This is a genomic window from Winogradskyella alexanderae (assembly GCF_020166335.1).
Lineage (GTDB): Bacteria > Bacteroidota > Bacteroidia > Flavobacteriales > Flavobacteriaceae > Winogradskyella > Winogradskyella alexanderae.
The window spans coordinates 230,686-288,356 of record NZ_JAIUJR010000001.1; the positions used below are offsets into that span (position 1 = coordinate 230,686).

52 protein-coding genes (2 of these 52 only partly in view) are annotated in these 57,671 nt (G+C 35.4%); 36 read left to right on the forward strand and 16 right to left on the reverse strand.

Annotation, left to right across the window (positions count from 1 at the left end):
• The 3 genes from LBU54_RS00985 to LBU54_RS00995 form a co-directional block, all read right to left on the reverse strand.
• On the reverse strand, positions 1-645 hold the 5' portion of the coding sequence (locus tag LBU54_RS00985) for a hypothetical protein (RefSeq protein WP_224524242.1). It extends 591 nt beyond the left edge of the window; only the first 645 of its 1,236 coding nucleotides appear in the window; its start codon is at positions 643-645; its stop codon lies off the left edge, out of view.
• A gap of 122 nt (positions 646-767) precedes the next feature.
• Positions 768-1,637: a hypothetical protein gene (locus LBU54_RS00990; RefSeq protein ID WP_224524245.1), complete on the reverse strand. Its 870-nt coding sequence runs from the start codon at positions 1,635-1,637 to the stop codon at positions 768-770.
• Between the two features lie 18 nt (positions 1,638-1,655).
• Positions 1,656-4,499, reverse strand: coding sequence for a WD40/YVTN/BNR-like repeat-containing protein (locus tag LBU54_RS00995; RefSeq protein WP_224524250.1), 2,844 nt, complete (start codon positions 4,497-4,499; stop codon positions 1,656-1,658).
• A 110-nt stretch (positions 4,500-4,609) separates the two neighbouring features.
• Between LBU54_RS00995 and LBU54_RS01000 the strand changes: the two genes are divergently transcribed.
• From LBU54_RS01000 to dcm, 3 genes are read left to right on the forward strand one after another with little or no spacing between them, the layout of a single operon-like run.
• Positions 4,610-5,902 (forward strand): aminopeptidase P family protein, encoded by a 1,293-nt coding sequence (locus tag LBU54_RS01000; protein ID WP_224524252.1) that lies wholly within the window; start codon positions 4,610-4,612, stop codon positions 5,900-5,902.
• A gap of 43 nt (positions 5,903-5,945) precedes the next feature.
• Positions 5,946-6,476, forward strand: coding sequence for a hypothetical protein (locus LBU54_RS01005; RefSeq protein WP_224524254.1), 531 nt, complete (start codon positions 5,946-5,948; stop codon positions 6,474-6,476).
• Complete coding sequence (dcm, locus tag LBU54_RS01010; protein WP_224524257.1) at positions 6,477-7,475, forward strand: DNA (cytosine-5-)-methyltransferase; 999 nt, start codon at positions 6,477-6,479, stop codon at positions 7,473-7,475. It abuts the gene before it with no gap.
• On the opposite strand, the gene LBU54_RS01015 is transcribed toward dcm, so the two are convergent.
• Positions 7,472-8,206, reverse strand: a complete 735-nt coding sequence (locus LBU54_RS01015) for a hypothetical protein (RefSeq protein WP_224524260.1) — start codon at positions 8,204-8,206, stop codon at positions 7,472-7,474. The genes dcm and LBU54_RS01015 overlap by 4 nt on opposite strands.
• Positions 8,207-8,339: 133 nt before the next feature.
• On the opposite strand from LBU54_RS01015, the gene LBU54_RS01020 reads away from it, so the two are divergent.
• Entirely contained in the window at positions 8,340-9,638 is a 1,299-nt protein-coding gene (locus tag LBU54_RS01020) for a leucine-rich repeat domain-containing protein (RefSeq protein ID WP_224524263.1), read from the forward strand.
• Here LBU54_RS01020 and LBU54_RS01025 read toward each other — a convergent pair.
• Positions 9,635-10,972, reverse strand: coding sequence for an aspartate kinase (locus tag LBU54_RS01025; protein ID WP_224524266.1), 1,338 nt, complete (start codon positions 10,970-10,972; stop codon positions 9,635-9,637). The two genes, LBU54_RS01020 and LBU54_RS01025, sit on opposite strands and share 4 nt — an antisense overlap.
• A gap of 102 nt (positions 10,973-11,074) precedes the next feature.
• On the opposite strand from LBU54_RS01025, the gene LBU54_RS01030 reads away from it, so the two are divergent.
• Entirely contained in the window at positions 11,075-11,728 is a 654-nt protein-coding gene (locus tag LBU54_RS01030; RefSeq protein WP_224524269.1) for a hypothetical protein, read from the forward strand.
• On the opposite strand, the gene brnQ is transcribed toward LBU54_RS01030, so the two are convergent.
• Together brnQ and LBU54_RS01040 are read right to left on the reverse strand one after the other, a co-directional pair.
• Positions 11,706-12,989 (reverse strand): branched-chain amino acid transport system II carrier protein, encoded by a 1,284-nt coding sequence (brnQ, locus tag LBU54_RS01035; protein WP_224524271.1) that lies wholly within the window; start codon positions 12,987-12,989, stop codon positions 11,706-11,708. The two genes, LBU54_RS01030 and brnQ, sit on opposite strands and share 23 nt — an antisense overlap.
• Positions 12,989-14,539 carry a serine hydrolase gene (locus LBU54_RS01040; protein WP_224524272.1) on the reverse strand — a complete coding sequence of 517 codons (1,551 nt, stop codon included), beginning with the start codon at positions 14,537-14,539 and terminating at the stop codon, positions 12,989-12,991. The genes brnQ and LBU54_RS01040 overlap by 1 nt, the downstream gene beginning before the upstream one ends.
• 92 nt (positions 14,540-14,631) lie before the next feature.
• On the opposite strand from LBU54_RS01040, the gene LBU54_RS01045 reads away from it, so the two are divergent.
• The gene (locus tag LBU54_RS01045) at positions 14,632-15,408 is read left to right on the forward strand and encodes an alpha/beta fold hydrolase (RefSeq protein WP_224524273.1); all 777 of its coding nucleotides are present in this window, start codon (positions 14,632-14,634) and stop codon (positions 15,406-15,408) included.
• 408 nt (positions 15,409-15,816) lie between these two features.
• Complete coding sequence (locus tag LBU54_RS01055; RefSeq protein WP_224524275.1) at positions 15,817-16,047, forward strand: DUF1660 family phage protein; 231 nt, start codon at positions 15,817-15,819, stop codon at positions 16,045-16,047.
• Here the strand turns inward: LBU54_RS01055 and thiL are convergent.
• Positions 16,037-17,083 (reverse strand): thiamine-phosphate kinase, encoded by a 1,047-nt coding sequence (thiL, locus tag LBU54_RS01060; protein ID WP_224524276.1) that lies wholly within the window; start codon positions 17,081-17,083, stop codon positions 16,037-16,039. The two genes, LBU54_RS01055 and thiL, sit on opposite strands and share 11 nt — an antisense overlap.
• A 105-nt stretch (positions 17,084-17,188) precedes the next feature.
• Between thiL and LBU54_RS01065 the strand changes: the two genes are divergently transcribed.
• From LBU54_RS01065 to LBU54_RS01150, 18 genes are all read left to right on the forward strand, one after another.
• Positions 17,189-18,634 carry a choice-of-anchor B family protein gene (locus tag LBU54_RS01065; protein WP_224524277.1) on the forward strand — a complete coding sequence of 482 codons (1,446 nt, stop codon included), beginning with the start codon at positions 17,189-17,191 and terminating at the stop codon, positions 18,632-18,634.
• 2 nt (positions 18,635-18,636) lie between these two features.
• Positions 18,637-19,965, forward strand: coding sequence for a hypothetical protein (locus LBU54_RS01070; protein WP_224524280.1), 1,329 nt, complete (start codon positions 18,637-18,639; stop codon positions 19,963-19,965).
• The gene (locus LBU54_RS01075; protein ID WP_224524283.1) at positions 19,965-20,726 is read left to right on the forward strand and encodes an MbnP family protein; all 762 of its coding nucleotides are present in this window, start codon (positions 19,965-19,967) and stop codon (positions 20,724-20,726) included. Before LBU54_RS01070 ends, LBU54_RS01075 begins: the two co-directional genes overlap by 1 nt.
• Positions 20,727-20,751: 25 nt before the next feature.
• Positions 20,752-21,795: a cytochrome-c peroxidase gene (locus LBU54_RS01080; RefSeq protein WP_224524285.1), complete on the forward strand. Its 1,044-nt coding sequence runs from the start codon at positions 20,752-20,754 to the stop codon at positions 21,793-21,795.
• A 106-nt stretch (positions 21,796-21,901) separates the two neighbouring features.
• Positions 21,902-22,147: a hypothetical protein gene (locus LBU54_RS01085; RefSeq protein ID WP_224524287.1), complete on the forward strand. Its 246-nt coding sequence runs from the start codon at positions 21,902-21,904 to the stop codon at positions 22,145-22,147.
• 109 nt (positions 22,148-22,256) lie between these two features.
• Entirely contained in the window at positions 22,257-22,586 is a 330-nt protein-coding gene (locus LBU54_RS01090) for a HesB/IscA family protein (protein ID WP_224524288.1), read from the forward strand.
• Between the two features lie 9 nt (positions 22,587-22,595).
• The gene (gene sufB / locus LBU54_RS01095; protein WP_224524290.1) at positions 22,596-24,044 is read left to right on the forward strand and encodes a Fe-S cluster assembly protein SufB; all 1,449 of its coding nucleotides are present in this window, start codon (positions 22,596-22,598) and stop codon (positions 24,042-24,044) included.
• A gap of 9 nt (positions 24,045-24,053) precedes the next feature.
• Positions 24,054-24,467 carry a hypothetical protein gene (locus tag LBU54_RS01100; RefSeq protein WP_224524292.1) on the forward strand — a complete coding sequence of 138 codons (414 nt, stop codon included), beginning with the start codon at positions 24,054-24,056 and terminating at the stop codon, positions 24,465-24,467.
• A gap of 5 nt (positions 24,468-24,472) precedes the next feature.
• Positions 24,473-25,225: a Fe-S cluster assembly ATPase SufC gene (gene sufC, locus LBU54_RS01105; protein ID WP_224524294.1), complete on the forward strand. Its 753-nt coding sequence runs from the start codon at positions 24,473-24,475 to the stop codon at positions 25,223-25,225.
• Between the two features lie 10 nt (positions 25,226-25,235).
• Entirely contained in the window at positions 25,236-26,549 is a 1,314-nt protein-coding gene (gene sufD, locus LBU54_RS01110; RefSeq protein WP_224524299.1) for a Fe-S cluster assembly protein SufD, read from the forward strand.
• Positions 26,550-26,570: 21 nt separating this feature from the next.
• Positions 26,571-27,788 carry an aminotransferase class V-fold PLP-dependent enzyme gene (locus LBU54_RS01115; RefSeq protein WP_224524301.1) on the forward strand — a complete coding sequence of 406 codons (1,218 nt, stop codon included), beginning with the start codon at positions 26,571-26,573 and terminating at the stop codon, positions 27,786-27,788.
• A 160-nt stretch (positions 27,789-27,948) separates the two neighbouring features.
• Positions 27,949-29,004: a zinc metalloprotease gene (locus LBU54_RS01120; RefSeq protein ID WP_224524303.1), complete on the forward strand. Its 1,056-nt coding sequence runs from the start codon at positions 27,949-27,951 to the stop codon at positions 29,002-29,004.
• A gap of 105 nt (positions 29,005-29,109) precedes the next feature.
• Positions 29,110-29,925: an META domain-containing protein gene (locus LBU54_RS01125; RefSeq protein ID WP_224524305.1), complete on the forward strand. Its 816-nt coding sequence runs from the start codon at positions 29,110-29,112 to the stop codon at positions 29,923-29,925.
• Between the two features lie 33 nt (positions 29,926-29,958).
• Positions 29,959-30,381: a SufE family protein gene (locus LBU54_RS01130; protein WP_224524308.1), complete on the forward strand. Its 423-nt coding sequence runs from the start codon at positions 29,959-29,961 to the stop codon at positions 30,379-30,381.
• A 1-nt stretch (position 30,382) separates the two neighbouring features.
• Positions 30,383-30,709 carry a DUF59 domain-containing protein gene (locus LBU54_RS01135; RefSeq protein ID WP_224524310.1) on the forward strand — a complete coding sequence of 109 codons (327 nt, stop codon included), beginning with the start codon at positions 30,383-30,385 and terminating at the stop codon, positions 30,707-30,709.
• A gap of 7 nt (positions 30,710-30,716) precedes the next feature.
• Positions 30,717-32,150 (forward strand): hydroxymethylglutaryl-CoA synthase family protein, encoded by a 1,434-nt coding sequence (locus LBU54_RS01140; RefSeq protein WP_224524312.1) that lies wholly within the window; start codon positions 30,717-30,719, stop codon positions 32,148-32,150.
• Between the two features lie 4 nt (positions 32,151-32,154).
• A complete protein-coding gene (locus LBU54_RS01145; RefSeq protein ID WP_224524314.1) occupies positions 32,155-32,661 on the forward strand; it encodes a DUF2480 family protein in 507 nt (168 codons plus the stop codon).
• A 128-nt stretch (positions 32,662-32,789) separates the two neighbouring features.
• On the forward strand, positions 32,790-33,719 hold the full coding sequence (locus tag LBU54_RS01150; RefSeq protein WP_224524315.1) for a DUF3078 domain-containing protein: 930 nt from the start codon (positions 32,790-32,792) through the stop codon (positions 33,717-33,719).
• A gap of 45 nt (positions 33,720-33,764) precedes the next feature.
• Here LBU54_RS01150 and hflX read toward each other — a convergent pair whose 3' ends face one another.
• Positions 33,765-34,970: a GTPase HflX gene (gene hflX / locus LBU54_RS01155; RefSeq protein WP_224524317.1), complete on the reverse strand. Its 1,206-nt coding sequence runs from the start codon at positions 34,968-34,970 to the stop codon at positions 33,765-33,767.
• A gap of 71 nt (positions 34,971-35,041) precedes the next feature.
• Here hflX and LBU54_RS01160 point away from each other — a divergent pair, with 71 nt between their 5' ends.
• From LBU54_RS01160 to LBU54_RS01175, 4 genes are all read left to right on the forward strand, one after another.
• Positions 35,042-35,992: an endonuclease/exonuclease/phosphatase family protein gene (locus LBU54_RS01160; protein WP_224524319.1), complete on the forward strand. Its 951-nt coding sequence runs from the start codon at positions 35,042-35,044 to the stop codon at positions 35,990-35,992.
• A gap of 222 nt (positions 35,993-36,214) precedes the next feature.
• On the forward strand, positions 36,215-41,755 hold the full coding sequence (locus LBU54_RS01165) for a T9SS type B sorting domain-containing protein (protein WP_224524321.1): 5,541 nt from the start codon (positions 36,215-36,217) through the stop codon (positions 41,753-41,755).
• Between the two features lie 26 nt (positions 41,756-41,781).
• Positions 41,782-42,693, forward strand: a complete 912-nt coding sequence (locus LBU54_RS01170) for a PorP/SprF family type IX secretion system membrane protein (RefSeq protein WP_224524323.1) — start codon at positions 41,782-41,784, stop codon at positions 42,691-42,693.
• Between the two features lie 19 nt (positions 42,694-42,712).
• Positions 42,713-44,626 carry an OmpA family protein gene (locus LBU54_RS01175; protein WP_224524324.1) on the forward strand — a complete coding sequence of 638 codons (1,914 nt, stop codon included), beginning with the start codon at positions 42,713-42,715 and terminating at the stop codon, positions 44,624-44,626.
• A 100-nt stretch (positions 44,627-44,726) separates the two neighbouring features.
• Here the strand turns inward: LBU54_RS01175 and LBU54_RS01180 are convergent, their stop codons facing one another.
• Positions 44,727-45,200, reverse strand: coding sequence for a CYTH domain-containing protein (locus LBU54_RS01180; RefSeq protein ID WP_224524326.1), 474 nt, complete (start codon positions 45,198-45,200; stop codon positions 44,727-44,729).
• Positions 45,201-45,221: 21 nt separating this feature from the next.
• Here LBU54_RS01180 and dinB point away from each other — a divergent pair, with 21 nt between their 5' ends.
• Entirely contained in the window at positions 45,222-46,334 is a 1,113-nt protein-coding gene (gene dinB / locus LBU54_RS01185; protein WP_224524337.1) for a DNA polymerase IV, read from the forward strand.
• Position 46,335: 1 nt separating this feature from the next.
• On the opposite strand, the gene pyk is transcribed toward dinB, so the two are convergent.
• From pyk to LBU54_RS01210, 5 genes are all read right to left on the reverse strand, one after another.
• Positions 46,336-47,775: a pyruvate kinase gene (gene pyk, locus LBU54_RS01190; RefSeq protein WP_224524340.1), complete on the reverse strand. Its 1,440-nt coding sequence runs from the start codon at positions 47,773-47,775 to the stop codon at positions 46,336-46,338.
• A gap of 4 nt (positions 47,776-47,779) precedes the next feature.
• Entirely contained in the window at positions 47,780-48,259 is a 480-nt protein-coding gene (locus LBU54_RS01195; protein ID WP_224524344.1) for an IPExxxVDY family protein, read from the reverse strand.
• Positions 48,260-48,382: 123 nt separating this feature from the next.
• Entirely contained in the window at positions 48,383-49,123 is a 741-nt protein-coding gene (gene rnc / locus LBU54_RS01200) for a ribonuclease III (RefSeq protein ID WP_224524350.1), read from the reverse strand.
• Positions 49,124-49,130: 7 nt separating this feature from the next.
• A complete protein-coding gene (fabF, locus tag LBU54_RS01205; protein ID WP_224524354.1) occupies positions 49,131-50,381 on the reverse strand; it encodes a beta-ketoacyl-ACP synthase II in 1,251 nt (416 codons plus the stop codon).
• Positions 50,382-50,389: 8 nt separating this feature from the next.
• Positions 50,390-50,623 (reverse strand): acyl carrier protein, encoded by a 234-nt coding sequence (locus tag LBU54_RS01210; RefSeq protein ID WP_008269813.1) that lies wholly within the window; start codon positions 50,621-50,623, stop codon positions 50,390-50,392.
• A 182-nt stretch (positions 50,624-50,805) separates the two neighbouring features.
• On the opposite strand from LBU54_RS01210, the gene purN reads away from it, so the two are divergent.
• From purN to LBU54_RS01235, 5 genes are all read left to right on the forward strand, one after another.
• The gene (gene purN, locus LBU54_RS01215; protein WP_224524355.1) at positions 50,806-51,372 is read left to right on the forward strand and encodes a phosphoribosylglycinamide formyltransferase; all 567 of its coding nucleotides are present in this window, start codon (positions 50,806-50,808) and stop codon (positions 51,370-51,372) included.
• Positions 51,365-52,006, forward strand: a complete 642-nt coding sequence (locus tag LBU54_RS01220; RefSeq protein WP_224524358.1) for a ribonuclease H1 domain-containing protein — start codon at positions 51,365-51,367, stop codon at positions 52,004-52,006. The genes purN and LBU54_RS01220 overlap by 8 nt, the downstream gene beginning before the upstream one ends.
• Positions 51,993-53,462 (forward strand): flavin-containing monooxygenase, encoded by a 1,470-nt coding sequence (locus LBU54_RS01225; RefSeq protein ID WP_224524361.1) that lies wholly within the window; start codon positions 51,993-51,995, stop codon positions 53,460-53,462. The genes LBU54_RS01220 and LBU54_RS01225 overlap by 14 nt, the downstream gene beginning before the upstream one ends.
• A gap of 78 nt (positions 53,463-53,540) precedes the next feature.
• The gene (locus LBU54_RS01230; protein WP_224524364.1) at positions 53,541-54,467 is read left to right on the forward strand and encodes a PfkB family carbohydrate kinase; all 927 of its coding nucleotides are present in this window, start codon (positions 53,541-53,543) and stop codon (positions 54,465-54,467) included.
• A 42-nt stretch (positions 54,468-54,509) separates the two neighbouring features.
• Positions 54,510-56,408, forward strand: coding sequence for an amidophosphoribosyltransferase (locus LBU54_RS01235; RefSeq protein WP_224524367.1), 1,899 nt, complete (start codon positions 54,510-54,512; stop codon positions 56,406-56,408).
• Between the two features lie 515 nt (positions 56,409-56,923).
• Here the strand turns inward: LBU54_RS01235 and LBU54_RS01240 are convergent.
• Positions 56,924-57,532 carry a superoxide dismutase gene (locus LBU54_RS01240; RefSeq protein WP_224524383.1) on the reverse strand — a complete coding sequence of 203 codons (609 nt, stop codon included), beginning with the start codon at positions 57,530-57,532 and terminating at the stop codon, positions 56,924-56,926.
• Between the two features lie 110 nt (positions 57,533-57,642).
• Here LBU54_RS01240 and LBU54_RS01245 point away from each other — a divergent pair, with 110 nt between their 5' ends.
• Positions 57,643-57,671, forward strand: the beginning of a protein-coding gene (locus tag LBU54_RS01245) for a UvrD-helicase domain-containing protein (RefSeq protein WP_224524397.1). It continues 3,106 nt past the right edge of the window; only the first 29 of its 3,135 coding nucleotides appear in the window; its start codon is at positions 57,643-57,645; its stop codon lies beyond the right edge, outside the window.

A 57,671-nucleotide genomic window follows, 5' to 3' on the forward strand; every position in this document is an offset into this window, starting at 1 on the left:
TCTATCATTAATCCCTACTATTTCGTCTCCTTCAAACTCAAAAATATTTCGACTTTCACTAAACCGAACCCTAAATGAAAAATTATTTCTTTCAGTTACTCTTCTTGCAGAGGCATTAATATTAATATTACTAAAACGACTTTGTTCCTGACCATCAAAAAATCCTCCAGCACCAATCTGAAAAAGCCAATAGTTCCATGGATCGTCCTCTTCTACATCCTCTTCCTCTTCAGGAGCTGGCACGTTCACAGTCACAACTTCTGTTGTCCCCTTGGCAATCCAAAATCTAACCAATCCCAATTTGAGATTCTTCATAACGCGTTGCCTTACCTCATCATTGGTCATATTTGCGTCTGTAGAAAATGTGAGTTTATAATTTATAGCTTCAAATTCTTTCTTACCAATAAACTCCACTTCATAACTTCTGCCACCACTTCCGTTTCTTTGAGTGACAATAAATACGTGAACATCACCCAAAAATTGATCTCGAACAAATTGAACGTTGCCAAGATTTTGGCGTAGATATTCATTATCGCAAACTCTGCAATCTAAAAAAATACTAAGCTGTTCAGTAATATTTGATTGCGCAATAATCTTCTGGAAAGATAAACAAACAGAGATTACAACTAAAAAACGTTGAAGCATTTACTGATTGATGAATTAATTAGTTATCGCACTTAATATCATTAAAATAGTGCAGGCGCAAAAAGTATTATGCTAAGTTTAACACCTTATTTTCTATAAGTTTTAAATTCAAGAAGCATTTTCTAATTGCCTACTATTGGGATTAAACCACGTAATCCCATATCCACAACTTGTTCACCCGCAGAAGGCTCATACTTGCCATCCATATTTATTTCCGTCCATTCAAAACTATTATTAATGGAAAAAGAAAGTGTAACGATAACATCATCTGTTTCATTTCCTGATATTGTAAAGCCATTTTCAAACTGCCCCGTGACAACACAAGAGCCCTGAGGTACAGGTGACGTACTAAACAATGGATTGGGCACTGTAGTAGCTCCTTCAGGAGCCTGACCTTGACTTGTAAAGCCTAATGCTTCAAAAGCCCAAAACCCTTGAAGGACATCATCATTAACCGTTATGGTGCTACTATTTAAATCGAAAGACGTTATGTAATTATTATAGCCTACGAAACTTGCTAGCCTGCCAGTAACTTCACCCAAAGTCTCGGTTAAAACCTGAATATCCCCTTCTTGATACGCCAATGAAACTCTAACCCATTCATAACTTCCAACTTCTAATTCATCAAGTGGTATGGTTAAGAATGTGTCGTTATCACCAGCAAAAATAGATTGTTGAAAATCAATAGCCATATCTCCTCCGGCATTTGTTTCGGGACCATTATAAATTATTTCTCCTTGACCTAACAACGTATTTGCCGAAGGTGCAAACTCTATGTAATTAGCACTCATTCTTTGGATAGTAGGTGATTGCGCCGCATTACCAATTGGCACGGTTGCTGGCTGTCCGAGATTATCCAAGCGTTGTTGATTTGGATCAAATTTAAGTTTAATAATTAGATTTGGTCTCGCATTATCTGTGGTAGAGTCATCGCTAGTACATGAAAAAATCAAAACTAATACTAGGGCAAAAAGTAGGTTATTTCTTTTCAATTGGATTGATTTAATTCATTATTTAATCTCTAATTTGGTAGAGGTTTTATCTATTTGTATAACATAAACGCCCTTTGGTAAATAATATTTTCCGTTACTAGCTTTGTTTACATCAATACTTGTATTTTCTTTCATTAATGCCTTTCTGCCCTTTTCGCTTATCTCAAGATTATAATCTAGATAGTTGAATCCCTTATCAACATCTATTGACATGCGGTTCAGTTCAGCGCCATTCTCTGAAAGTATTTTTAAAGTTTGCTGTCCGGCTGTATTACTATAAAACTGAATTGTTTTTGAAGGCTCGTAAGCATCTAACCATTTACTCCAAGAGCTTCCCCATCTATTTGAATGTCTTACTGGACTTAACTCAAAAATTGTTATACCTTTAGATTTAATTGCTCCACTCATTTTCTGGAGTGGCTCAATATTAGCCTTATAAATACTTCTACCATGAGTTCCTAATAATAAATCCTTTGCCTCAGGTTGAACTACGATATCATGAAAGGCAACATTAGGCAATCCTTCTGAAAAGATTTCCCAAGATTCACCCATATTAAAAGAAACATAAGCACCATTATCTGTTCCAACATAAAGTAAATTTTCGTTCTCTGGGTCTTCTGTTATCACATTTACAGGAGATAGAGGAATATCACCACCTATTTCTTTCCATGTCTGGCCATAGTCATCACTCATATAAACGTAAACACCAAAGTTGTCCCAGCGATAACCATTTAGTGTGACATAAACGCGCTCCTTTTTATGCTTCGATGCAACCACACGACTAACCCATAAATCTTTTGGAAATATATTGGAGATATTCGTCCAGCTTCCTCCAGCATTTTTAGTAATATGGACATATCCATCATCGCTCCCTGCATAGATTAAACCAAATTGAAATGGGCTTTCACTAATTGAGGTTATTGTGCCATAAGCAACATTACCTTTTTTTCCGCCTTTGGTTAAATCATCGCTAATAGCTTCCCAATCAGTCCCTTGATTCATTGAACGCATTAATTTATTGCCTCCTAAATACAAGATATCTTGGTTGTGGGACGATAATAGAATTGGTGTTTGCCAATTAAATCGATATGGGTTTTCCCCGAGCGTGTGTTTTGGCTGAATGTATGTGCGATCACCCGTTTCTAAATTCAATCTGTAATAGTTTCCAAATTGAAAACCTGTATATACAATATTAGAATTTCTGTTATCTATCTGGATTTGCATACCATCTCCACCCATTATGGATTCCCAAGGATACTGCCCTTGTTGGTACCAACTTTTATCCTCTCGTGCATTGTTTGCTCCTTTCCAAACACCATTGTCTTGCAAACCACCATAAACATTATATGGTTGTTCGTTATCTACATTTATGGCATAGAACTGACCCACCGAAGGTGAATTGTTCTTTATCCAATTTTCACCATCATCATATGTAATATTAACTCCACCGTCATTCCCGTCAATTAAATGATTGGGGTTTTTAGGATTAATCCAAAGTGCATGATGATCTGCATGCACATTCTCTGCACTTATGGAAGTCCAGTTTTTACCTCCATCCTTAGACTTAACAATTGGAACACCATAAATATAGATATGATCTTGATTGGCAGGAGACACGTGGATATGCCCAAAATAATAACCATAGCTAAAGTAAATACCGTCTAAGAAATCCTCATGGGTTTTAGACCAAGACTTCCCGCCATCAACACTTTTGTAAACTTCAGCACCAATCACTGGAGTATCAAAAAGTAAAGAATTAGCATCCTCCAAATATTTTGCTAAATCAATTGGTTTAACATTACCTGAACGCACCATTTGTTTTACGTTCTCTGCGCGATATTTTTCTTGAAAGCCGTTCGTTTTCAAAAACATATTCAATTTCTTATCATCAAGCGCTAAAAAATCGTCATTGCCCATGGTTTTAAAATCTTCCTTAGTCAAACCTCGTTTACCAGTTTCCTTTTTATCGCTCGGTCTTCTAAATTGACTATCGTGAACTGCATAGACAATATTGTCATCGAATACTGCAATTCCAATTCTTCCTACACCTTCACCTGTTGGGAATCCACTGCCGTCAATAGACACCTTTTGCCACGTCTCACCAGCATCAGTACTTTTATAAATACCAGAATTACTTCCATTTCCAGAAAAATTCCATGCTTTTCTGTCCTTTGTCCATGAGGTTGCAAACATGATATTATAGTTATATGGACTATGTTGTAGATCAATAATTCCAGACATCTCATCGACAAACAGCTTTTGTTCCCATGTTTTACCGCCATCATTTGTCTTAAATATCCCTCTTTCATTATTTGGTGAATATAAATGTCCTGTTACACCAACTGTAATAACATCAGGATTATCAGGATGAACTAAAATAGGGGCAAAATGATGCGCATCCATTAAACCAATGTTTTCCCATGTCTCACCATTATCAGTGGACTTTAAAAGCCCAATACCAGCATAAGACGATCGCGAAGCATTATTCTCACCAGTACCGACATAAATAGTTCGTGTTGGCCAATGCACTGCAATATCTCCCACGTTTTGTGTATCTGCATTGTCTAGAATAGGTATGAAGGTAGTACCGTTATTTGTAGTATGCCAAACACCTCCTGAGGCATATCCCACATAAAATTCGGATGGCATATCTGGATTGACTGCCAAGTCTACAACACGGCCACTCATTATCGTCGGTCCAATATTTTTAAATGGTACGTTTTTTACCAATGACTGGTCTGTCATTACTCTTTTTTGTTCTAATGCTTTTTCTACCTCATTAGCACTGGTTGAGGGCTGTTGTGCGAATAGGAATAATGAATTAATAAAAAGGAAAATGGAAAATAAATTGAAAAATCTCATGTTGGTTGGGTTTTTATAAAATGAAAAATAATTAAACTCCATACTCGAACAAAATTTGCTAACAAAGTTTAACAGATTCTTGTACCTTTAAACTTCTAAAAATTTTTAGTATGAAATACGATTTAATTGACCGCAAACTTTTTATAAAAAATCGAAAAAACTTCATGGGCCAAATGAAACCAAATAGTTTGGCAGTATTCAATTCTAACGATATTTATCCTGTGAGTGCAGACAGTACTTTACCTTTTGCACAGCACAGGGATATTTTTTACCTAAGTGGTGTTGACCAAGAAGAGAGTATTTTAGTTTTATTTCCGGATTGTACAAAAGAAAAGCATCGCGAAATTTTATTTTTAAAAGAAACAAATGAGCATATTGCTGTATGGGAAGGCGAAAAGCTAACTAAAGAAAAGGCATTTGAAACTTCTGGAATTAAAACAGTGTATTGGTTACAAGACATGGAAAAAATTATGTTTGAACTAATGACACAATGCGAAACGGTTTACATAAACACCAATGAACATTACAGAGCAAGTGTTGAAACTGAGACGAGAGAAGACCGTTTCACTAAATGGCTAAAAGGTAAGTATCCTGCTCACTCGGTGGCCAAGAGCAACCCAATATTACAACGGCTTAGGTCAGTAAAAGATCAGATTGAATTAGATATTTTACAAAACGCCTGTAACATCACTGAAAAGGGGTTCAAGCGTGTCCTTAACTTTGTGAAGCCAGGAATATGGGAATATAATATTGAAGCGGAATTTATGCACGAGTTCTTAAATAACCGTTCAAAAGGATTTGCCTACACGCCTATTATAGCTTCAGGAAATAATGCTAACGTATTGCACTACATAGAGAACAATCAACAATGCAAGGCTGGTGATTTAATATTAATGGATGTGGGTGCAGAATATGCAAACTATTCTAGTGATATGACACGTACCATTCCTGTTTCGGGTAAATTTACCGAGCGTCAAAAAGCTGTCTATAACGCAGTTAATAGAGTAAAGAAAGAAGCAACAAAATTGTTAGTGCCTGGCGCTTTTTGGGAAGAGTATCATGTTGAAGTAGGCAAATTAATGACATCAGAATTATTGGGTCTTGGCCTTATTGATAAGGCAGATGTACAAAATGAGAATCCAGATTGGCCTGCCTATAAAAAGTATTTTATGCACGGTACCTCACACCACATTGGTTTGGACACCCATGATTACGGACTGCTCCACGAACCGATCAAAGCAAACATGGTATTTACCGTTGAGCCAGGTATCTATATTCCCGATGAAGGATTTGGAATTAGACTTGAGGATGATGTGGTTGTACAGGATTCGGGTGAGCCCTTTAATCTTATGCGAAATATTCCTATTGAAGCAGAGGAAATTGAAGATTTAATGAATAGCTAATCTATTTACAAAATTATCTTAACATTTAATTTTAAAATTTAGTTTGATTACAGAATTCTTAAAACATACAGGCGAATTTCTCCGACAATATCCTCAAGTACGATTGTCCATGAAGGAAGAATTTGCCGTTAGGGATTCTGTATTGAATTCACTTGGCTTAAATAATTTAAATCAGCTAAGAGACCGTTATGAAGGACAAACTTTTTTGGATAAAACCCTAAAAAAATATGGTGGTTTAGTAGCCTGCCAAAAGCACCTAAATATTAAGGTTACCTCAATAGATGAGTTAAATATTAAAGACTTTAAGCCTCAAATTGAAGGGAAAAAAGATATTTACGATATTAAGGTTTTTGATTTTGGTGCTCTTCCTGCCTTAGAATTAAGTACTATAAAAAATCCTTTGATTTTCGTAATTCAAAAAGACAAGTCTACCTTTAGTATTTGTGGTTATGGCAATCGGGATTTGGTACTTGATAATTTGGTAGACTCAAATAACGAAACTGTAAATTCCGTAAGTCTAAAAAATTTTATTGGTTTTAGTGATTTAAAACCCATTGAAGAAATTCTAAAGTAAATGAATAACATATTTAGTGTAGGAAGTTTGTATGCTGGTGTTGGTGGTATCTGCATGGGTTTTAAAAACAACGGGTTTAGTCTATCCTGGGCCAATGAGTACGACAAAAATGCTTGCAAAACCTATAGATCAAATTTTAATCATCGGCTCATAGAAGGTGATGTAATGCAATTGGATATTTCCTCGTTAGATAAGGTTGATGTTTTGACAGCAGGTTTTCCATGTCAGCCATTTTCTGTCGCTGGTTACAGACAGGGATTTGATGATAAACGTGGTAATCATTTCTTTAAAATTTTGGATTTCGCTGATGCTATGCGACCAAAAGTGTTATTTCTGGAAAATGTGAAAAACCTTGTTGGGCATGACAAGGGCCGTACTTTTAAAATTATCAAAGAACTCATTGAAAAACGCAATTATACTTTTGACGCTAAAGTTTTAAATACCAAGGATTATGGTAATGTGCCCCACAATAGAGAGCGTATATTTATCATAGCTTTTGATAAGGATTTGGATCCTAGATTTTTTGAGGAATTTAAATTCAAGTTTCCTGAAAAGGAAGATCTGACTAAGACTATTCAAGATGTGGTCACAAACGAAAAAGTTGATGATCGCTACTACTATGGTGAGGATAAATACATGTATCCTATGCTAAAAGAAGCGATGCGACGTGATGATACTGTTTATCAATTTAGACGCCAATATGTTCGTGAAAATAAATCAAACGTATGCCCAACTTTAACAGCTAATATGGGTACTGGTGGCCATAATGTCCCTCTTGTTAAAACACCATATGGTTTTAGGAAATTAACACCTCGTGAGTGTTTTAGATTTCAAGGATTTGATAATAGCTATATCTTGCCAGAGATTGCCATTTCACATCTTTATAAGCAAGCGGGTAATTCAGTTAGTGTCCCGGTAATAAGCCGACTTGCAAGCGCAATAATGAAAGTATTGAATTCAGTTAATGTATCAGAAAATCATTTAGTTGAGACTGCTTAATCTAATAATTTAAGATTATCTATTAATAGATCGACACCCTTTAAATTTCCTGTTTGAATATAATAATTTTCAGCATCCATTTTGGTTTTTCCGTTCAGCAAAGCACCTTTAGGTAAAACATAATCGTTGGCAATGATGTGCCTGAGTGTTTTAAGGCTACAACATCCTGGGATATCGTATGTCCATTTATGATCCAAAATCTTAGCTCTTAATAGTTCTTTATCCGCTTCTGAATCGAATAATGAATTCGTATTAGGTTTTAGTCGCACCAATATGAAATAATCGTAATACGATTTAGATTGTGATTTATTTGAATTTGGTTTGTAACTACCATCTTTATCCCAGTCATCAGTTTCAAGTAATAACAAATTTGAAAAATAGGCACTTGACTTAACGCTAATCCTTTTGCCTTTATATTCTAAATCAGAGTCATCCCAAATACCTTCTCCATGAATGCCATAATCTATTGGTTGGCATTTTATGCCATGCTTAGCTAAAACCTCATAGGCTATTCCTTCAGCTATTTTCCCTTGCAAAGTATTTTTAAAAATATCTAGTGTCGAACGCTGTTCTGTTCCTCCCGTTCGATGCTTTCTATGATGGCCATCACCAAATGCCATGTTGTATGCAAATTTAAATGAGGCGTTTAAAATTGAAGAGCCAATTGTTTGAGGATTGAATAAAACTTTTGAGTTGATAAAATAAATAGTGTCGTACTGCGTAAGTTTCATTGAATAGGATTAGAATCCGGCATTAGTCAAGTCTAAAACTAATTATATTTTTGAAATAGAGATTCTTATTTCATATACAATTGTATTTCAGATTAATTTAATTTAGATTAGTAATTGTTCAAAATACTTTGCCATGAAGAGTAATCTGCAAATTATTTTTTTACTTATAGTTTCTTGCATTGTTCAACTTTCTTGCAGTAATGACGATGACAGTTCCTCTTCGAATGAAGGGAATATACCAGATCCTGTTTTTGAACAAGCTTTAATAGACTTAGGATATGACGATGTATTAGATGGTAGTATTTTAATTTCTAATGTTTCTAATGTAACCGTTTTAGAAATTCCTGACTATGACTTTGATGATACAAGTAATGATATCACAGACTTAACAGGGATTGAATATTTTACAAGCTTAAAGAAACTTAATTGTGAAGGGCAAAGTTTAACCAATTTGGATCTTAGCAATAATTTAGACTTAATGGATCTTAACTGTAGTTACAGTAGATTTAATAGTCTTGAGAGTTTAGATGTGAGCCAGAATACTAGATTGGAGATTTTACGATGTCATGCCAATAACCTTACTTCTTTAGACGTAAGTAATAATTCTGACCTTTTAGAATTATTTACATACGACAACCCACAACTCATAACTTTAGACGTAAGCAACAATCAGCAATTAAAAACACTATGGTGTTACAACAATAGTCTAACGAGTATTGATTTGTCTAATAATCTCGAACTAGAGGCTCTCGATTGTAGATTTGTTAATCTAAACAGTATAGATATTAGTAATAATTCTAAACTTAAAGAACTATTATTATGGGGCACACAAATTGATTTTTTAGATGTAAACAATAATCCTGAATTAAAAACACTTTCTTGTTTAGATTGCCAGTTGTCAGATATTGATGTAAGTCAAAATTTGAATTTAAAGAATTTAGGACTGGGAGGTAACCAACTAACCACTTTAGATGTGAGCAATAATACGGTACTTGAAGGATTAGCTATTGATAGTAATCAAATTAGCAATATTGATGTAAGTAACAACCCAAATTTAAACCTATTATCATTTTCATTTAATCCAATAACAAACATTGACTTAAGCAACAATTCCTTACTATACTATATTGCTTGCAACAGTGTATCTCTGGTAGCGTTAGATGTTAGTAATTGCAATTCGTTAAATTGGTTAGAATGTAATAACAACAGCCTATCAAATCTAGAGCTTGGTAATATCAATTCACTTGTTTTCTTAGAGGTTGCAAATAATCAGCTAACTAGTCTTGATTTGAGTAATCAGACCAATTTAAATACAATGGACTGCACTTCTAATAACTTAACCTGTATTCAAGTTAATACTACTCAGCTCAATGATATTCCAGATAGCTGGAATAAAGACATCTCTGCAAGTTACGCTTTAGATTGTAATTAAGCGTTAAGTGCCAATTGAGGCTCATTCTCAAAAATGTAGCGTTGTAGCTTTTGTAATGTTTCTAACTTATCACTCGTATTTACTAACAGTGAAATATTATTGTTACTACCTCCGTAAGCAATCATTCTAACATTGACATCTTGAAGAACCTGAAACAATTGTGGAGTATCTCGATGATAAATAATTTGGTTACCCACTAGGCAAATAATACTCATGTAGTCATCCACCTCAACCATAGCAAACTTTTGTAATTCGTCAACAATAGACTCTAAACGGGTTGTATGATCGATGGTTAATGACACCGCAATTTCTGAAGTGGTTACCATATCAATTGCCGTTTCATATTTCTCAAAAACTTCAAACACACGTTTTAGAAATCCATGCGCTAGAAGCATCCTAACAGACTTTATTCTGATAGCTGTAATATTGTCTTTCGCCGCAATTGCTTTAATGCCCTCACCATGGAATTCATTTGTGATCAGCGTTCCATGTGCTTCTGGATCCATTGTATTTTTTAGTCGTAAGGGAATATCCAGATTTCTAACAGGCATTACCGTTAATGGATGTAAAATTTTTGCACCGAAATAGGCCAATTCTGCAGCTTCATCATAAGACAAATTTGAGAGTGCAGAGGTATCGTTTACATATCTCGGATCATTGTTATGGAATCCATCAATATCTGTCCATATCTGTACCTCTTCAGCTTCAATGGACGCAGCAATTATAGTTGCGGTGTAATCACTTCCACCACGTTGTAAATTTGTGATGTTTCCAGCTGCATCTAAGCAAATAAAGCCTTGTGTTATATAAATATCAACGTCTTCAGAGGAATCTAACAATCGATTTAAATTTTGCTTTATGTAAAAAAAATCTGGTTCATTGTTTCTATCAACCCTCATGAATTCTAAAGCAGGTAATAACTTTGCATTTATCCCTTCCTGTTGTAAAAAGTGATTAAACATATATGCAGAAAGTAACTCTCCTTTTGCAACAATCGTATTCTGTAAGTCAATAGAAAATTCGCGATTAACCAGCGCTCTTAGTGACTTAAATACCGTATTAACATAAGTAGCTACTTTTGTTCTTAAGATTGTATCAGATATTAAATCATAGACTGTTGCATTATACTTTTCATTTAATACATCAACCTTTAAAATTGCATCTTCTTCCCTTTCTTGAGCTATCAATTCTGTAATTTCAACCAAAGCATTTGTTGTCCCTGACATTGCGGACAGAACCACAATTTTTCTGCCTTCCGTGTCTATGATTTCCTTGACATGATTCATATTAACTACAGAACCAACTGATGTACCTCCAAACTTATAAACTAGCATAATTCTAAATTTTGTTTGGCAAAAGTAAAATGCTGTAAAGTGATTGATAAAAATTTAAAAGAAATAGTTTACTTTTACACATATTGTTAATTATATAACAAAATGAAGACGATTGCTTCCTGTGTAGAAGAATTATTAATTACACAACCCTTTTTAGAAGAGGCCTTGTTCAGAGAGATTATCAACTTTTCTGCTTTGTCTGAAGAACTTCAGGAACCTATAAGTAAAATGTTAAGAAAACCTGTAAAGACAGGTGCTATTATGATGGCTTTGCGACGCTACAATCCTCCAAACCATCTACGTAAATCCCAGCAACTAAAGTTCGTATTGAAAGAACTTGGTGATATTACAGTGCGCTCCAACTTATTAGATTTTACATTTCAAAACTCAAGTACCCTAATTGAAAGCCATGCTAGAGTTTTGGAAAACCTCAATCCAAAAGCGTTTTACGGATTTTCGCGTGGTATCTACGAAAGCAACATTGTAGTTTCAGAATCTGAAAAACAGAATGTGCTTCAAAGTTTCAAGCAAGAAAAAATGATTGGCTCCCAAGATAATTTGTCTGCGATAAGTATTCGATTGCCCGAAAACAATTCCAAAATTTCTGGTTTATACTATCAAATATTTAAGCGTTTTGCTTGGGAAAACATATCACTCTATGAGGTCATATCTACCACAAATGAATTTACTGTATTAGTAGAAAATCATCTAGTAGATAAAGCTTTTTCGGCTATCAAGAATCTAAGCTCTTCTTAGAACTTGTTAATACATTTGAAATAATTAAAGCAACTATTGCTGGTAGTACCCATCCTAAATTTTTGTCGGCCAAAGGAATGAAGTTAGTAATTGGTTTTAAAGTCTCCTCAGGTAAAAAGTATTGAAGAAAATCCGGTATGCTGAAAATAAATGTCACAACTACAACAACTCTGTAAATTGAGATGCCGACAAAATGCTCTGGTAAAACATTCAGTAGTATTAAAACAATTGAGATTGGATAAATAAACATTAAAGCAGGTAGAGCGATATCAATAATAAAACCAACCTCAAAGCTACCAACAACTACACCTACTACACAACAAATTATTGCTGTTAATACATAGACCTTGTGACTATTCTTGAAAAGCGCCTTAAAAAAATCTGCTATGGATACCGTTATAGCAACAGCTGTAGTGAAACAGGCAAGTGCCACTAACACACTCACAAATGTTGCACCCATGTTACCAAGTGTCTTTACGGCAAGACCTAGTAATAAATCCGTACGCGTTATGTCATTAGGAAATTCACTATTGTAAAATGCACCTAAAGCTATTAACCCTGCATATATAATGAAAAGTCCAAGCATCGCAATAAAACCAGACTTTGCAATGATTTTTTTCTTTTCAGTATACGATAAGTTTTCATTCTTATTCAGTGAAATTATTATTACGCCACCCATTACCATTCCAGCCAGAGCATCATAGGTCTGATAGCCTTCAAGCAAACCATCAACAAAAGGTGTGTCAAAAATGGGAGCATTCATTTGACCTATTGGAGAAACTAAACCAATTACAATAATCAGTAAGACCATACACACAATAACTGGTGTCAGGAATTTTCCCAAAATATTCAAAGCTTGTGAGCGATTGATAACAAAAATGAACACCAATGCAAAATAGACTAAGCTAGTCCAAATTGGCTCTGACCCCAATAAAGGTGCTATAGCAATTTCATGTGTGACTGCTGCAGTCCGAGGTGCTGGAAGTGCAACAATTATTAGATACATGGTTATACAATAAATAAGACTGAATAGTGGTGAAACCTTATTACCAAACTCCAGCATTGTGCCTTGCAATTTGGCGTGACCAAATAAAGAAATAAATGGAATTACAGTTGCGGTAATAATAAATCCTATTGCCACCAGCCACCAATCCGGACCAGAATTGTAACCTAATAATGGCGGGAGAATTAAATTCCCTGCACCAAAAAAGCCAGCAAAAAGTGCAAAACCAAAAATGAAAATTCGTTTGGTACTATTCATTAGTTGGTTTTGACAAGTTCTAAGTCGTGAAAATCGAAGCTAAAGTCTGTAATTGGCGCTATGTATTTCATTGTGGCAGCTACTGCATAGCCTTTTTCATCAAATGTGAATTGAACAAACACATCAGCATCATAGCTTCTATCATTCCATTTCGCCACAAAGGTGGTTGCATTATATGGTAATAATTCACCAAAAAGGCGAGGTGATCTTTTACATCTAATAGTATAACCTTTGCCATCATTACTAATTACAATATCCCCAAACCAATCATCAGTGTAAGTTCCAACAATTTGTTCTGGTTTCGGCAATAGAGGGCTTTCTTTAATCTTATCAACCATAGAGTAAACTTCTGCCTTAATGCTATCATTATATTTAATAAAGTCAGCATTACGGCCACCATAGTATTTTAACCAATTTCTGTCCTCGTAGCCTAGATAAGTATCTTTAATGGTATTGGTAATTGTGTTGAACGCAGATCCATTCATCTGATTTGTTAATACAACTATTGCTAAATCTAGATCCGGAATTATTGTGAATTGGGTTACTGTCCCTATGAGACCACCTGTATGATAGACCTGCTTATAACCCCCTTTTACATCAGTAACAAACCAACCCAATCCGTAGCCTCTAAAATTAGAATTATACCAATCTCCTGGTCGTACTTTTAATGGTGTTTGTAATTGCCATAATTCATGAAATTGTTCTTTACTTAAAAGGCGTTCACCACTCTCGGTAACAGCATCATTCATTAAAAATTTTGCCCAAATGAGCATATCTGGCACATTACTTACAATACCTCCTGCAGCATTAGCCGTTTCACTCCAATCGTGTGGAATTTGAATGACTTTGCCATCTGCTCTAGTGTGCGCATCAATAATATTGCTTTTATCAGTAACACGGTTATATGAAGCCTTACTTTTATGCATCCCAACAGGTTTCATAATTTTCTGTTCAATAAATTCTTCCCAACTCAAACCGCTTACACGTTTCAATACTTCACCTGCAATTATGAACATATTATTATTGTAAGCGAGCCTACTTCTGAATGAACTTTCTGGTTCTAAATATTTAACATTATTGATGATATCATTCACTGTAAAATCGTTACCCTCCGGGAAAAACATCAAATCACCAGCACCAAGTCCCATACCACTTCTATGAGTCACCAAATCTCTAACTGTAAAGTGTTCGGTTACCCACGGATCATGTAATTGAAATTCTGGAATAATTTTTCTAACAGGATCCTCCCAATTTAATTTCCCTTCATCTATCATCATCGCTAATGCAAAACAAGTAAATCCTTTGCTGTTTGAAGCGACACCAACTAAAGTGTTTTCGTTCATGATTTTTTCATTAGACAATGATCGGACACCATGTCCCTTTGCATAAATAACATTGCCGTCCTTTAATACACCAACTGAAATTCCAGGAACTTCAAAAGTCTGTAAGGTCTCATTAATAAGATTGTCTAATTCAGCTTCATTGATTTGTGCATTCAGAAAAATACTTGACAGAAACAGAGAAAGTATAAGAATTCGGAAAATTTTCATGGATTAGAAGTTTTATTTGAAATCTCCCAAATATAATAATTTAGAGAGGATGAATACGGTCTACCTCGTTATCATGATTTATCTTTGTTTTAATGGTTTTTAAATTTAAAAACAGGAATCTAAGTTATGAGGTCTACGGATCTGGAGATGTCATTTTATTGCTTCACGGTTTTCTTGAAAATAAGTCAATGTGGGATGACTTTATTCCTTTACTCTCTAAATCAAATAAGGTAATAACAACAGACCTATTGGGTCATGGTAAATCAGAATCCTTGGGTTATATCCACACTATGGAAGATATGGCCGAAGCTGTTTATGCCATACTATCTAATTTGAATATTTTAAAAGTAAAAGTTGTTGGTCACTCCATGGGTGGTTACGTGGCTCTTGCATTATCAGATTTGTATCCAAACTTTGTCACTGATGTTTGTTTAATGAATTCTACATTTCAAAAGGACAATGAAGACCGTATTGAATTAAGAAATCGCGCTGTTGAAATGGCCAAAAAGAATTATAAAGGTCTTGTAACTGCATCTTTTGCTAATCTTTTTGCACCTGAAAGTAGGATAAGATTTAAATCTCAGTATGATGATGCTTTAAAAGTTGCTTTGCAAACTACTGTGCAAGGTTATATTGCAGCTCAAAAAGGTATGGTGGAAAGGCCAGACCGATTCGACGTTTTCAATGCAATTCCCGGACAAAAGCATATCATAATTGGTAAAAAAGACGGATTAGTCAGTGCAGATGCAATCAAACATATTATTACCCATACAAAAATTGTTTTACACGAGTTTTCAGAGGGGCACATGAGTCACATTGAAAATAAATCAGAATTATCTTACTTTTTAAATCTATTTATCGAAAAATAAAACATTTTAGCGTTTATTTGTTGTTTTTTTAGCTAAGTTTATAAACCCAAATCTAAATAGACAATTATAAATCAAATCTACCATGACGCCTGCTAAAATTTACTGTGACTTTTTTGGACATAACTATGAAATGACGAAAAAAGTGACTAACCATGTTAAGGAATACACTTGTAAATGTTGTAAAAAGCAATTGACTACCGACAGCAATGGAAAACTCATCGAACTTACTCCAAAGTATCAAGAAATTAATTCCACTCTAGAACGTATCTATTCCAGTAAACTCATGCGTTCAAAGCAAAAATCACTCAGTTCGTCGATTTATTAATTGTTAATAACCTGTGAATAAGTAGTTTTTATATATTAGGAGTCCCTTTAGATCCTTAATCTATAATAAACACTACAAGTTCAATGAAAAATGTATTATGTTCCCTCTTTGGCCACGAGTATGAAGTGTCAAAAAACGTGACCTATCACGTCAAGGAATACAGGTGCAAACGTTGTAATTCTGAGATGACAATTGATGGAAATGGAAAATTCATTCCATTAACTCCAAAATTTAAGGAAATAAATTCAGTATTAAATCGTATTCACAATAAACGTTTAGAGCGTGGCCGTAAAATTCTTATGGTTAATCACTAAGTGAATTCCACCCTTTAGCTATAATCGGAATGCGTTGCTCAGCTCGGGTTATTAAATGCATTCCTGTTTCTTTTTCGGTCATATACCCAATAACGGTTAGGTTGGGATTTCCCTTTATTTTAGGATAGTCTTTTTGCGAAATTGTCATCAATAATTCATAATCTTCCCCTCCATTAAGTGCAACCGTTGTGCTATCTATATCAAATTCTTCACAGGTGGAAATAACTTGAGGATCTAACGGAATTTTATTTTCGTACAAATCCACACCAACCTTGCTCTGTTTACAAATATGTATGATTTCAGAAGAAAGACCATCACTAATGTCAATCATACTAGTTGGTATCACTTCTAACTTTTCTAACAACTCTACAATATCTTTACGCGCCTCTGGTTTTAATTGACGTTCAATTATATAACTATACATTGATAAGTCCGGTTGACTATTTGGATTCACCTTAAATACTTCCTTTTCCCGCTCCAATACCTGAAGACCCATATACGCGCCACCAATATCTCCAGAAACAACCAATAAATCATTTGGGTTTGCTCCAGACCTAAACACTTCATTTCCTTCCTTTACTTCTCCAATTGCTGTAACCGAAATTATTAATCCAGAGGTAGATGATGTTGTATCACCTCCAACCAAATCAATATTATAAAGTTTACACGCCGTATTGATCCCTCCATATAATTCTTCTAATGCCTCTACCGGAAATCTATTAGAAACTGCAATGGACACCGTAATTTGAGTAGCCATTGCATTCATAGCATAACAATCTGAAAGATTAACCATTACGGCCTTATAGCCTAAATGTTTTAGTGGCATATAGCTTAAATCAAAATGAATGCCTTCTACTAATAAATCTGTTGTAACAACAATTCTAGAACTCTTAAAATTTAGTACCGCAGCATCATCTCCAACACCCTTAATAGTTGACTTATGAGAGAGCGTAATTTGTTCAGTTAAGTGCTCTATTAATCTAAACTCGCCTAATTCACTCAACGGAGTACGTTGTGGGTTTTTATCTTCTAACATGTTGCAAAAATATTATGTTTTTTATTTACGTTATCTATAAATTACATTATTTAATTTCGGATACAACGAAAATTAAAATTTACAGTAACTTGCTAAAAAAAGTATATGAAACGCTCCTTTCAATTTTTACCCGTATCTCTTGTAATATGTTTACTACTCTCATTTTGTTTTAATTGTAGTGATAGGGATTATAGCTCAGGAATTGCTGATGCCGATAATGACACCATCAACAACGCAATTGACAACTGCGTGGGTACTCCAAATACGGATCAATTAGATACAGATAATGACGGCTTTGGTGATGCTTGTGACGAGGATGATGATGGTGACGGTATTCTTGATGATGACGATAACTGCCCTACTATACCCAATCCTACCCAAGAAGACTCAGATAATGACGGAATTGGTGATGCCTGCGACGACAATTCTTTTGCGCCACAATTTCCTTGTGTTGATGGTCTTGCAAATGGACATCCTTGTAACGGAATAGATCTAATGAGCCAGATATCAATTGAGCAATTGGGAGGAACTGGTGCTGAAGGCAATGATTCTTGGGGCTGGACAGATCCAGATACAGGTAAAGAATATGCCCTCGTAGGCACAACAACCAGTACTGCTTTTGTAGATATTACATCTCCATCGCAACCTATTTATCTAGGTAGATTACCAACCGAAACCGTAAATAGTTTGTGGCGCGATGTTAAAACATACGCTAACCATGCTTTTATTGTTAGCGAAGCTCCTGGCCATGGTATGCAGGTTTTTGATCTTACAAGATTAAGAAACGTTACAAACCCTCCAGTAATATTTAATGCTGATGCTGTTTATAATGGCTTTGGTAACGCACACAATATTGTAATAAATGAAGATAGTGGATTTGCTTATGCTGTCGGGTCCGATACCTTTTCTGGTGGTCCTCATTTTGTTAACATTCAAAATCCATCAAATCCAGTGGCAGCTGGAGGATATGCTAATGATGCCTATTCTCATGATGCTCAAGTCATAACTTATAATGGTCCAGACCCTGATTACAATGGAAAAGAAATTCTTATTGGTAGTAATATTAATGAAGTAGTTCTTGTAGACGTTACGGACAAGAGCAATCCAACTCAAATTTCAACTATCAATTACAGTAATATAGGATACACACATCAAGGTTGGTTTACTGAAGACATGACCTACTTTTTACTTGGCGACGAGGTAGATGAAATTGATTTTGGAATTAACTCAAGAACCATTGTTTTTGATTTTACGGATTTAGATAATCCGCAATTTCAAATGGAGTATTTTGGTCCTACAGGTGCAATTGACCACAACGGATATGTGAAAGGAAACGATTTTTATGTTGCTAATTACTCGGCTGGTTTGAGAATTGTTGATATTTCTGGAATTGATACTGGTATGATGTCAGAAATTGCCTTTTTTGACACTTACATTCCTCACGACAATACAGCTTTTAATGGTGCTTGGAATGTCTATCCCTATTTTGACAGCGGTACTATAATTATTAGCGATATAGAAGGAGGCCTATTCATTGTACAGCGCAATTGATTATGAAATTAGGTTTTCTGAAATATTTGTTTATTGTTCTTATTGTCATTAGTTGCTCCAACGATGACCCTGCAACAACTAGTAATACACCAGAAATAATTTCAGTTGAATCCTTTGGAGGTTCAAACAATGACAGTGCACAATCTGTAATTGCAACAATAGATGGTGGGTACGCAGTAATGGGTTATACACAAAGTAACGATGGCGATATTACTGATAAGCAAGACACTAGTTTTGACTTTTGGGTCATAAAATTTAACGCTCAAAACATTATCGAATGGCAGAAAACTTATGGTGGTAGCGCAGATGATAGAGGTAACTGTATTATCCAAACTTCTGATGGAGGTTTTGCTCTTTTAGGATTTAGTTTCAGTGACGATATTGATGTAACAAATAATGAAGGGCTTCAAGATTTTTGGTTAGTCCGTTTAGATGCCTTTGGTAACTTACTCTGGCAAAAATCCTATGGATTTGAAGGTGCTGATTCTGGGATTTCAATAATAGAAACCAACGATCAAGGATTTCTTCTATCTGGAATAATCGATGTAACTGCATCTGGAGGGCAAGGCGCAACTAATAAAGCTCTGCAAAAACATGCTGGTGGTGACTATTGGCTTCTAAAAGTGGATGAAGTCGGAAGCTTGGAATGGAGCAATTACTTTGGTGGTAACTTTACCGATACGCCTTATGGAATTATTCAAAAAGAGAATAATGGATATTTAATTCTTGGAAGCTCAGATAGCAGTGATACAGATATTTCTAATAATTTAGGTTCTTACGACTTTTGGTTAATAGATGTTGCCCCCGATGGTACGCTTATATCCGAAAAATCATTTGGCGGTACTCAAATAGACGAAGGGAGAGCCATTATAGCCACTCCAGACGGAAACTATCTATTAGCTGGAGACACGCGAAGTAATGACGTAAACATTTCATCAAATAACGGTGGTGCCGATTTGTGGCTTGCTAAAGTTTCACCCTCAGGTAATCTCATATGGGAGAGAAACATTGGAGGTTCTAATTTTGATGTTGCAAGGGCAATCAAATCTTCCAAAAACGGCAATTTTATTCTGGCAGGTAGTTCTAGAAGTAGTGATGTTGATGTTGCTAGCAATAAAGGCCAGAACGATGCTTGGGTGCTTAAGATAGATGGCAATGGTGAAGTTATTTGGGAACGTACAATTGGTGGCTCAAACATAGACTTTGCCTATGATGTTGCACAACTAAATGATGGATCAATAATTGCTGTGGGTGATACTACCAGTGATGATGGAGATATAATTGTAAATAAAGGATTTACTGATCTTTTGGTAATAAAAATCGAAAACTAATGAAAAAATCATTCGTGTTTCTGACCTTATCTATGCTGTTTTTGTTTTGTTGCAGCGATGACGATGGCAACCAACCATTGGAAATAATGACTACTTTTAAATTTTCCCATAATTGGGATGGTGCATTGGTAACCAACATCAATTTTAATGCAATTCAATATACAAATGCCAATGGCGACCTTCTGAGTATTGAACGATTGAGATATGTAGTGTCAGATATTGTTTTTTCCAATAATGAAAGAACAATTGAATTAGATATGCACCATCTCATTGATGTTACAAATAATGACATGGTTTTTACACCACAAGAGTCAATTCCATCGGGAACTTACAATGTCTCTTTTACCTTCGGTTTAGATAATGAAGATAATTCTCAAAATCTGCCGGATTTAAATACCGCCAACTTTAATGTGCCTCAAAACTTAGGTGGTGGTTATCATTATATGCAATTAGACGGGAAATTTGTTAATGCTAATATGGAGGAGCAAGGTTATAATTATCATGCCATTAGAGCTGCAGATAATCCAGGGCCTAATCCTACGTTTCCTCAAGATACGTTTTTTGAGGTTGATTTAGGAAGTATTGATATAACCACAAACGTTGAAATTGAAGTAGAAATGAACATTGCACAATGGTTTAAAGAACCTAACTTATGGGATCTAAATATACTAAACCAAATGCTCATGCCTAATTCTCAGGCTCAAATTTTAATGTTTCAAAATGGCCAAAACGTTTTTAGCTTAGGAGATGTTTCGCAGTAGAAGAATACGTTTAATCTGGCGCCTTATGACCATTGTTTCTGCATTGGTAAGCATGAGTTGTTCTAATGATGAATCAAATTTTTCACCAACGGAACAACCTTTGGAAATACCTGAAATTTTTGCAGATAATATTCTATCACCAATTATTCCTACAGATAATCCACAGACAATTGAGGGTGTTGCACTAGGCAAGAAACTATTTTTTGACAAGATTCTTTCTGCCAATGGTACAAAATCTTGCGCTTCGTGTCATTCACAGCAAAACGCGTTTACGGATAACACACCAACTAGCACAGGTATCGATGGCATTGCCGGTAATAGAAACTCTATGCCTTTGTTCAATCTTGCTTGGAACTACAGTGACAGATTTAACTGGGACGGTAAAGCGCTAAGTTTAGAAAGGCAAGCCGAAGAACCCGTTGAAAATCCAATTGAACTTCATAGCGATTGGGACAACGTTGTATCCCGATTGCAAGCACATCCAGAGTATCCTAGTCTTTTTGAAAAGGCATTCAATACATCCATAATTTCTAAAGAATTAACCACCAAAGCAATTGCTCAATTTGAAAGAACCTTAATCTCTGCGAATTCAAAGTTTGATAATTATTTTTTGGGTACAGCAACACTTACCGATCAAGAATTAAATGGGCTAGATATATTTCTTCGTGAAGATAAAGGAGACTGCTTTCATTGCCATGGGAGTCCAAATAATCCGCTTTGGACAGATAATGAGTTCCATAACAATGGACTGGACAGCATTTTTACGGACTTGGGCCTTGGTGCAGTGACAGGAGACCCTAACGATAATGCTAAATTCCGTACGCCATCATTAAGAAATCTAGCGTTTACCGCACCTTATATGCACGATGGTAGATTTGCAACTCTAGAAGAAGTCATAGACTTTTATAGTGAGGGTTTACAGGATTCTCCTACGATAGATCCCTTGATGAAAAAAGTCGATGAAGGTGGTGTTCAATTAACGGAAGAAGAAAAAACAGATTTAAAGGCTTTTCTACTTACGTTATCTGATTCTTCATTTCTTACAAATCCAGTATTTCAAGAACAATAAAATTGGAACTCTTAAAATAATTAGTGTATTTCATCGAAAAATACCGTTGTTAATCTGTGATTTTAAAAGATTTTATCTAAATTCATTTTGCCCTTAAAATGAACTAATGATGAGAACCTACACTGATATTGCATTGCCCTGCGCAGTCCTTGGACACAATTACCATAAACTAAAAGACAACTCTGACCAAACCTCTCAAATAATCTGCAAAAACTGTGGAATCGTTGTAAATACAGATCTTGAAGGAAATTTTGATCATGTTCACAATCCCAAAACGCACATTCAAGGTACACTCAGAAAACTATACCATTTAAAACTTCAATTTCTAAAGAGAAGTTCACATGCCTCATAGATAGTTAAATCCTATGAAATCATATGCTAATATAATGTTAGCATATATGGTTTAAGGCTGGTTATCTCGTATATTTGCATTCAATTTAGAACGAATCTAGTTAGACGATATGATTAAAGTATCTGAACAAGCTAAGAAAAAAGTCATAGAGCTTATGACTGATGATGGTTACAATCCAAACACGGATTACATTAGAGTTGGTGTAAAAAGTGGTGGATGCTCCGGGCTTTCTTATGATTTAAAGTTTGACAAAGAACAAGCTGAAGGTGATAAGGTTTTTGAAGACAATGGCATTAAAATCATTGTAGACAAAAAAAGCTTTCTGTATTTAATTGGTACAACATTAGAATATTCCGGCGGTCTTAATGGAACGGGTTTTGTTTTTAACAATCCCAATGCCAACCGAACCTGCGGTTGCGGAGAATCATTTTCACTTTAAAAATAACTCATGAGTAAATATACAGAAGACGATTTAAGAGAAGAGTTAAAAACCAAAGAGTACGAATATGGTTTTTATACGGATATAGAATCAGATACCTTCCCTAACGGGTTAAACGAAGACGTTGTTAGGGCAATATCCAGAAAGAAGGAAGAGCCTGAGTGGATGACAGAGTGGCGATTAGAAGCTTTTAAAGCTTGGAAGGAAATGGTTGAGCCAGAATGGGCGAATGTAAACTATGAAAAACCAAATTTCCAAGCAATTTCCTATTATTCTGCACCAAATAGTAAACCTAAATATAATAGTTTAGATGAAGTAGATCCTGAGCTGTTAGCTACGTTTGATAAACTAGGAATCTCTTTAGATGAACAGAAAAAGCTCGCCGGAGTGGCTATGGATGTTGTAGTAGACTCTGTTTCTGTTGCAACAACTTTTAAAGAAACATTGGCTGAAAAGGGAATTATTTTTATGAGTATTTCGGAAGCAATACACAAACATCCGGAATTAGTAAAAAAATACATTGGTACAGTGGTACCCCAAAAAGATAACTTTTATGCTGCGCTTAACAGCGCTGTATTTAGTGACGGATCATTTTGTTATATCCCAAAAGGTGTAAAATGTCCAATGGAACTATCAACATATTTTAGAATAAATCAAGCTGGTACCGGTCAATTTGAAAGGACACTTGTTATTGCAGACGAGGGCAGTTATGTTAGTTACTTAGAAGGTTGTACCGCCCCAAGTAGAGATGAAAATCAATTACATGCTGCGGTAGTAGAACTTATAGCTCTTGATAATGCGGAAATAAAATACTCTACAGTTCAGAATTGGTATCCTGGAAATTCTGAAGGTAAAGGTGGTGTGTACAATTTTGTAACGAAGCGTGGACTTTGCGAAACAAATGCAAAAATTTCATGGACACAGGTTGAAACCGGAAGTGCTGTAACTTGGAAATACCCTTCTTGTGTGCTAAAAGGCGATAATTCGGTTGGTGAATTCTATTCTATTGCTGTTACTAACAACTTTCAGCAGGCAGATACAGGGACTAAAATGGTTCATTTAGGCAACAATACTAAATCCACGATTATATCAAAAGGGATTTCTGCTGGTAAATCCCAGAATTCTTATCGCGGTTTAGTTCAAATAAGTCCAAGAGCAAAAAATGCTCGTAATTTTTCACAATGCGATAGTTTGTTGATGGGTAACGAGTGTGGTGCACACACGTTCCCATACATTGAGGCAAAAAATAAAACGGCTCAAATTGAGCACGAAGCAACAACAAGTAAAATCGGTGAGGATCAAATATTTTATTGTAACCAGCGTGGTATTGATACGGAAAAAGCTATTGCGCTTATTGTAAACGGCTTTAGCAAAGAAGTATTAAATAAGCTTCCTATGGAATTTGCTGTTGAAGCTCAAAAATTACTTGAAATAAGTTTAGAAGGTTCTGTGGGATAGTTGATTTACATGAAAAAACTAATTTTCATATTCATCTTGGCGGTTTGTTTTTCAAATTGTAAAAACGAGCCAAAAGTAAACGCTAGCTTAGAAGAAAACAGGGCAAAATCTTACGACGCTAACGACGGTTATATTACTATAAAAGGCGACTTTGTTTATGATGCCAATAAAAACGCTGCGGTATTACAAACACCAACTGATATTTACGGTGTAATCATTGACGAAAATACTAAAGCACTTGATGAAAAAGTAAAGCCTTTCAAGGAAGATTTGTATACCTCGGTCCCGGTTACAATTAGAGTTAAGAAGGTTGTAAATACCAATGAGGGAAGCCTTTGGAAATACAATCTTGAAATTAAAGAAATATTGAAGGTGGAAGCACCTGATCTAAATAAAGACGACGTTATTAAACTAGGAAATTAAAAACTATGTTAAAAATAAAGAATTTACATGCTAGTGTAGAAGACAAGGCCATTTTAAGAGGTATAGATCTTCATGTTAAACCAGGTGAGGTTCATGCAATTATGGGCCCAAATGGTTCTGGAAAAAGTACCTTAGCTTCAGTTGTGGCAGGTAAAGAAGAATATGAGGTTGACAGTGGTGAAATCATATTAGATGGTGAGAATATTAACGAGCTAGGGCCGGAAGAACGTGCCCACAAAGGCATATTCCTTTCATTTCAATATCCTGTTGAAATCCCTGGCGTAAGTGTAACAAACTTTGTTAAAACAGCAATTAATGAAACGCGCAAAGCAAAAGGGCTAGAGGACATGCCAGCTAATGAAATGCTTAAGCTAATCCGAGAAAAGTCAGAGTTATTAGAGATAGACCGCAAGTTTTTATCGCGCTCTTTGAACGAAGGGTTCTCTGGAGGAGAGAAAAAACGTAATGAGATATTTCAAATGGCAATGCTAGAACCAAAACTAGCTATACTAGATGAAACAGACTCTGGTTTAGATATAGATGCACTTCGTATTGTTGCTAATGGCGTTAATAAATTAAAATCTAAAGACAATGCGGTAATTGTTATAACACATTACCAAAGGCTTTTGGATTATATAATACCTGACTACGTACATGTGTTACACAATGGACGTATCGTTAAAACAGGCAATAAAGAACTAGCACACGAGTTGGAGGCTAAAGGTTACGACTGGGTAAAAGAAGAAGTAAACGCTTAATATTGAGCAAATGGAATTAAAAGAAAAGCTAGTATCCTCGTTTATGGCGTTTGAGAATATGGTAGACGTAGACTCTCCCGTACATGACATAAGGACTGAAGCCATTAAAACTTTTGAAACTGAAGGGTTTCCTACTAAACGCCAAGAGGCTTGGAAATACACCTCACTAAATTCAATTTTAAAATATGATTATAGTGTGTTTCCTAAACACGAAAATGCGCTAGAATTTAAGGATATTAAAAAATACTTTGTACATAATATAGATGCTTACAAAATCATTTTCATAGATGGGAAATACGCATCGCATTTATCACAAACAACCCATGACGGTATAGACGTGTGCTTAATGTCTTCAGCATTGGCAAAACCAAAATATAGATTAGTAATAGAAAACTATTTCAATAAAATTGCCTCTAAAGATGGGTTGTCATCATTAAACACTGCATTTTCTGCTGAAGGTGCTTACATTCATATTCCAAAAAATAAATTAGTAGAAAAACCTATTCAGATTATTCATTTTTCTACAGGAAATGAATCTGCCCTCATGTTGCAACCACGAAATCTCATCGTAGTAGATGAAAATTCGCATGTTCAAATTATAGAGCGTCATCAAAGCCTAACTGATAATCCTGTTCTCACAAATAGTGTGACTGAAATATTTACCAATAAAAGAGCTATCGTAGATTACTACAAAATTCAAAATGATAGACAATCTGCTTCATTAATTGACAATACCTTCATTAATCAAAAACAAGAAAGTATTGCTAAAGTGCATACCTTTTCTTTTGGTGGCAAGCTTACACGCAATAACCTTAATTTCTATCAAAATGGCGAGCGGATAGATTCAACAATGAAGGGTATAACAATTATTGGTGCCAAACAGCATGTAGATCACAACACTTTGGTGCACCATATAGAACCTAATTGTGAGAGCCACCAAGACTACAAAGGAATTTTTGATGATCGTTCAACAGGTGTTTTTAATGGTAAGGTTATTGTTGAAAAGGAAGCACAAAAAACAAATGCCTACCAAGCTAATAATAACATTCTTATGAGTGATAAGGCAAGCATAAACACAAAACCACAACTTGAGATTTTTGCAGATGACGTAAAATGTTCTCATGGTTGTACTATAGGCCAACTAGATGAAAATGCCCTTTTTTATCTGAGATCCAGAGGCATCCCAGAAAAGGAAGCTAGAGCTTTACTAATGTTTGCTTTTAGCAATAATGTGTTAGACTCCGTTAAAATTCCAGAAATAAAAAATAGTATAACCAAAATTATTGCAAATAAGCTAGGTGTAAACATAGGATTTGACCTTTAAATGAGAGTTAAAACGAGAGAAATGGACTTTAATGTAGAGGCAATAAGAAAAGACTTTCCAATTCTTAAAAGAGAGGTTAATGGCAAACCCCTTATTTACTTGGATAACGCTGCAACATCACAAACACCACAACAGGTTATCGATGTCATTGTAGATTATTATTCCAATTACAATGCTAATATTCATCGTGGTGTCCATGCGTTAAGCCAAGAAGCCACAGATGCTTATGAGAATGCACGCAGAAAAATCCAAAAGCATTTTAATGCACAACATCCCTATGAAATCATTTTTACTTCCGGTACAACGCATAGCATTAATGTAGTGGCAAATGGTTTTGCTTCACTTTTGAAGGAAGGTGATGAAGTCATTGTATCTGCATTAGAACATCACAGTAATATAGTACCTTGGCAGATGTTGTGTGAAAAAACAGGTGCTTCGCTCAAAGTTATTCCGATGAGTTTAGAAGGAGAGCTGGTACTTTCAGAATACGATGCACTTTTAAATGAAACCACAAAATTAGTCTTTGTCAATCATATTTCTAATGCACTCGGTACTATAAATCCGATTAAAACTATTATTGAAAAGGCGCATTCAGTTGGAGCTGCTGTATTAGTTGATGGCGCACAGGCTTGTCCTCATTTAAAACCAAATGTTCAGGAACTAGATGTTGACTTTTACGTATGTTCGGCTCATAAAATCTGTGGCCCAACAGGAATAGGTATGCTATATGGCAAACAAGAATGGCTTAAAAAATTACCACCTTATCAAGGTGGTGGTGAGATGATTTCTGAAGTGACCTTTGAAAAAACAACCTACGCAGATCTACCTCACAAGTTTGAAGCTGGAACGCCTAATGTGTGTGGCGGTATTGCCTTCGGTGCTGCCATAGATTACATGAATACTATTGGCTTTGATGCAATCGCTAATTATGAAAATGAATTGTTAGAATATGCTACATCCGAGCTTCTTAAAATTGAAGGCATTAAAATCTATGGTACCTCTAAAAACAAGACATCGGTAATCTCATTCAATATTGGCAATATTCACCCTTACGACCTAGGTACATTATTAGACAAAATGGGAGTTGCCGTGCGCACTGGTCAACATTGTGCACAACCTATTATGGATTTTTATCAAATACCTGGCACAGTCAGAGCATCATTTATGTTTTACAACACCAAAGAAGAAATTGATCTTTTTATTGTTGCGCTCAAAAAGTCAATAATGATGTTATCATAAGTATTTGGTTTTTAATCCTTTGATTGAGATAGGTATCTTCTGCACATTTATTTAATTTATTTCTTTATATCGATTTTCCTGATTGTTTTCTTAAATATTTGTTAATAGTTTAAACATTTATTATATATTCGGCCTTATTAATTAAAACTCATTAATACTTATGAAAAAATCTTTATTAGGCCTCGTTCTATTTAGTGCTTTATTTATTGCTTGTTCTGAGGATTCAAATCAACTTCAGGAACAGCAAACTACTGTAGATATGTCAGACTTCTATCTGTATACTGATGCTATTGAAGCAGGTACTTTAGATCGTGTCGCAAATGGCAAAAATTGTACTACCATGGAAGTACTAAACCGACAATTAAATGAAAATCCAGGGCTATACCAAGCCATGTATAATATTGAAGAAAGATCAAGGCGATTCACTAACAATTTAAGACCAGGTAATGGAAATGGAAATGGCGGTGGAAACAATGGCGGTGGAGGCGATGGTGGCGGTGAGCCGCCAGTTGACGATGGCTTAGGTTCTATTAATATTCCTGTTTATGTTTATGTAATTTATGCTAATAGTGTACAAAACATTAGTGATTCTCAAGTGAATTCACAAATAGCTGTTTTGAATGCTGACTTCAATGACACAAACTTTAGTGATGTTAATACCTATCCTGAAAGAGGTGCAGATGTTGACATAACATTTACACTTGCAACTATTGACAGAAGAGCTAATTCTACATCACAATGGGGAACTAATGATGCTGTTAAATCCATCTACCCAGCTCAACCGGGTCACTTAACAATTTGGGTAGCTAATATTGGTGGTGGAATATTGGGTTATGCTCAATTTCCTGGTGGAAATGCTTCTACTGACGGTGTTGTTGTTTCTCCACAGTATTTTGGCACAAATGGCACTGCTACTGCTCCTTTTGATGAAGGCAGAACAACCACTCATGAAGTTGGGCACTGGTTAAATTTAAGACATATTTGGGGAGATGGAAGATGTAACCGAGATGATTTTGTTGATGATACACCAAAATCAGATCGCCCTAATTACGGTTGTCCTGGTCAGGTTAGTCACTGTAGATCTATTGATATGACCGAAAATTATATGGATTACACAGACGACGGTTGTATGGGCTTATTTACACAAGGGCAAAAAGAGAGAATGCGTTCTGTTCTTGCGCCAGGTGGTCCAAGAGATGAATATACAACTCTCTAATTAAATTATAATCATTAGGACAAAAAAGGCATCTAAAAGGTGCCTTTTTTTTGGCACAGATTTAGCATAAAAAAAAGCAATATATTTAACTTAAAATATTAACACATGAAATTTTTGCTTTCGCTTTTTAGTGTCGTCCTATTGGCTGATTCGTGCAACTCAGAAAAAAACCCAATGGAATCAAAACGCACAGACCAAAATTCTCTTTATGGCAATTATATAGTAACGTATTTGGGAACTAAGGTAATAGAATCAAAAACCTTAAAGATTTCATTCTCTAAAACCAATGAAGTTAAGGGATTTGGGGGCTGTAACAGTTTTTTTGGTTCCTTTGCTTTAGATGAAAGTAAAATTACTTTTGGCAATATTGCATCTTCCAAAAAGTTTTGTGGTAAAGAAATAAGCACAACAGAACGTCACTTTCTAACGGCATTAAATCAAACAAAAGAATTGGCTTTGACTGATAATGCACTCTCCTTATCTGCAGACAACAATGTCCTGCTTAAGGCAGTGAAAATTGATGAGGAAAAGGATACTATGGAGAAAATGACAGTTTTAAAACCTATTGTTATCTACAAAACAATTTCTAGAGGGTCTTTTGAATACATCAAGATTTCGGGTACAAAAGTTAGTTTGTCAACTGACAAAGACTTGAAATCGTTTAGTGATTATAACTGTGCGGAAAAAGCGCAAAACGAGCTGCATGAATTACTCAATCAAATTGACCTGAACTCTTTGAATAAATTAAAAGCACCAACAGATAAACGCTTATTTGACGGTGCGCCTATTGCCACATTGACAATTCTAAAGAATAAAGCAGAATTTACAACCCCTGGTTTTGATCATGGTTACCCACCCGATGAAATTAAAGCATTAGTTAATAAAGTGTTATCGATAAAAGAAAATGCAACCAAAAAGTAGGGTTTTTGTAATTTTGCGACAAAGAAAAATAGGATGACTATCGCAGAAGTACAAAATGAAATTATTGACGAATTCTCTATGTTTGACGATTGGGAAGAGCGTTACCAATATATGATTGACCTTGGTAAAACACTGCCTTTAATTGACGAACAATACAAAACGGACGACCATATCATTAAAGGGTGCCAAAGTAAAGTATGGGTACATGCCGATATGAAAGACGATAAGGTAAATTTCACGGCCGATAGTGATGCCATTATCACCAAGGGTATTATTGCTATATTGATACGTGCGTTTTCTGGGCAACACCCAAATGACATCATAAAGGCAGATACTGATTTTATTGATAAAATTGGCTTAAAAGAACACTTGTCTCCAACACGAGCTAATGGTCTTGTTAGTATGATTAAACAACTAAAAATGTATGCGATTGCATACCAAACACAATTGAAATAATATGGGCGAATCAACAATAGATACAAATGTATTAGGCGAAAAAATTGTAAGAGTTCTTAAAACAATTTACGATCCCGAAATTCCTGTAGACATTTACGAATTAGGTCTTATTTACGATGTGTTTGTAAACGAAGACTATGACGTTAAAATACTCATGACATTAACAACCCCTAATTGTCCTGTAGCCGAAACACTTCCATTAGAGGTAGAAGAAAAGATTAAGTCAATTAATGAGGTTAAAGATGCTGAAGTTGAAATTACTTTTGATCCGCCTTGGTCTCAAGATTTAATGAGTGAAGAAGCAAAGTTAGAATTGGGAATGTTATAAATAATAGATGGTTAAAACAGGAATAGAAGCAATAGCATTTTACGTTCCAAAGCTCTATGTCTCTATGGACAATTTGGCTAATGCAAGAGGAATTGAAGCTGAAAAATTAAAACGCGGTTTAGGACTTAATAAAATGGCAATTCCCGATTTTGGTGAGGATGCAGCTACTTTCGCGGCCAATGCACTTTTAGATTTAATTAACCAAAATAATATTGATCCTAGTACTATTGGACGCGTATACCTTGGAACAGAAAGTGCTGTTGATGGTTCAAAACCAACAGCCACTTATGCTGTAGAGGTTGTAGAAAAAGAACTTTCATCTATTTATGGAGCCAGAAGTTTTAAGCACTGTGATATTTTAGATATGACATTTGCTTGTGTTGGCGCTGTAGATGCGATGCACAATTGTTTGGACTGGGTGAAGCAAAATCCCAGTAGAAAGGCAGTGGTAATTGCTTCTGATCTCTCTAAATATAGCATCAATTCTACTGGAGAATACACTCAAGGTGCTGGAGCAGTTGCAATTTTAATTACAAGTAATCCATCATTATTAGAAATAAAAGATGTTTGGGGTGTTGCATCAAAAAGCGAAGGCGATTTTTTTAAACCAAGACGTGTCCATAAAAAAGCCGATTTACTCAAATCGATAATAACGCATTTAAATCTCAAGCTATCTGAAGAGCAAATCAACTCGTTTTTAACATCTACGACATCTGAATTTTGGAGTGATACTAACGAAATTGTTGAAGTCTTTAAGGAGGAACCTGTTTTTGATGGACAATTTTCAAATGCGTGCTACAAAGACCGTATTGCTGAAGCTTTAAACAATTTCAATACCCAGAAAGAAACTGACTTTACTACTTGGAATCAAATTATATTCCATTTGCCCTATGCGTATCACGGTAGACGTATCATTTTTGATAATTGGCTTGAGTGGATTAAAAAATCTGGAACGTTTACGCTTTTAGAAGATGAGATTGGCAAACAAAGCCTTGCGAACGAAAAGGAATGGCTGAAAAAAGCATATAAGTCTTCGCTCTACAAAGAATATATACAAAACACTATTCAAGCTGGAGAGCTAGCATCTTCTGAAATTGGTAATATGTATACAGCCTCAATTTTCATGGCATTATTAAGTTTTTTGTCCTACAGTTATAAAAATTCGAAGGAAATTTCAGGTCAAACCATTGGCTTCATTAGCTATGGAAGTGGTTCCAAATCTAAAGTTTTTGAGGGCGTATTACAGCCAAACTGGTCAGATAAGATAAAACACCTAAACCTGTTCGAATATTTGGATCAAAGAACGTCCATTGATGTTGACATTTATGAAAAGCTGCATAATTCAAGTCTGAGTAAGCCAGTTCTTGGCAATACAATTAGATTATCCCATATGGAGACTGAAGCAACAGATTACGGTTTACGTCGCTATAAGAAAGATTAATATTATGTCTGAAGAAATCACTAATAGAGTTGCCAACAGCAAACTTAAAGTCATTGACCTTGAGGATTATTACCCTGAAGGTAAGCGCGTATTATTCGATGTTAAAGACTGGTTATTCGAAGAATTAGTATTACGGGAAAAAGAGTTTCGGTCCTATGTAGAGGCACATGACTGGTCCCAATATAAAGACTGTTACGTTGCACTATATTGCTCTACAGACGCCATAATACCAGATTGGGCTTATATGCTCATTACCATTAAATTAATAGATCACGCAAAAAGAGTTGTGATTGGTTCTTTAGAACAGCTTGAATCTATATTGTATGCTTCAATAATTTCGGATATTGATCTTAAGACTTTCAGGGATATGCCAGTAATCATAAAGGGATGTTCAAATAAGCCCGTTCCATCAAACGCCCTGGTAATGCTTACCGAAAAACTTCAACCAGTAGCAAAATCTATAATGTTTGGTGAGGCATGTTCTTCTGTTCCTCTCTATAAAAAAAAGTAATTCAAAAAAAGTTGTGACCTTTTAATAAATTATTGGTCTAACACTCATAAAGAGTGCTTTTTATTGAGGAATTCTATTTTCTCTTATATTTGCGCGAGTTACTGTAACTTTCTTAACATTTATTAATTATGAACAAAAAATTAATCTTATCAGCCATATTTTTAATGGTTATTTCTTTTGGTTTCTCTCAGACCAAAGAAGAATTAGAAACACAAAAAGCTGAGAAACAAGCTGAAGCAGACAAATATCAAGCTGAGGCAGATGCATTACAAGCTCAAATTGATGCTCTTCCAGGTTGGCGTATTGGAGCATTTGGTACAATTGGCGGTAGTTTGTCAAACTTTAGCAACTGGTATGCACAAGGTGCGCCTAACAATTCATCCGGTAATATTGGTTTTACGGTAAATGCCTTTGCTAATTTACTGGAAGATAAATTTTTCTGGAGAAACTCCTTAAATACCAACCTAAACTGGGTAAAATTGGATAATAAGGATATTGATACGGATAGTGGCGATTTTGAACCTACAACAGACGTCTTTAATATCTCGTCTCTGTACGGTAGAAAATTAAGTAAAACATGGGCCGTATCTGGATTAATGGAATACAGAACTACCATCCTGAATAATTTTAACGATCCAGGTTATTTAGATCTGGGTGTTGGTGCCACTTGGACGCCAATTACAAACTTGGTCGTAGTAATACACCCTTTAAATTACAACTTTGTTTTTGCTGATGATAACACCATTTTCAACTCATCTTTAGGTGCAAAAATAGTTGCAGACTATACTAGACAAATTGGTAAGATAAACTTTAAATCAAACTTTTCTACATTTCAAAGTTATGAAGACGGTGACCTTTCTAATTGGACGTGGATCAACTCTTTCAGCTATACCTTATGGAAAAACTTTGGTGTTGGATTTGATTTTGGCCTAAGAAGTAATAAGCAAGAAGCCTTAAACTATCAAGTTAACACTTTAGGAAATACAGATGTTACCTTTGATAATGTAGATAATGATCTCCAATCGTATTACACAATTGGCATAAGCTACAATTTCTAACATTAATCTAAACTGAATAAAAAAGGAGCCGTAATGGCTCTTTTTTTATTCAATCTCTTCTATGTCTGGATACAAGAAGTGGTTATAAGGAAAACGCGTAATGTGAATTTCTCTCACCTCTTTATAAACACGTTTTCTAAACTCCTCAAGATTTTCTTTGTTTAGCGCAGAAATAAACAAGGCATTATCACCAAGTTTAGCCATCCAGGTTTTCTTCCAATCCTCTATGGTGTAATTAGCTTTAGTAAGAAGTAGCTCTCCTTCCTCAACAGGTTCTGGTTTGTAAGCATCTATCTTATTAAATACCATAATTGTAGGTTTGTCTTTACTTTCAATTTCATCCAAAATTTGATTAACAGACTCTATATGCTCTTCAAAATTGGAATGCGAAATATCTACAACATGCAGTAATAAATCTGCTTCTCGTACCTCATCTAAAGTAGACTTAAAAGATTCCACCAATTGCGTTGGTAACTTTCTTATAAACCCCACAGTATCACTTACCAAAAACGGCAAATTGCCAATTACAACTTTCCTTACAGTTGTGTCTAACGTTGCGAACAACTTATTTTCTGCAAATACATCGCTCTTGCTAATAACATTCATTAAGGTAGATTTACCAACGTTTGTATAACCAACTAAGGCAACACGAACCATTTTACCACGATTGCCTCGTTGCACGGCCATTTGTTTATCTATAGTTTTAATCTTAGCTTTAAGAAGCGCTATCTTATCTCTAACAATACGTCTATCGGTTTCTATTTCGGTCTCTCCTGGTCCTCGCATTCCAATGCCTCCTTTTTGTCTTTCAAGGTGCGTCCACATTCCTTTCAGTCTCGGGAGCAAATATTCGCATTGGGCTAATTCTACTTGAGTTCTAGCGTAACTTGTTTGAGCGCGTTGTGCAAAAATGTCTAGAATTAAATTTGTTCTATCTAGGATTTTACAATTAAGAATTTTACTAATATTTCGTTCTTGAGCCGGTGATAATTCATCATCAAAAATAACTGTCCCTACCTCGTTTTCCTTTACGTACTGCATTACCTCATTCATTTTTCCAGTTCCAATAAACGTCTTTGGATTGGGCATAGTCATCTTTTGGGTAAAGCGTTTGACAACATCTCCACCTGCTGTGTAAGTTAAAAACTCGAGTTCATCAAGATATTCTTTAGATTTTTCCTCGTCCTGATCTTGAGTAATTATACCAACAAGAACTACTTTTTCTAATGCAATGTCCTTTTTCTCAATCATATAAAAATAAAGTACAAAGTTAAACAATTACGCTGTTTCGATTAATGTTTTAAAATCATATATTTAGCAATATGAGTGATAAAGGTCATAATCATACGATTGCGTTTTACAATATTGAAAATCTATTTGATACCGTAGATGATCCTAAAAGTGATGATGATGATTTTCTGCCAACGTCACGAAAACGCTGGACAAAAAAACGCTATTATAACAAGCTTAGAAAAATTGGCTCTGTAATTTCTAGTATTGGTCCTGATACGCACACTGAAGCACCTATAATTGTCGGATTAGCAGAAGTAGAAAATAAACTTGTACTTTCAGATCTAGTTAATAGTGAACACCTTATAAATGAAAAATACCATTTTATTCATTATGATTCGTCTGATGAACGTGGTATCGATGTAGCGCTTTTATACAAGAGTAATCTTTTTGAGGTAGAACACTCTGAAACCTATTCGATATATCTAGAAACAGAAGAAGGGCTTCGCGATTTTACAAGAGACATTCTATTAGTACAAGGCAAACTTCAAAATACCGAAGTATCAATTATTGTTAATCATTGGTCTTCTCGACGGGAAGGCGAAAAAGAGACTGAACATAAACGATTGGCAGCAGCAGAAAAGGTAAACTGGATTGTAAAACTCATTAAAGAGAAAAATCCAAATTCCAAGATAATTGTTATGGGAGATTTTAATGATAATCCAAATGATAAAAGCTTAGCGCTTATTGAGGAACAAAGCAGTCTTTTTAATCCCTTTAAAACGGTCTGGTCAAAAGATATTGGTAGCCTGAATCACAACTGGCAATGGAATTTATTCGATCAAATCTTAATCTCGGTAAATTTTTTTGACACAAATAACTCTGAACTTTCATTTGAGGAAGCAGATGTGTTCGATGTTAAGTCACTGACACAGTACCATGGCAAATTTAAAGGACATCCTTTTAGGACATATGTTGGTAAAAAATATAAGGGCGGTTATAGTGATCATTTTCCGGTTTATATTAGTTTAAAATCACGTTAAAACGACAATCCCCTTTTGTCGATTATAAATGTACTTCATCTATTATAACACTGTTAACATAGTGTTAATAACCAATTTTTATATATTTCGAATGGATAACAAAATTTCGGTAAACAGCCGAAATTTTATTCACTCTAGCCCCTTCATTTATTAATAAAAAACAACTCCTTTGTAATCAGTGTGTTACAAAGGGTTAAATAATTTCTAACAAACCAAATAATAATGAAAAAAAGTACATTATTTTTTATTTCGCTTTCATTTTTGTGCGTGTCGTTTGTGCAAGCTCAAATTACAAGCTTTCCTTACACTGAAGATTTTGAATCTGGTGATGGAGGCTGGGTTGCCGATAATTCAGGTAACGGAACTTGGGCTCTCGGAGCTCCCACAGGTTCAATAATAAACAGCGCTGATTCAGGTGCTAACGCATGGGTTACCAACTTAGCAGGTAATTATAATAACAACGAAGACAGTAATGTTCAAAGTCCAGTTTTTGACTTCTCCGCCTTATCAAGTCCAGTTATTGAGTTTTCCATTTGGTGGAATTCCGAGTTTAGTTGGGACGGATTAGTGTTGCAATCATCCATAGACGGCGGAACAACTTGGGTAAATGTAGGCAATGTTGGCGATCCAAATAATTGGTTTAATGATACAACTATTTCTGGTAGTCCTGGTGGCCAACAAATTGGATGGACAGGAAGAGGAACAAGTGGTTCCGGTGGTTGGGTAACTGCGCGAAATAATATGTCAAGTCTTGGAGGAGAGTCCAGTGTATTACTTCGTTTCGCGTTTGGTTCTGATGGCTCTGTAAATGATGAAGGTGTAGCTTTTGATTCTATTAATATTTTCGAACCAACTTGCCCTGAACCATCAGCAATAGTGATATCTGGTATTACATCTAGTGAAGCTCAAATTGATTGGACAGAAAACGGCTCCTCAACATCTTGGAATATTGAAATTGTATTAGCCGGTGATACTCCCACTGGTACACCAACTGTCTCAGGTGTATCCAATCCTTATACGGCTATGGGTTTGAGTGCTATAACAAGTTATGATGTATACGTACAGTCGGATTGTGGTGGTGACCAAAGCCCATGGGTTGGTCCAGCAACCTTTACAACATTATGCGATATTTTTATTCCAGATTATATAGAAGATTTTGCAACTATTATTCCTGATTGTTGGGATGAGGCTGATAATGGCGATCCTAGTACTGGTCCAACAGACTTAGGTGGTGGTTCTTGGGTTCCAGATGAGTTTTTAAATATTGGTACTGGTGATGGCGCATATAAAATTAATCTTTTCTCAACTGGTAAAAGCGATTGGATACTATCACCTCAATTTGATTTAACTGGAGGTCCTTTCCAAGTTGAATTTGATTTTGCAATAACAAACTGGAACAGTAGTACTGTAGCAGGCACTTTAGGTTCGGACGACCAAATTATCTTTTTAATGTCCAACGATAATGGCGCTACATGGACAACCTTATTAACTTACGATAATTCTTCTGTAGTTCCAATTCCAGGTATACATCCAGTAGTTGACTTAACAGCAAATAGTGGTGAAACCGTTCAGTTTGCAATTTACGCTACTGAAGGTACAGTAAACGATCCTGAAGATGTAGATGTTTTTGTAGATAACTTTCAAGTTAGAAACATCCCCTCTTGTCCTGAGCCAACTGATTTAGTTGCTTCAAACCCAACACCAGATGGTGCTGAAATATCATGGACAGAAGCGGGTACTTCTACAATTTGGAATATAGAAATTGTTCCAGCAGGCGATACACCGACTGGTACGCCAACTGCTACCAACGTTACCAATCCATATATAGCGACTGGTTTAAGTGCAATAACATCTTATGACGTTTATGTACAGTCTGATTGTGGTGGCGATTTAAGCTCTTGGACAGGTCCAGTTACATTTACAACATTGTGTGACATATTTGTTCCTGACTATCTAGAAAACTTTACTACAATAATTCCTGATTGTTGGGATGAAGCGAGCAACGGAGATGCCACAACAGGCCCCACCGACTTAGGTGCTGGTTCTTGGGTTGCAGATGAGTTCTTAAACATAGGTACTGGTGATGGCGCATATAAAATTAATCTTTTCTCAACAGGAAAAAGTGATTGGATTTTATCGCCACAATTTGATTTAACAGGTGGTCCTTTTCAGGTTGAATTTGACTTTGCAATTACCAATTGGAACAGTAGTACCGTTGCAGGAACGCTAGGATCTGATGATACTGTTCAATTATTAATGACTAATGATGGTGGTGCAACTTGGATAGAATTATTACTTTACGATAACACATCAGTTGTCCCAATTCCTGGTATTCATCCAGTAGTAGACTTAACGGCTTATAGTGGACAAATCGTTCAATTTGGTATCCGTGGTTCTGAAGGCACGGTTAACGACCCTGAAGACGTAGATGTTTTTGTAGATAATTTTCAAGTTAGAAATATTCCAACTTGTCCAGAACCGACTGATTTAACCTCTACAAATTTATCACTTACATCTACTGAAGTTGCATGGACAGAAGCAGGAACCTCAACGGTATGGAATATTGAATATGGACCGGCTGGTTTTACGCAAGGTTCCGGTACTGTTGTAACTGGAGTGACAAATCCATTTACTATTACAGGTTTATTATCTGACACGTTATACGATTGGTATGTACAGGCTGAGTGTGACCCAAGTAATTTAAGTTCGTGGTCTGGTCCAGGACAGTTCTTTACTGGCTATTGTGAGTCTGTACCAACTAGTAACGATGGTCAAGGTGTAACCAATGTAACGATTGGTATTGTAGACTTTCCAAGTTTAGGAGATGTAACTTATGAAAATCAGACCTCACCAGTAGTAAATGTATTCCAAGGGGTTGACACTACAGTTGAAGTTACCTTCGCTACAAGTTTTACCTATGATACAAACATTTGGATTGACTTTAACGACGATTTAGTTTTTGATGCGTCAGAGTTGGTATTCTCAGGTGAATCTACAAATGCTAATCCAACTACCTTGGATGCATCATTTGTGATGCCAGCTACCGCACCTCTAGGTGAACACAGGATGCGAATAGGTACGGCAGATACTGGCCAAGCCACACCAAATCCATGTTATAATGGTTCTTGGGGTGTAACTTTAGATTTTACAGTCAATATTATAGAATTAACATGTACACTTCCTGAAGCTAGCTTTACAACTGTTCCAGATTGTGATAATGATCAATTCTTCATTGATGTTGAGGTAACTAGTTTAGGTGATGCGACCTCATTAGAGATATCAAATAATTTTGATGCATCAACAGTACAAGCTACCGCGCTAGGAACATTCCAGGCTGGTCCTTTCCCGTTTGGTAATACGGTAAAAGTTTTTGTGATGAACGAACAAGATAATAATTGTGTTATTAGCAGTGACAACTTCACAGTATTAGCCTGCCCGCCAGATAATGACGAATGTGAGGCGGCAACAGTAGCGGTTGTAAATGAAACCGATTTATGTAATGAGGTGACTCCAGGAACTATATTAGCAGCGACACCATCTGGAGTAGATGCTGGTACTTGTGCAGGAGATCCAAATGATGATGTTTGGTTTGAATTTACAGCATTAGATGAGATTCAGTTTATTTCCCTAAACAACATTCAAGGGGGTACCACCAATTTAGATCACGCTGTTTATGAAGGGGCTTGTGGAAGTTTAACAGAATTATATTGTTCTACTGCTTCTTCAAGTATAACTCCTTCTTTAGTTATTGGTAACACCTATTACATTAGAGTATTTAGTGCGGGTAGCGTGCCTGAAACATCAACTTTTGATCTATGTATTAGAGAAGCGCCAACAAATGTAATCTGTGAAAATGCAGAAAACTTCTGTTCTGTTGGTGAAGCCTTAGTTGGATCAAATATTATTGGACTTCCTGACCCTACACAAGTTGCTTGTTTAGGTACGGTTCCTAATCCATCTTGGAATATCATCCAAATTGGTGAACCAGGTTTAATTGAAATAGAGATTGTTCAATGGCAAGATAATAACAACAATGGCATACAAGATGGAGGCGAACCAGGATTAGATGTTGACTTTGCTATTTGGGGCCCTTTTACCTCACTGGAACAAGGCTGTGATGAAATTGAACTTGTAGATTGTCCTACTTGCCCATTCTCTAATAACCCAGATACTGGATTCTATCCTTTTGGCAATATTATTGACTGTAGTTATTCAGCCGCGCCAATTGAAAATCTAACAATAGATAATGCACAAGAAGGTGAAATTTATGTGTTATTAGTAACCAACTTCTCGAATGGTTCTGGTGTAATTTCAATTGAGCAAACTAACTCAGGAACTACGGATGACGGTACAATCGAAGCAGAAATTTCTGCTGAGATCATAAGTAACGAAGTTGTTTTTGTAGACGCAGATTCTGACCCTAGTACGCCAGTTGAAGCTTCAGTCTGTGGATTTGATTCAGTAACTATCATCGCAGATTCTCCTTTTGCAGATAGCTACGTTTGGTATAAGAATGGTTTTGTTATGGATGGAGAAACATCAGATACTTTAGTGGTTACAGAATCTGATTTATATCAAGTACAGGCATTCGATGAGCAATGCGGTGCAGATGCATTTTCTCAATTTGTGGTCGTAAATCTTTACAACGATCCTGGCACATTAGATCCACAGAATATTACAGTCTGTGACGGCCCTGAAAGTGATGGCACTGAAGCCTTTGATCTAGATGCATTAACGGCATCGTTAGGTTATGGAGATGATTTTACTGTTACTTATTATACCAATACTGCAGATGCAAACCAGGCTATTAATGCGGTAGCTTCTCCTTATGATTCCTCAGGTGAAACACTTGTGATAAGAATTGAAGATACAGATGCATTTAACAACGGTTTCTTGGGCTGTAGACAATTATCAGAAGTAGAATTAGTTGTAAATCCAAGACCTGACATCAACCAGCCTGCAGACTTTATAGTTTGTGACGATTTGGATGGTAATGTTGACGGTATTACAGATTTTGATCTAACTTCTATAGATGCTGAGATTACGACTGATACAAACGTCACGGTTACTTACCATACTACTCAAGAAGATGCTGAAACAGGAACTGGAGCAATTGCAAGCCCTTATTCAAGTGGTGATGCTACAATTTTTGTAAGAGCAGAAGATGCGGGAACAGGCTGCTATGAAACAACATCGTTCAATTTGGTTGTAAATGTAGTACCTCTAGGATCTATATTTACTGACGTATTCTATTACGATACTGATACTAATGAATTTCTGTTATGTCCAGCTGCAGAATCTGGTGTTGTACTAACACTTGTGCCTGATGGATTTAATACAGCAGATGTAACCGTACAATGGGTCTTAAACGGAAATGATATTTCTGACGCAAATGGTATTTCTTATGAGGCGTTTGAAGGAGGTGATTATTCTGCCCGAATTACTTTTAACGCCACTGGATGTTCAAATACAATTACTAATATTATTGTAACTGAAATTGAAAATTGTGCAATTCCTCAAGGTATTTCTCCTGGAGTATCAGTTGGATTAAACGACACATTTGATCTAAGATACTTTAATGTAACAAGACTTGAAATCTTCAACAGAAATGGCACATTGGTATATTCTAAATCTAACTACTCTAATGAGTGGGAAGGACAGACCAATGACGGTGAAGAATTACCAGTTGGAACTTACTTCTACACCATGGTTTATGAAGGAGGAACAAAGTCAAAATCCGGATGGATTTACATAAATAGATAATCAATTAATTGAATCAACTTATTATAATGAAAAAACTCACTATTATAGCGGTTCTGCTCTTAGCATTTCAAATGTACGGGCAACAAGACCCACAGTACACTCAGTACATGTATAATATGAATATTATTAATCCAGCCTATGCAGGTTCTCGAGAGAATTTGTCCTTTGGATTATTATACAGAAATCAATGGACAGCAATAGACGGAGGGCCAGAAACAGGAACGTTCTTTGGGCATTTGCCAGTAGGAAGCAACGTTGGTATGGGGCTATCTGTAATTGCAGACCAGATTGGTCCAGTTAAGGAGACCAATACTTATGTTGATGTATCTTACACCCTAAATCTTGGTGGTGATCATCGTTTAGCTTTTGGGGTTAAAGCAGGTGCTACCTTCCACGATATTAATTTAACAAGTGGTAACGTGTCTGTTATTGACGCAGAAGACCCTTTCTTTGGTATTGGTATTAATGAAACTACGCCAAACTTTGGTGCGGGTTTCTTTTACTATACAAATAAATATTACCTGTCATTATCTGTACCGAACTTTCTATCTTCTGTACATTTAGATGCTAATGGAAATAAAATTGGATCTGAGACACAACACTACTTTTTAACAGGTGGCTATGTGTTTGATTTATCTCCAAATACTGAGTTGAAACCTTCATTTATGCTAAAGTCTGCATTTGATGCACCAACATCATTTGATGTAAACCTAAATGCTAGATTTTTTAAAAAGTTTGAAATTGGAGCCTCCTATAGACTAGACGATTCTTTCTCTGGGTTGGTAAATTTTGCCATTTCACCAGCAGTAAGAATTGGGTATGCCTATGATGCTGTTTCATCAGAGATTAATGCCTTTGCGCCAGCATCCCATGAAGTTATGCTTCTTTTTGATCTGAATTTCCCGAAGAAAGTTTCACGTTCACCAAGATATTTCTAATCAGTTAAGCTAAACAAAAATGAAAAACTTAAAAACACTATTATTTATTACGTTGATGAGTAGTTTATGCTTAACTGCTCAGAATAATGACACTAAAAAAGCCGATAAACAATTTGCCAGATTCGAATTTGTAAAGGCCTCCGAAAGCTATAGCAAACTTATAGAAAAAGGTAAAGCTGATGCCTATGTTTATGGTCAATTAGCAGAGTGTTACTATAATATTTTTAATACGGTCGAGGCCGAGAAATGGTATGCTAAGGCATTAGAGTCTACTAGTGACCCTGAAATGATTTATAAGTATTCAGAAATGCTAAAGGCGAATGGAAAATATGATGAATCTAACAAGCAAATGGAAAAATTTGCCTCTATGCGCCCCTCTGATGATAGAGCTACTGCATTTAGAAAAAACCCAAACTATTTGCCTAAAATATTAGAACAGGGTAAAAAGTTTAATGTTCAAAATGCTGACTTTAATTCAGAACAATCTGACTTTGGAGGCACTGTAAACAATGGTAAATTGTACATTGCTTCAAGTAGAAACGACAATCGTAAAACTTATGGTTGGAACCAAGAACCCTTTTTAGATATCTTTTCGCTTTCTAAAAATTCTGATGGTTCCTATCAGGCCGCAACTTTAATGAATGACAAAATTAATACGAGGTATCATGAGGGCTTAGTGTCTTTTTCTCCTGATGGAGAAACCATGTATTTCTCAAGAGAAAGTTATTTTGAAAAAGACTTTGAAAAAGACTCTATTTCTAAAGTTAGATACAGTCAGTTGTATTTATTTAAGGCGACAAAACTCGGTTCAGATTGGGATACTGTAGAGAGTCTCTCAATTAATAGCGAAAACTATTCGGTTAAAAACCCTTCTGTGAGTACAGATGGAAAAACCATGTACTTTGCTTCAGATATGCCAGGAGGCTATGGTAATTTCGATATTTACAAAGCACCAATTAAAGAAGATGGAACGTTGGGTGAACCTCAAAACCTTGGTCAAAAAGTAAATACGGAAGGCCAAGAAATGTTCCCATATATTAGCAGTAACGGCACACTTTATTTTTCTTCTAACGGTCATTTAGGACTTGGAGGTATGGATGTTTTCTACACTAAGGAAATTGATGGTAAAATGGCTCCAATAAGAAATGTTGGTATTCCTATTAATAGCAATGGTGACGATTTTGCCTTCACAATAGATGAAGAAGCCGAAGAAGGTTTTGTGTCTTCAAACAGAGATGGTGGAAAAGGTAGTGATGACGTTTATGCATTCAAAAAATTACAACCGTTATGTGATGTGCTCGTACTAGCAACTGTGTTAGATGACAAAACACGTGAGCCAATTGAGGGTGCTTCTGTTGGCCTTGTTGATGCAGAAGGAAATAAAGTAGCAACTAAATCAACCAATGCTGACGGTATCGCAGAATTTATAATTGAATGTGAGGAAAATGTTGAATTAGAAGTCGCCATGGAAGATTATGACAGTAAAAAAGTTAGCGTTAGTGGTACAAGCGAGGAAGAATTAGCCGTTCAAATTTCACTTGACCCTATTGAGAAATTAATTGTTGAAGATAAAATTGAATTGCAACCTATTTACTTTGACTTTGACAAATCTAATATTACGGCACAGGCAGCTTTTGAATTGGATAAGTTAGTTCAAATAATGAATAAATATCCTGAGCTGGTTGTTAAAGCTACATCCCACACCGATGTGCGTGGAACTGCATCTTACAACAACCTTTTATCAGAGCGAAGAGCTAAGTCAACTGTTCAATATGTTATTTCAAAAGGTATTGACGAAGCTAGAATTTCTGCAGAAGGAAAAGGAGAATCTGAGCTTAAGGTTAATTGCGGTGGCAATTGTACCGAAGAGCAACACCAAGAAAATAGAAGGTCAGAATTTATTATCATAAGTGGAGGACCACAGCAAGAATAAAGAGCTAAAATAAATGTGCTAAAAAAAGCTCTGAAATAGTTTTCAGAGCTTTTTTTATCTGAATAGAGAAACAATTATTTAGGAACACAAATTATGGCTCTCATAATTTCCAGGCTTTATAAGGGTTTTTGCTTAGCTGTGAGTTATAGTATTTGATATCTCCTGTCACTTCTTTTCCTAACCAAATTGGTTTTTCAAATTTGTCATCAACTGAATTCAATTCAATTTCTGCAATAATTAATCCTTCATTATCACCAAAAAATTCATCAACCTCAATGATATGACTTCCAACCTTAACTTCATACCTTACTTTATCAATAATTCCTTCTTCACATAATTGTATAAGGGATTCTGCCTCTACAGCACTTATTTCTTTCTCCCATTCAAATCTCGCCAATCCATCATCAGAAGACAATCCTTTTACAGTTATTATACCCTTATCATTAACTAGTCTTACCCTAACTGTTCTTAAAGGGTCTGAGTTTAAAAAGCCTTGCTTAATAGCATAATGCTTAACAGCTTCTTCCTTAAACTTAGACGATGTAATTAGGTATTTACGCTCTATTTCTATCATGGTATTACGTAAATTTACAGTATGGATACTGATTTACCAATAAGAAAGATCATTCATGTAGATATGGATGCATTTTATGCCTCCGTTGAGCAAATGGATAATCCTGATCTTAAAGGTAAACCGTTAGCTGTTGGCGGTGGTGGTGCAAGAGGAGTTATTAGTGCCGCAAGTTATGAAGCGCGTAAATTTGGTGTTAAAAGCGCCATGTCCGGTAGATTAGCAGAAAAGCTTTGCCAAGATTTAATATTTGTAAAACCTCGATTTGAGCGTTATAAAGAAATTTCCAATCAGATTAGAAAAATTTTTTTGGACTACACAGATCTTGTTGAACCTTTATCTCTTGATGAAGCATACTTGGATGTTACTCAAAACAAAATAGGACTGCCAAGTGCAACCCTAATTGCTCAAAAGATTAGACAGCGTATTTTTAGCGAAGTTGGCCTAACCGCTTCTGCGGGCATTTCTATAAACAAGTTTGTAGCTAAAATAGCAAGTGATTATAATAAGCCCAATGGACAAAAAACAGTTAATCCGGAAGATGTACTTCAATTCTTGGAAGATTTAGATATTCGGAAATTTTATGGTATTGGCAAGGTAACGGCAGAAAAAATGTACCAAAAGGGAATATTTACTGGGAAGGACCTAAAATCTAAAAGTTTCGAGTATCTCGAAGAACACTTCGGTAAATCAGGAAAGCACTACTACTATATAGTTAGAGGAATACAGAACAGTGAGGTAAAACCAAACCGAATACGTAAATCATTGGCGGCAGAACGTACCTTTAGCGAAAATTTATCTTCTGAAATTTTTATGCTAGAAAAGCTTGACCACATTGCAGATGAAGTTTCTCGACGTTTAAATAATTCAGATGTTTCTGGAAAAACAATCACTTTAAAAATTAAGTATAGTGATTTTACATTGCAAACCAGAAGTAAAACGTTACCATTTTATATTAATAACAAAGCTATTATCCTAGAAAACGCAAAAGAACTTCTTTATCAAGATGAATTAAAAAACTCGGTTAGGCTATTGGGAATCTCACTTTCCAATCTAAATACGAATAAAGAAACCTCGGTTAAAACAAAAGTTGACAATAAGAAATCCGTTAGCGTACAACTAAAATTTGACTTCTAAGCTAAAAACTACAGCTTTCTATTTCAGTAACCCTTAGAGTGTTTACCATACCTTTTTCCTGTATTGGCATTGCAGCTAAGCTTATAAGCATGTCTCCGACCTCTAAATAACCTTTTTTACAAGCAATAGCATTAACGTCCTCAATTGTTTCGTCGGTACTTACAAACCTATCATAATAAAATGCCTTAACGCCCCAAAGTAAATTTAGCTGTGTTAAAATACGTTTGTTAGATGTAAATACTAGGATGTGCGCTTTAGGTCGCCATGCGGAAATTTGAAATGCAGTATAGCCACTGTTTGTAAGAGTTGAAATGGCCTTGGCATTTATTTCATTTGCCATATTTGCAGCATGATAACAAATTGCTTTTGTTATATAGCGTTTTGTGCGAATGTGTGGTGGTGATTGCGGCACTTCTATTAAATGCGAATCTTCAACACTTCTAATAATATTAGACATTTGACGAATAACCTGCACAGGATACTGCCCAACAGAAGTTTCACCCGAAAGCATAACTGCATCTGCTCCATCCATTACAGAATTGGCAACGTCATTAACTTCTGCTCTTGTAGGTGTTAAACTGGTAATCATCGTTTCCATCATCTGTGTTGCGATAATTACCGGAATTCTCGCTCGTTTAGCGCGTAACACCAATTTTTTCTGAATTAGAGGCACTTCCTCTGCAGGAATCTCGACCCCTAAATCTCCACGAGCTACCATTAACCCATCACAGTACGCTACTATTTTATCTATATTCTCTACAGCTTCAGGCTTTTCAATCTTAGCTATTATTGGAATTTTATAATCACTGTTTTCCTTAATAAGTTCTTCTAGTTGCATAAGATCCTCTGCATGTCTTACAAATGAAAGTGCTATCCAATCAACTTTTTGACTAATTGCGAAAAGTGCATCATCAATATCTTTTTCCGTCAATGCTGGTTGAGAAATACTAGTATTTGGAAGATTCACACCTTTCTTTGATTTCAATGGACCTCCTTGGATAACTTTTGCTTTTACTTCTGTTTTGCCGTCTGTAGAAACTACCTCGAAGATTAGTTTACCATCATCTAACAGTATTTTTTCACCTGGTTTTGCATCTTGCGGAAAGTTATCATAAGTCATGTACACTCTTTCCTTTGTGCCTTCAAACCGTTCGCCAGTAGCAAAAACTATTTCATCACCTTCATTTACAATAACTTCTCCCTTCATCACACCAACTCTTAATTTTGGTCCTTGTAAATCTGCTAAAATGGCGGCATTATAACCAAATTCATCATTAAGTTCTCTAATAATATCTATCCGTTCCTTTACTGTATCATAATCCGCGTGCGAAAAGTTTATTCTGAAAACATTCGCTCCTTCATCAAGCATTTGTTTAAGTATTTCTTTTGAGCTGGTTGCTGGCCCCAAGGTTGCAACTATTTTTGTTTTTTTGTTTGGCATCAATTCAAAAAATTAAATGGTTCTTTGATTTTAATTTTAATGGATTTACACTGTAACTTGTTATTATCTGAGGTATGCTTTGTAACGTATTTAAAATTACTTTTTCGTTTATGTTTTGAATTTCCTCTGATATTTTAATAAAGAAGTTTACGGTTTTGTATTCTGAAATTAAATTGAAGGTTCTTATAACTTTTTGGTTATTTTGAAATAAGGTTCCTGTACTTGCTAAACTATTTTCTTCCCTTTTACAAATGTTGGAAACCAGATTCCATGTCACATATTCAGAATGGTTTTTCCACTCAAATAGGCTATAAGAAGATTCGAGATATTTAAAATCTAAATCTTCTGTTTTTCTGCTTAACTGCAATCCTAAAGTTTTATTGAGTAAATAGGCAAGTCTATAATCTTCTAAATTGCAATGTAGGGCAATGAGCTTATAACTGTCATCATAAAAATCATCTACCTGAAGTTTATGCAAAGCCATATAATTACAAGTTTAATACTGTAAAGATATACTTTTAAAAGGTTACATAAGTGAACTTTGTGCTAATCTTAACCCTTAACAATAACGAAAACGTTATAGTAGATAGTTTTGGTTTTTAACGGATTAAATAAGCTTAGTCATTTGTTTCTGAAAGGCAAAAAACGCTCGTTTTGAGGCTTTTTCTTCAGCTTTTTTCTTAGAGGTTGCCCTTGCTTTTGAAACAACCTTTTTGTTTATACTTAAGCGCACTGAGAAATGTTTTAGCTCATCCTTTCCCGTGTCTTCGTAAACCTCGTAATCAAAAGTATTTTTTTCTTTTTGACACCATTCAATTAATAGACTTTTATAACTGATCACTTTACCCTCTAAGGTTTCAATATCTACATAAGGATAAATTACACGCTTGTAAATAAAGCGCTCACAGAACTTATAGCCTTTGTCTAGATAAATAGCTCCAACAAGAGCTTCAAAAAGATTACCGTGAATATTATTTCCAAAATTAGACTTTGGAATTCTGCTTTGTACTAAATCAATGAGGTTTAAATCTTTACCTAGTTCATTTAAGTGTTGTCGACTTACAACTTTAGATCGCATTTTGGTTAAATAACCTTCATCACCATGCGGAACTTGCTCATAAAGGTAGGCCGCTATTACGGAACTCAACATAGCATCACCAACAAACTCTAGTCTTTCATAATTAATTGCATTACCCTTTTTATCCTTCATATTCATTGAACGATGGGTAAAAGCCTTGATGTATAACGATTTTGATTTGGGTTTAAAACCAAGTATATCTTTAAGTTTCAAAAAAAAATTCCCGTCTGAATCAGTACGGGAATTTAATATGTTACGAATGAAACTCATTCAAGATTTAATCTAATTTTTTAAATAATACACAAGCGTTATGGCCACCAAATCCAAATGTATTACTCATTGCTACTTTAATATCGCGCTTTTGAGCTTTATTGAGTGTTAGATTTAATTCTGGATCAATATTTTCATCGACAGTCTCATGGTTAATTGTTGGAGGAATTATACCATGCTCTAAGGCCAAAATAGAAGCAATTGCCTCAATAGCTCCAGCTGCACCCAACAAGTGTCCTGTCATTGATTTAGTAGAATTAATATTTATGCTTTTTGCATGGTCTCCAAATACTTCAGATATAGCCTTTAATTCGGCCACATCTCCCAGAGGAGTTGATGTACCGTGTGTGTTAATATGATCTACGTCCTCAGGATTTAAACCTGCATTTTCTAAACAATTCTTCATTACCGCAACAACACCAATACCATCAGGATGTGGTGCAGTCATATGGTAGGCATCAGAAGACAATCCGCCACCAACAACCTCAGCATATATTTTAGCGCCTCTGGCTTTCGCATGTTCGTATTCTTCTAATATAATTGCGCCAGCACCTTCACCTAGTACAAAACCGTCTCGATTTGCATCGAAAGGTCTAGAAGCTGTTTCTGGGCTATCATTTCTAGTACTCATTGCATGCATAGCATTAAACCCACCCATACCAGCAATAGTAACGGCAGCTTCACTTCCTCCTGTAATAATAACGTCACAATGCCCTAGTCTAATAGTATTTAATGCATCGATCATGGAATTAGCAGATGAGGCACATGCAGATACAGTAGTGTAATTTGGCCCCATAAATCCATACTTGATGGAGATATTACCTGGTGCTATATCAGCAATCATCTTGGGTATGAAGAAAGGGTTAAAACGAGGACTTCCGTCTCCAGCAGCATAGTTTAACACCTCATCTTGAAATGTTTGTAAACCGCCTATTCCGGCTCCCCAAATTACACCTACTCTATATTTGTTTAGCGCATCTAGATCAAGTTTTGAGTCTGCAATTGCCTCATCAGAAGCTACCATTGCATACTGTGAAAACCTGTCCATTTTCCTTGCTAACTTTCTATCAATAAAGTCGTTAACTTCAAAGTTCTTTACTTCACAAGCGAATTGAGTTTTGAATTTTTCCGCATCGAAATACGTAATTGGCGCAGCACCACTTTTACCACTGACTAGACCTTCCCAATATTCATCCTTGGTATTGCCAATCGGTGTAAGTGCTCCTAAACCGGTAACTACTACTCGCTTCAGTTCCATAAAGTAATTTATTTTGCTTCTTCTATATAAGAAATAGCTTGACCAACTGTTGCAATATTTTCAGCTTGATCATCTGGGATTTGAATATCAAATTCTTTTTCGAATTCCATTATTAATTCAACAGTGTCCAATGAATCTGCTCCTAAATCATTAGTGAAGCTAGCTTCAGTTACAACCTCGTTTTCATCAACACCTAATTTGTCTACGATAATCGCTTTTACTCTTGATGCAATGTCTGACATAATCTTTTAATTTTAAGTTTTAATTAGACCGCAAAAATAAAAAACTTTCTTTTAAAAATCCTTTTTACTGATAAAATGTATGCCTTAGCCATAAATTCATACATCTATTTAATAATTGCGTCTAATTGTTAATTATTATTCTTTTTTTTGTTTTTGAATAATAGCACATTGACAGTAAGTTTATGAAACGTGTAGTAATTTTTGCGTCCGGTAGTGGCTCTAATGCTGAAAATTTAATAAAGTTTTTTCACAACAACGATAATGTTTCTGTTATTCAAGTTTTGACTAACAATCCTCATGCCAAAGTTCTGGATCGTTGTAAAAAATTGAATATTAGTGCGTTATCCTTTAATAGGGTGGCATTTTCAAAATCTGAGGATATCCTAAATATTCTAAAAATTCAAAAACCCGATCTTATAGTTTTAGCTGGGTTCTTATGGAAGTTCCCGAAATTTATACTTAATCATTTTCCGAATAAGGTGATAAATATTCATCCAGCATTGCTTCCTAAATACGGTGGAAAGGGAATGTATGGCATGCATGTTCATGAAGCAGTAGTGGCCAATGGCGAGAAGGAATCTGGCATTACAATTCATTATGTTAATGAAAACTATGATGAAGGTGCAATTATATTTCAAGAAAAGTGTGAAATCTTAGCATCTGATACGCCCCAAGATGTAGCTTCAAAAATCCACGATTTAGAAATGAAGTATTTTCCGAAAGTAGTAAACGACATACTAAATGACTAAAACCAAAAAGAAATACTATACTGTATGGAAAGGCCATAATACAGGTGTATTTGAATCTTGGGATGATTGTAAGGCGCAGATCAAAGATTTTAAAGGATCTCAATACAAATCATTTGCATCTTTTGAAGCAGCAAAAACTGCTTACAAAGCAGGTCCAAAGGATTTTATTGGAAAATCCAAGAAGTTTAAAAGTGAACTGACTAAAGAACAACTCAAAAAGATAGGGCAACCTAACCTAAATTCAATTTGTGTAGATGCTGCTGTTAGCGGAAATCCCGGTAAATTGGAATATCGAGGCGTTGATACACGAACAAAAAAACAGATCTTCATTCAAGGGCCCTTTGAGGAAGGAACCAACAACATTGGTGAGTTTTTGGCAATAGTACATGGTTTAGCCTTATTAAAACAAAAAGCTAGCAATAAAATAATCTATACTGATTCAATTACTGCTATAAGTTGGGTGAAGAAAAAAAATTGTAACACCAAACTTAAAAGAACCGAAAAAAACAAACCGTTATTTGATTTGGTAAATAGGGCATTAAAGTGGCTTATGGAAAATAATTACTCAACTACAATAGTTAAATGGGAAACTAAAGCTTGGGGGGAAATTCCTGCAGATTTTGGAAGGAAATAAATCTATGGAAACAGGTAGTTATTATGATGTTTTAATTATTGGTGCTGGTTTATCTGGTATTGGAGCAGCCTGCCATCTAAAAAGAAAAAGTCCTGGTAGAACATATCACATTTTAGAGTCTAGATCCAATCTTGGCGGTACATGGGACTTGTTTAAGTACCCTGGTATACGTTCTGATTCTGACATGTATACATTTGGATATTCCTTTAAAACATGGGATAAACCAAAATCATTCGCGGACGCACCTTCAATCTTAAAGTACCTGCAAGAGGCAACTGAAGAATACAAGGTCAAAGACAACATTTCATATAACCAGAAAGCAATTTCATATAGTTTCAACACTTCAAATAATCAGTGGTCCGTCAGAGCATTAAATACCAATACCAAAAAAGAATCCACAATCAATTGTAAATTCTTGTTTAATTGTAGCGGTTACTACAATTACGATGAAGGTTACACTCCAGAATTTAAGGGGCTCGATGACTTCCAAGGTATATTTATTCATCCTCAAAAATGGCCAAAAGACTTAATCTTATCTAATAAACAAGTTGTTGTTATTGGTAGCGGAGCTACTGCCGTAACCATAGTGCCAGAAATAGCACAAAAAGTAGGACATGTTACATTGCTGCAAAGATCACCAACGTATGTTGGTGCGTTGCCAAACAAAGACAAAGTTGCTAGATTCTTAAAATTCCTACTCCCAAAAAAACTAGCTCATAAAGTTATAAGAACAAAGAACATTTTATTGGATATTGCTTTTTTTAATGCTTGTAGAAAATGGCCAAACACCATGAAAAAGTACATCATTAAAAAAGCACAAACAGAGCTTGGTGATTATCCTGTTAATCCACATTTTACGCCGAATTACAATCCTTGGGAACAACGGTTTTGTTTGGCACCAGATGGTGACCTTTTTAAAGCAATCAGATCTGGAAAGGCTTCGGTTGAAACAGAAAAAATATCTCATTTTTATAATAAGGGCGTTGCACTAGAATCAGGCAAAAATCTTGAAGCAGATATTATTATTAGTGCTACAGGGTTAAAAATACTTCCATTGGGAGGTGTAAAGATTCTTGTAGATAATCAAACTATTGATTTATCCCAATTGTATGTTTATAAAGGATGTATGCTTAGCAGTTTACCAAACCTGTTTTTGTTTGTCGGTTACACAAATGCTTCATGGACATTAAAAAGTGATCTAACTAGTGAATATATAGCCCGTGTTTTAGGTTATATGAATAAAAAGGGCTTAAATACTATTTGTCCTATGTTAAAAGATTCAACTATCAAACCAATACCATTGCTAAACTTAAATTCAGGCTATATCCATAGGGCAAAAAATATACTCCCAAATCAAGGAAACAAAGTGCCATGGCGGGTTTATCAAAATTATATTCTAGATTACAAGATGCTAAGAATTGATAAAATCAACGATGGTATCGCGGTATTCAAATGAGATTGAACTAATAGATTATATCTGTTTTAATAGGAATTTATTTTGTTTAAATTTGCACCTTAATCAAACTTACTTTTAATGAGTAAATTAGTGATTGTCGGTACAGTGGCATTTGATGCTATCGAAACGCCTTTTGGTAAAACCGATAAAATCCTCGGCGGTGCAGGAACCTTTATTGCACTGGCAGCTTCAAAATTCAATATAAATTCTGCTGTTGTTTCTGTGGTAGGTGGTGATTTCCCGCCGAAATACTTAGACTTCATGTCAGAGCAAAACATAGATATATCTGGTATAGAAATCGTAAAAGAAGGAAAAACCTTTTTTTGGAGCGGAAAGTATCATAACGATATGAATTCTCGAGATACGCTTACTACAGAGCTAAATGTTCTTGAAAATTTTGAGCCAAAGGTGCCTGAAGATTATAAAGATGCAGAAGTAGTTATGTTAGGAAATTTACATCCGCTAACTCAAATAAGTGTCTTAAACCAAATGACCAAAAAACCTAAACTAGTCGTTCTAGATACAATGAACTTTTGGATGGATTGCGCATTGAATGATTTGCACAATACCATGAGACATGTTGATGTAATAACTATTAATGATGAAGAAGCTAGACAATTAACTGGAGAATATTCCTTAGTTGTGGCAGCAAGAAAGATTTATGAAATGGGTCCAAAATTTGTTGTGATAAAGAAAGGAGAGCACGGCGCACTACTCTTTCATGATGACAATGTTTTCTTTGCACCTGCATTACCTCTAGAGGAAGTGTTCGACCCGACAGGGGCAGGTGATACTTTTGCGGGTGGTTTTGTTGGTTACCTAACAAAAACAGAAGACTATTCTTTTGAAAACATGAAAACTGCTGTTATATATGGTTCAACCTTGGCTTCTTTTTGTGTTGAAAAATTTGGGACAGAACGAATGCAAAATCTTAATGATTCAGAAGTTTATAAACGATTAGACCAATTCAAAAGTCTAACTCAGTTTGATATAGAATTAACCTAACACATCGCGCTCACTAGTTGAGCGCGATTTTTTTGACTTACAATGAGTGATGCAATAAAACATGAGTGTGGTATAGCTCTTATAAGGCTGTTAAAACCATTAGAATACTACAAAGAAAAATACGGTAGCGCATTTTATGGTGTAAATAAAATGTATTTGATGATGGAAAAACAGCACAACAGAGGCCAGGATGGTGCTGGTTTTGCTAGTATTAAACTAGATACAAAACCTGGTGAACGCTATATCAGCCGTGTAAGATCAATTGCACAGCAGCCCATACAAGATATTTTTTCTCAAATTAATGAGCGTGTAAATAAAGAGTTTAGCCTACATCCAGAATATCAAAATAACGTAGCGTTACAAAAAAAGCATATACCTTACATTGGAGAACTTTTACTTGGTCATGTTAGATACGGTACTTTTGGCAAAAACAGTGTAGAGAGTGTGCATCCCTTTTTGAGACAAAATAATTGGATGCACCGAAACCTTATTGTGGCTGGTAATTTTAATATGACCAACGTTACAGAATTATTTAACAATTTAGTCGAAATAGGACAACACCCAAAGGAGAAGGCAGATACCATTACAGTAATGGAAAAAATTGGACATTTTTTAGACGATGCCGTATCCAAGATCTATAAAGATTTAAAGAAAGAAGGTTATTCTAAAATAGAATGCTCTCCTTTAATAGCAGAACGATTAAAAATCAGTAAAATTCTTAAGCGAGCTGCCAAAAATTGGGATGGTGGTTATGCAATGGCTGGATTACTAGGACATGGCGATTCCTTCGTATTAAGAGATCCAGCCGGAATTCGACCGGCCTATTATTATAAAGATGATGAAGTTGTTGTGGTTGCTTCTGAGCGCCCTGTAATACAAACAGTTTTTAACGTTCCGTTCGAAGAGGTTGTAGAATTAGCTCCTGGGAATGCAATTATTATCAAAAAGTCTGGTTTTACAGAAATAAAACAAATTTTAGAGCCATTAGAGCGTAAGGCTTGTTCTTTTGAACGTATCTATTTTTCTAGAGGTAGTGATGCCGAGATTTATCAAGAACGAAAAGAATTAGGAAGATTATTAATGCCTAAGGTTCTTGAAGCCATTGATAATGACACAAAAAATACTGTGTTCTCATATATCCCTAACACAGCTGAGACATCATTCTTTGGAATGATAGATACTGTTGAGGAGCACCTAAACCATAAAAAGACTGAAGTGATATTGAGGGGGAAAAGAAGTCTTTCTGCGGAAAAGGTTGAAGAAATATTATCAGAAAGGCCTCGAATAGAAAAAATCGCTATTAAGGATGTTAAACTCAGGACCTTTATAACCGAAGATAGCAGTAGGGATGATCTGGTGGCACATGTTTATGATATAACCTATGGTGTTATAAAACCATCTGATAATCTTGTAATTATTGACGACAGTATTGTACGTGGTACCACTTTAAAAAAGAGTATCATTAAAATGATGGATCGATTAAATCCTAAAAAAATCATTGTGGTTTCCTCTGCGCCTCAAATAAGATATCCCGATTGTTATGGTATTGATATGGCAAACCTTGAAAGTCTAATTGCATTTAGAGCTGCATTAGAGCTTCTGAGGGACTCCGGAAAATACAATCTTGTTGATGAAGTTTATCAGAAATGCATTACTCAAGTTGGAATGAAAGACAAGAATGTACAGAATTATGTCAAAGAAATTTATGATAGCTTTTCCGATGATGAAATTTCCGATAAAATATCAGAGCTCTTAAGCGATGAAGATGTAAAAGCAGAGGTGAAAATCATCTTTCAACCCGTTAAAAACCTTCACAAAGCTTGTCCTAATAATTTAGGCGACTGGTACTTTACTGGAGACTACCCAACACCTGGAGGAAATAGAGTGGTAAACAAAGCGTTCATAAATTTTTATGAAGGCAACAAAGAACGCGCATATTAAATTCGATAAAAACGCCTTTTTATCCGATAAAATAAGTATTTTATCTATGAATTGTGCATTTCATCCAATATTTACTTCGTTTTAACAAATTAAATATACATTAGAGTCACCATAACATAAGTAGGTTAAGTTCATGGTAGATTTGGGGCAAAAAAAGGTGAACAATGTTCACCTTTTTTTATGGACTTACTTGAAGTATTACTTTAAGTTAATAGCACAGTTCTATATATTTCAATATTAACATATGTAAACAATTGCTACACTTTCCACCCTTAGACTAATATATAGGTCGTTTATCCAATAAATTCATTTGTTAAATTATAGTGCACTTATATTTGAGTCACCATAACATAAGTAGGTTAAGTTTATGGTAGATTTGGGGCAAAAAAGGTGAACTCTCTGTTCACCTTTTTTCATTTTTGATTCTCACTAAAATAGGATCTTGGTTTCTAAAGACATAAAAAATCCAAGCCTTAAATTAAGCCTTGGATAAAATACTAAATCTTTAAGGATTGTTACTTCGCCTCGGCATAACGCCTTTCAACTTCATTCCAATTAATTACTTTAAAGAAGGCTTCAATATAATCAGGTCTTCTGTTTTGATATTTGAGATAATATGCATGCTCCCATACATCGAGCCCTAGTATTGGCGTTCCGCCACAGCTAACGCCAGGCATTAATGGATTGTCTTGATTTGGCGTAGAGCATACCTCTACTTTTCCTCCTTTATGAACACAAAGCCATGCCCAACCAGAACCAAACTGGGTTGCAGCTGCTTTACTAAAAGCTTCTACAAAAGCGTCTTTAGATCCAAATTCTGCTTCAATTGCGTCTTTTAATTCACCTGACAAATAACCTCTGTCTTCAGGATTCATTACATCCCAAAAGAGACTGTGATTGTAAAATCCACCTCCATTATTTCTAACTGCGCCATTAGCCATGTCCAAGTTGGTAAGAATATCTTCAATTGATTTTCCTTCTAAATTAGTTCCTTCTATGGCTGCGTTAAGTTTTGTGGTATATCCGTTATGATGCTTACTGTGATGTATTTCCATTGTTCTTGCATCAATATGTGGTTCTAAAGCATCGTATGCATATTTTAATTTTGGTAGTTCAAAAGCCATAATTCTTTGGTTTTAAGTTAATAATTCAATATTTACAAAATTACAATAATGACATTTAGAAAATCTAAATAAATTATTAAGATTCCCTATTTTGGTATAAAATTATTCTTTTGCAAAAATCTACCTTTAACATATACAA

Coding starts and splice junctions, on each gene's coding strand:
- LBU54_RS01100 (WP_224524292.1), top strand. CDS start 24,054: ATGAAAAAACTAATTTTCATATTCATCTTGGCGGTTTGTTTTTCAAAT.
- LBU54_RS01235 (WP_224524367.1), top strand. CDS start 54,510: ATGAGTGATGCAATAAAACATGAGTGTGGTATAGCTCTTATAAGGCTG.
- sufD (WP_224524299.1), top strand. CDS start 25,236: ATGGAATTAAAAGAAAAGCTAGTATCCTCGTTTATGGCGTTTGAGAAT.
- LBU54_RS01135 (WP_224524310.1), top strand. CDS start 30,383: ATGGGCGAATCAACAATAGATACAAATGTATTAGGCGAAAAAATTGTA.
- hflX (WP_224524317.1), bottom strand. CDS start 34,970: ATGATTGAGAAAAAGGACATTGCATTAGAAAAAGTAGTTCTTGTTGGT.
- purN (WP_224524355.1), top strand. CDS start 50,806: ATGAAACGTGTAGTAATTTTTGCGTCCGGTAGTGGCTCTAATGCTGAA.
- LBU54_RS01080 (WP_224524285.1), top strand. CDS start 20,752: ATGACCATTGTTTCTGCATTGGTAAGCATGAGTTGTTCTAATGATGAA.
- thiL (WP_224524276.1), bottom strand. CDS start 17,083: ATGTTAGAAGATAAAAACCCACAACGTACTCCGTTGAGTGAATTAGGC.
- LBU54_RS01055 (WP_224524275.1), top strand. CDS start 15,817: ATGAAAAATGTATTATGTTCCCTCTTTGGCCACGAGTATGAAGTGTCA.
- LBU54_RS01160 (WP_224524319.1), top strand. CDS start 35,042: ATGAGTGATAAAGGTCATAATCATACGATTGCGTTTTACAATATTGAA.
- LBU54_RS01030 (WP_224524269.1), top strand. CDS start 11,075: ATGAAGACGATTGCTTCCTGTGTAGAAGAATTATTAATTACACAACCC.
- LBU54_RS01240 (WP_224524383.1), bottom strand. CDS start 57,532: ATGGCTTTTGAACTACCAAAATTAAAATATGCATACGATGCTTTAGAA.
- sufC (WP_224524294.1), top strand. CDS start 24,473: ATGTTAAAAATAAAGAATTTACATGCTAGTGTAGAAGACAAGGCCATT.
- LBU54_RS01015 (WP_224524260.1), bottom strand. CDS start 8,206: ATGAAACTTACGCAGTACGACACTATTTATTTTATCAACTCAAAAGTT.
- LBU54_RS01090 (WP_224524288.1), top strand. CDS start 22,257: ATGATTAAAGTATCTGAACAAGCTAAGAAAAAAGTCATAGAGCTTATG.
- LBU54_RS01180 (WP_224524326.1), bottom strand. CDS start 45,200: ATGATAGAAATAGAGCGTAAATACCTAATTACATCGTCTAAGTTTAAG.
- LBU54_RS01220 (WP_224524358.1), top strand. CDS start 51,365: ATGACTAAAACCAAAAAGAAATACTATACTGTATGGAAAGGCCATAAT.
- LBU54_RS01040 (WP_224524272.1), bottom strand. CDS start 14,539: ATGAAAATTTTCCGAATTCTTATACTTTCTCTGTTTCTGTCAAGTATT.
- LBU54_RS01075 (WP_224524283.1), top strand. CDS start 19,965: ATGAAAAAATCATTCGTGTTTCTGACCTTATCTATGCTGTTTTTGTTT.
- LBU54_RS01115 (WP_224524301.1), top strand. CDS start 26,571: ATGGACTTTAATGTAGAGGCAATAAGAAAAGACTTTCCAATTCTTAAA.
- LBU54_RS01145 (WP_224524314.1), top strand. CDS start 32,155: ATGTCTGAAGAAATCACTAATAGAGTTGCCAACAGCAAACTTAAAGTC.
- LBU54_RS01085 (WP_224524287.1), top strand. CDS start 21,902: ATGATGAGAACCTACACTGATATTGCATTGCCCTGCGCAGTCCTTGGA.
- LBU54_RS01130 (WP_224524308.1), top strand. CDS start 29,959: ATGACTATCGCAGAAGTACAAAATGAAATTATTGACGAATTCTCTATG.
- pyk (WP_224524340.1), bottom strand. CDS start 47,775: ATGCCAAACAAAAAAACAAAAATAGTTGCAACCTTGGGGCCAGCAACC.
- LBU54_RS01045 (WP_224524273.1), top strand. CDS start 14,632: ATGGTTTTTAAATTTAAAAACAGGAATCTAAGTTATGAGGTCTACGGA.
- LBU54_RS01170 (WP_224524323.1), top strand. CDS start 41,782: ATGAAAAAACTCACTATTATAGCGGTTCTGCTCTTAGCATTTCAAATG.
- rnc (WP_224524350.1), bottom strand. CDS start 49,123: ATGAGTTTCATTCGTAACATATTAAATTCCCGTACTGATTCAGACGGG.
- LBU54_RS01025 (WP_224524266.1), bottom strand. CDS start 10,972: ATGCTAGTTTATAAGTTTGGAGGTACATCAGTTGGTTCTGTAGTTAAT.
- LBU54_RS00995 (WP_224524250.1), bottom strand. CDS start 4,499: ATGAGATTTTTCAATTTATTTTCCATTTTCCTTTTTATTAATTCATTA.
- LBU54_RS01175 (WP_224524324.1), top strand. CDS start 42,713: ATGAAAAACTTAAAAACACTATTATTTATTACGTTGATGAGTAGTTTA.
- LBU54_RS01000 (WP_224524252.1), top strand. CDS start 4,610: ATGAAATACGATTTAATTGACCGCAAACTTTTTATAAAAAATCGAAAA.
- sufB (WP_224524290.1), top strand. CDS start 22,596: ATGAGTAAATATACAGAAGACGATTTAAGAGAAGAGTTAAAAACCAAA.
- LBU54_RS01140 (WP_224524312.1), top strand. CDS start 30,717: ATGGTTAAAACAGGAATAGAAGCAATAGCATTTTACGTTCCAAAGCTC.
- brnQ (WP_224524271.1), bottom strand. CDS start 12,989: ATGAATAGTACCAAACGAATTTTCATTTTTGGTTTTGCACTTTTTGCT.
- fabF (WP_224524354.1), bottom strand. CDS start 50,381: ATGGAACTGAAGCGAGTAGTAGTTACCGGTTTAGGAGCACTTACACCG.
- LBU54_RS01230 (WP_224524364.1), top strand. CDS start 53,541: ATGAGTAAATTAGTGATTGTCGGTACAGTGGCATTTGATGCTATCGAA.
- LBU54_RS01150 (WP_224524315.1), top strand. CDS start 32,790: ATGAACAAAAAATTAATCTTATCAGCCATATTTTTAATGGTTATTTCT.
- LBU54_RS01125 (WP_224524305.1), top strand. CDS start 29,110: ATGAAATTTTTGCTTTCGCTTTTTAGTGTCGTCCTATTGGCTGATTCG.
- LBU54_RS01070 (WP_224524280.1), top strand. CDS start 18,637: ATGAAATTAGGTTTTCTGAAATATTTGTTTATTGTTCTTATTGTCATT.
- LBU54_RS01210 (WP_008269813.1), bottom strand. CDS start 50,623: ATGTCAGACATTGCATCAAGAGTAAAAGCGATTATCGTAGACAAATTA.
- LBU54_RS01065 (WP_224524277.1), top strand. CDS start 17,189: ATGAAACGCTCCTTTCAATTTTTACCCGTATCTCTTGTAATATGTTTA.
- LBU54_RS01020 (WP_224524263.1), top strand. CDS start 8,340: ATGAAGAGTAATCTGCAAATTATTTTTTTACTTATAGTTTCTTGCATT.
- dcm (WP_224524257.1), top strand. CDS start 6,477: ATGAATAACATATTTAGTGTAGGAAGTTTGTATGCTGGTGTTGGTGGT.
- LBU54_RS01195 (WP_224524344.1), bottom strand. CDS start 48,259: ATGGCTTTGCATAAACTTCAGGTAGATGATTTTTATGATGACAGTTAT.
- dinB (WP_224524337.1), top strand. CDS start 45,222: ATGGATACTGATTTACCAATAAGAAAGATCATTCATGTAGATATGGAT.
- LBU54_RS01165 (WP_224524321.1), top strand. CDS start 36,215: ATGAAAAAAAGTACATTATTTTTTATTTCGCTTTCATTTTTGTGCGTG.
- LBU54_RS01120 (WP_224524303.1), top strand. CDS start 27,949: ATGAAAAAATCTTTATTAGGCCTCGTTCTATTTAGTGCTTTATTTATT.